47 protein-coding genes, 1 tRNA gene and 1 pseudogene (1 of these 49 cut by a window edge) are annotated in these 48,504 nt (G+C 64.1%); 19 read left to right on the forward strand and 30 right to left on the reverse strand.

Translation table 11 applies throughout. The features are described from left to right. On the forward strand, nucleotides 1–312 hold the end of the coding sequence (locus ABD791_RS17185) for a sensor histidine kinase (RefSeq protein WP_345068946.1). Its footprint begins 1,485 nt before the window's first position; the window shows 312 of its 1,797 coding nt (coding positions 1,486–1,797); its start codon lies beyond the left edge, outside the window; the stop codon is at nucleotides 310–312. A gap of 738 nt (nucleotides 313–1,050) precedes the next feature. Continuing rightward, a complete protein-coding gene (locus tag ABD791_RS17190; RefSeq protein ID WP_345068947.1) occupies nucleotides 1,051–1,341 on the forward strand; it encodes a WXG100 family type VII secretion target in 291 nt (96 codons plus the stop codon). Nucleotides 1,342–1,574: 233 nt separating this feature from the next. Here ABD791_RS17190 and groL read toward each other — a convergent pair whose 3' ends face one another. From groL to ABD791_RS17215, 5 genes are all read right to left on the reverse strand, one after another. Next, nucleotides 1,575–3,203: a chaperonin GroEL gene (groL, locus tag ABD791_RS17195; RefSeq protein ID WP_345068949.1), complete on the reverse strand. Its 1,629-nt coding sequence runs from the start codon at nucleotides 3,201–3,203 to the stop codon at nucleotides 1,575–1,577. Between the two features lie 118 nt (nucleotides 3,204–3,321). Next, nucleotides 3,322–4,377, reverse strand: coding sequence for a DUF3048 domain-containing protein (locus tag ABD791_RS17200; protein ID WP_345068951.1), 1,056 nt, complete (start codon nucleotides 4,375–4,377; stop codon nucleotides 3,322–3,324). A 68-nt stretch (nucleotides 4,378–4,445) separates the two neighbouring features. Beyond that, a complete protein-coding gene (locus ABD791_RS17205; protein WP_345068952.1) occupies nucleotides 4,446–4,649 on the reverse strand; it encodes a cold-shock protein in 204 nt (67 codons plus the stop codon). Nucleotides 4,650–4,930: 281 nt separating this feature from the next. Further along, nucleotides 4,931–5,536 (reverse strand): LytR C-terminal domain-containing protein, encoded by a 606-nt coding sequence (locus ABD791_RS17210; protein ID WP_345068953.1) that lies wholly within the window; start codon nucleotides 5,534–5,536, stop codon nucleotides 4,931–4,933. Nucleotides 5,537–5,538: 2 nt separating this feature from the next. Then, complete coding sequence (locus tag ABD791_RS17215) at nucleotides 5,539–5,877, reverse strand: DUF3263 domain-containing protein (protein ID WP_345068955.1); 339 nt, start codon at nucleotides 5,875–5,877, stop codon at nucleotides 5,539–5,541. Nucleotides 5,878–6,157: 280 nt separating this feature from the next. On the opposite strand from ABD791_RS17215, the pseudogene msrB reads away from it, so the two are divergent. Both msrB and ABD791_RS17225 read left to right on the forward strand, forming a co-directional pair. Next, nucleotides 6,158–6,571, forward strand: a pseudogene (msrB, locus tag ABD791_RS17220) (peptide-methionine (R)-S-oxide reductase MsrB); the annotation flags it as partial. 67 nt (nucleotides 6,572–6,638) lie between these two features. Beyond that, nucleotides 6,639–7,187 carry a nitroreductase family protein gene (locus ABD791_RS17225; protein ID WP_345068957.1) on the forward strand — a complete coding sequence of 183 codons (549 nt, stop codon included), beginning with the start codon at nucleotides 6,639–6,641 and terminating at the stop codon, nucleotides 7,185–7,187. Nucleotides 7,188–7,366: 179 nt separating this feature from the next. On the opposite strand, the gene ABD791_RS17230 is transcribed toward ABD791_RS17225, so the two are convergent. Continuing rightward, nucleotides 7,367–8,842, reverse strand: coding sequence for an MFS transporter (locus ABD791_RS17230; protein ID WP_345068959.1), 1,476 nt, complete (start codon nucleotides 8,840–8,842; stop codon nucleotides 7,367–7,369). Nucleotides 8,843–8,979: 137 nt separating this feature from the next. Here ABD791_RS17230 and ABD791_RS17235 point away from each other — a divergent pair, with 137 nt between their 5' ends. Then, nucleotides 8,980–9,438 (forward strand): MarR family winged helix-turn-helix transcriptional regulator, encoded by a 459-nt coding sequence (locus ABD791_RS17235; RefSeq protein ID WP_345068961.1) that lies wholly within the window; start codon nucleotides 8,980–8,982, stop codon nucleotides 9,436–9,438. Here the strand turns inward: ABD791_RS17235 and ABD791_RS17240 are convergent. From ABD791_RS17240 to ABD791_RS17250, 3 genes are all read right to left on the reverse strand, one after another. Then, a complete protein-coding gene (locus ABD791_RS17240; RefSeq protein WP_345068963.1) occupies nucleotides 9,435–10,421 on the reverse strand; it encodes a DMT family transporter in 987 nt (328 codons plus the stop codon). The two genes, ABD791_RS17235 and ABD791_RS17240, sit on opposite strands and share 4 nt — an antisense overlap. 154 nt (nucleotides 10,422–10,575) lie before the next feature. Next, nucleotides 10,576–10,648: transfer RNA gene (locus tag ABD791_RS17245), tRNA-Thr, on the reverse strand. A gap of 103 nt (nucleotides 10,649–10,751) precedes the next feature. Then, a complete protein-coding gene (locus ABD791_RS17250) occupies nucleotides 10,752–11,756 on the reverse strand; it encodes a DsbA family protein (protein ID WP_345068965.1) in 1,005 nt (334 codons plus the stop codon). A 268-nt stretch (nucleotides 11,757–12,024) separates the two neighbouring features. Between ABD791_RS17250 and ABD791_RS17255 the strand changes: the two genes are divergently transcribed. Continuing rightward, entirely contained in the window at nucleotides 12,025–13,122 is a 1,098-nt protein-coding gene (locus ABD791_RS17255) for an ABC transporter ATP-binding protein (RefSeq protein WP_345068967.1), read from the forward strand. 204 nt (nucleotides 13,123–13,326) lie between these two features. On the opposite strand, the gene ABD791_RS17260 is transcribed toward ABD791_RS17255, so the two are convergent. Both ABD791_RS17260 and ABD791_RS17265 read right to left on the reverse strand, forming a co-directional pair. Further along, complete coding sequence (locus ABD791_RS17260) at nucleotides 13,327–13,749, reverse strand: hypothetical protein (protein WP_345068969.1); 423 nt, start codon at nucleotides 13,747–13,749, stop codon at nucleotides 13,327–13,329. A gap of 29 nt (nucleotides 13,750–13,778) precedes the next feature. Continuing rightward, a complete protein-coding gene (locus tag ABD791_RS17265) occupies nucleotides 13,779–14,786 on the reverse strand; it encodes a malate dehydrogenase (protein ID WP_425562266.1) in 1,008 nt (335 codons plus the stop codon). Nucleotides 14,787–14,878: 92 nt separating this feature from the next. Here ABD791_RS17265 and ABD791_RS17270 point away from each other — a divergent pair, with 92 nt between their 5' ends. Further along, nucleotides 14,879–16,177: a DUF4032 domain-containing protein gene (locus ABD791_RS17270; RefSeq protein WP_345068971.1), complete on the forward strand. Its 1,299-nt coding sequence runs from the start codon at nucleotides 14,879–14,881 to the stop codon at nucleotides 16,175–16,177. Between the two features lie 254 nt (nucleotides 16,178–16,431). Here ABD791_RS17270 and rlmB read toward each other — a convergent pair whose 3' ends face one another. The 4 genes from rlmB to ABD791_RS17290 all read right to left on the reverse strand — a co-directional run bounded on the left by rlmB (nucleotide 16,432) and on the right by ABD791_RS17290 (nucleotide 20,837). Beyond that, nucleotides 16,432–17,577, reverse strand: coding sequence for a 23S rRNA (guanosine(2251)-2'-O)-methyltransferase RlmB (rlmB, locus tag ABD791_RS17275; protein WP_345068973.1), 1,146 nt, complete (start codon nucleotides 17,575–17,577; stop codon nucleotides 16,432–16,434). Continuing rightward, nucleotides 17,577–18,992 carry a cysteine--tRNA ligase gene (gene cysS, locus ABD791_RS17280; RefSeq protein ID WP_345068975.1) on the reverse strand — a complete coding sequence of 472 codons (1,416 nt, stop codon included), beginning with the start codon at nucleotides 18,990–18,992 and terminating at the stop codon, nucleotides 17,577–17,579. The genes rlmB and cysS overlap by 1 nt, the downstream gene beginning before the upstream one ends. Beyond that, complete coding sequence (gene ispD, locus ABD791_RS17285) at nucleotides 18,989–20,269, reverse strand: 2-C-methyl-D-erythritol 4-phosphate cytidylyltransferase (protein WP_345068977.1); 1,281 nt, start codon at nucleotides 20,267–20,269, stop codon at nucleotides 18,989–18,991. The genes cysS and ispD overlap by 4 nt, the downstream gene beginning before the upstream one ends. 85 nt (nucleotides 20,270–20,354) lie before the next feature. Then, nucleotides 20,355–20,837, reverse strand: coding sequence for a CarD family transcriptional regulator (locus tag ABD791_RS17290; RefSeq protein ID WP_345068979.1), 483 nt, complete (start codon nucleotides 20,835–20,837; stop codon nucleotides 20,355–20,357). 161 nt (nucleotides 20,838–20,998) lie between these two features. Here ABD791_RS17290 and ABD791_RS17295 point away from each other — a divergent pair, with 161 nt between their 5' ends. Next, the gene (locus tag ABD791_RS17295; protein ID WP_345068982.1) at nucleotides 20,999–21,550 is read left to right on the forward strand and encodes a hypothetical protein; all 552 of its coding nucleotides are present in this window, start codon (nucleotides 20,999–21,001) and stop codon (nucleotides 21,548–21,550) included. A gap of 90 nt (nucleotides 21,551–21,640) precedes the next feature. Here the strand turns inward: ABD791_RS17295 and ABD791_RS17300 are convergent, their stop codons facing one another. Continuing rightward, on the reverse strand, nucleotides 21,641–22,321 hold the full coding sequence (locus tag ABD791_RS17300; RefSeq protein ID WP_345068984.1) for a response regulator: 681 nt from the start codon (nucleotides 22,319–22,321) through the stop codon (nucleotides 21,641–21,643). Then, nucleotides 22,318–23,502, reverse strand: coding sequence for a sensor histidine kinase (locus ABD791_RS17305; protein WP_345068986.1), 1,185 nt, complete (start codon nucleotides 23,500–23,502; stop codon nucleotides 22,318–22,320). The genes ABD791_RS17300 and ABD791_RS17305 overlap by 4 nt, the downstream gene beginning before the upstream one ends. A 176-nt stretch (nucleotides 23,503–23,678) precedes the next feature. Here ABD791_RS17305 and phoU point away from each other — a divergent pair, with 176 nt between their 5' ends. Next, nucleotides 23,679–24,335 carry a phosphate signaling complex protein PhoU gene (gene phoU / locus ABD791_RS17310; RefSeq protein WP_345068988.1) on the forward strand — a complete coding sequence of 219 codons (657 nt, stop codon included), beginning with the start codon at nucleotides 23,679–23,681 and terminating at the stop codon, nucleotides 24,333–24,335. Nucleotides 24,336–24,432: 97 nt separating this feature from the next. On the opposite strand, the gene ABD791_RS17315 is transcribed toward phoU, so the two are convergent. Further along, nucleotides 24,433–25,182 carry a phosphoglyceromutase gene (locus ABD791_RS17315; protein ID WP_345068990.1) on the reverse strand — a complete coding sequence of 250 codons (750 nt, stop codon included), beginning with the start codon at nucleotides 25,180–25,182 and terminating at the stop codon, nucleotides 24,433–24,435. Between the two features lie 33 nt (nucleotides 25,183–25,215). On the opposite strand from ABD791_RS17315, the gene ABD791_RS17320 reads away from it, so the two are divergent. Continuing rightward, nucleotides 25,216–26,040 carry a class I SAM-dependent methyltransferase gene (locus tag ABD791_RS17320; RefSeq protein ID WP_345068991.1) on the forward strand — a complete coding sequence of 275 codons (825 nt, stop codon included), beginning with the start codon at nucleotides 25,216–25,218 and terminating at the stop codon, nucleotides 26,038–26,040. A gap of 18 nt (nucleotides 26,041–26,058) precedes the next feature. Here the strand turns inward: ABD791_RS17320 and ygfZ are convergent, their stop codons facing one another. The 3 genes from ygfZ to ABD791_RS17335 form a co-directional block, all read right to left on the reverse strand. Beyond that, nucleotides 26,059–27,291: a CAF17-like 4Fe-4S cluster assembly/insertion protein YgfZ gene (gene ygfZ / locus ABD791_RS17325; protein WP_345068993.1), complete on the reverse strand. Its 1,233-nt coding sequence runs from the start codon at nucleotides 27,289–27,291 to the stop codon at nucleotides 26,059–26,061. Nucleotides 27,292–27,298: 7 nt separating this feature from the next. Next, a complete protein-coding gene (locus tag ABD791_RS17330; RefSeq protein ID WP_345068995.1) occupies nucleotides 27,299–27,913 on the reverse strand; it encodes a heme-binding beta-barrel domain-containing protein in 615 nt (204 codons plus the stop codon). 172 nt (nucleotides 27,914–28,085) lie between these two features. Continuing rightward, nucleotides 28,086–28,349, reverse strand: a complete 264-nt coding sequence (locus ABD791_RS17335; protein ID WP_345068997.1) for a hypothetical protein — start codon at nucleotides 28,347–28,349, stop codon at nucleotides 28,086–28,088. Between the two features lie 74 nt (nucleotides 28,350–28,423). Here ABD791_RS17335 and ABD791_RS17340 point away from each other — a divergent pair, with 74 nt between their 5' ends. The 9 genes from ABD791_RS17340 (at nucleotide 28,424) to pstB (ending at nucleotide 38,248) form a co-directional block, all read left to right on the forward strand. Continuing rightward, the gene (locus ABD791_RS17340; protein WP_345068999.1) at nucleotides 28,424–29,119 is read left to right on the forward strand and encodes a winged helix-turn-helix transcriptional regulator; all 696 of its coding nucleotides are present in this window, start codon (nucleotides 28,424–28,426) and stop codon (nucleotides 29,117–29,119) included. Continuing rightward, entirely contained in the window at nucleotides 29,094–30,248 is a 1,155-nt protein-coding gene (gene mshD / locus ABD791_RS17345) for a mycothiol synthase (RefSeq protein ID WP_345069001.1), read from the forward strand. Before ABD791_RS17340 ends, mshD begins: the two co-directional genes overlap by 26 nt. A gap of 97 nt (nucleotides 30,249–30,345) precedes the next feature. Next, the gene (locus ABD791_RS17350) at nucleotides 30,346–30,522 is read left to right on the forward strand and encodes a hypothetical protein (protein WP_345069003.1); all 177 of its coding nucleotides are present in this window, start codon (nucleotides 30,346–30,348) and stop codon (nucleotides 30,520–30,522) included. 168 nt (nucleotides 30,523–30,690) lie between these two features. Then, complete coding sequence (locus tag ABD791_RS17355) at nucleotides 30,691–32,868, forward strand: RNA degradosome polyphosphate kinase (RefSeq protein ID WP_345069005.1); 2,178 nt, start codon at nucleotides 30,691–30,693, stop codon at nucleotides 32,866–32,868. 14 nt (nucleotides 32,869–32,882) lie between these two features. Further along, on the forward strand, nucleotides 32,883–33,821 hold the full coding sequence (locus ABD791_RS17360) for an NUDIX hydrolase (RefSeq protein WP_345069007.1): 939 nt from the start codon (nucleotides 32,883–32,885) through the stop codon (nucleotides 33,819–33,821). A 244-nt stretch (nucleotides 33,822–34,065) separates the two neighbouring features. Further along, nucleotides 34,066–35,163: a phosphate ABC transporter substrate-binding protein PstS gene (pstS, locus tag ABD791_RS17365; protein WP_345069008.1), complete on the forward strand. Its 1,098-nt coding sequence runs from the start codon at nucleotides 34,066–34,068 to the stop codon at nucleotides 35,161–35,163. A gap of 135 nt (nucleotides 35,164–35,298) precedes the next feature. Continuing rightward, nucleotides 35,299–36,261: a phosphate ABC transporter permease subunit PstC gene (gene pstC, locus ABD791_RS17370; RefSeq protein WP_345069009.1), complete on the forward strand. Its 963-nt coding sequence runs from the start codon at nucleotides 35,299–35,301 to the stop codon at nucleotides 36,259–36,261. 71 nt (nucleotides 36,262–36,332) lie between these two features. After that, entirely contained in the window at nucleotides 36,333–37,436 is a 1,104-nt protein-coding gene (gene pstA / locus ABD791_RS17375; protein ID WP_345069037.1) for a phosphate ABC transporter permease PstA, read from the forward strand. A 32-nt stretch (nucleotides 37,437–37,468) separates the two neighbouring features. Further along, nucleotides 37,469–38,248, forward strand: a complete 780-nt coding sequence (gene pstB / locus ABD791_RS17380) for a phosphate ABC transporter ATP-binding protein PstB (RefSeq protein ID WP_345069010.1) — start codon at nucleotides 37,469–37,471, stop codon at nucleotides 38,246–38,248. A gap of 68 nt (nucleotides 38,249–38,316) precedes the next feature. Here the strand turns inward: pstB and ABD791_RS17385 are convergent, their stop codons facing one another. From ABD791_RS17385 to ABD791_RS17425, 9 genes are read right to left on the reverse strand one after another with little or no spacing between them, the layout of a single operon-like run. Further along, on the reverse strand, nucleotides 38,317–38,751 hold the full coding sequence (locus tag ABD791_RS17385; protein WP_345069012.1) for a RidA family protein: 435 nt from the start codon (nucleotides 38,749–38,751) through the stop codon (nucleotides 38,317–38,319). A 29-nt stretch (nucleotides 38,752–38,780) separates the two neighbouring features. Beyond that, complete coding sequence (locus ABD791_RS17390) at nucleotides 38,781–40,028, reverse strand: NAD(P)/FAD-dependent oxidoreductase (protein WP_345069014.1); 1,248 nt, start codon at nucleotides 40,026–40,028, stop codon at nucleotides 38,781–38,783. Next, nucleotides 40,021–41,403 (reverse strand): NAD(P)/FAD-dependent oxidoreductase, encoded by a 1,383-nt coding sequence (locus tag ABD791_RS17395; protein ID WP_345069016.1) that lies wholly within the window; start codon nucleotides 41,401–41,403, stop codon nucleotides 40,021–40,023. The genes ABD791_RS17390 and ABD791_RS17395 overlap by 8 nt, the downstream gene beginning before the upstream one ends. Beyond that, complete coding sequence (locus tag ABD791_RS17400) at nucleotides 41,400–42,830, reverse strand: FGGY family carbohydrate kinase (RefSeq protein WP_345069018.1); 1,431 nt, start codon at nucleotides 42,828–42,830, stop codon at nucleotides 41,400–41,402. The genes ABD791_RS17395 and ABD791_RS17400 overlap by 4 nt, the downstream gene beginning before the upstream one ends. Next, entirely contained in the window at nucleotides 42,827–44,080 is a 1,254-nt protein-coding gene (locus ABD791_RS17405) for a D-amino acid dehydrogenase (RefSeq protein ID WP_345069020.1), read from the reverse strand. The genes ABD791_RS17400 and ABD791_RS17405 overlap by 4 nt, the downstream gene beginning before the upstream one ends. After that, complete coding sequence (locus tag ABD791_RS17410; protein WP_345069022.1) at nucleotides 44,077–45,459, reverse strand: flavin monoamine oxidase family protein; 1,383 nt, start codon at nucleotides 45,457–45,459, stop codon at nucleotides 44,077–44,079. Before ABD791_RS17410 ends, ABD791_RS17405 begins: the two co-directional genes overlap by 4 nt. Before the next feature lie 46 nt (nucleotides 45,460–45,505). Next, on the reverse strand, nucleotides 45,506–46,306 hold the full coding sequence (locus ABD791_RS17415; protein ID WP_345069024.1) for an amino acid ABC transporter ATP-binding protein: 801 nt from the start codon (nucleotides 46,304–46,306) through the stop codon (nucleotides 45,506–45,508). Continuing rightward, on the reverse strand, nucleotides 46,303–47,076 hold the full coding sequence (locus ABD791_RS17420) for an amino acid ABC transporter permease (protein ID WP_345069026.1): 774 nt from the start codon (nucleotides 47,074–47,076) through the stop codon (nucleotides 46,303–46,305). Before ABD791_RS17420 ends, ABD791_RS17415 begins: the two co-directional genes overlap by 4 nt. 5 nt (nucleotides 47,077–47,081) lie before the next feature. Continuing rightward, on the reverse strand, nucleotides 47,082–48,050 hold the full coding sequence (locus ABD791_RS17425; protein WP_345069027.1) for a substrate-binding periplasmic protein: 969 nt from the start codon (nucleotides 48,048–48,050) through the stop codon (nucleotides 47,082–47,084). Nucleotides 48,051–48,504 lie beyond the last annotated feature (454 nt).

Consider the following 48,504-nt stretch of genomic DNA (forward strand, 5'->3'; position numbering starts at 1 on the left):
ATCGAACTCGAGGTCGCCGTCGACCGTCGCAATCAACGCGCTTCGGTCGCTGTGATCGACCATGGCGAGGGAATTCCGCCGCAGATTCGCGAGAAGATCTTTCAGCGGTTCTGGCGAGCCGATACCTCTCGCGCCAGGGAGACCGGCGGAAGCGGGCTGGGCCTGGCCATCGTCGCCTCCATCGTGGCCGGCCACAACGGAACCGTCGAGGTGCTCGAGACTCCGGGTGGCGGCGCCACGTTCCGCATCTGGTTCCCGCTGGCGGGCTCACCGAACGCTCCGCGCCCACTGATCACGTCGCCGCGTAACTAGCACGCGCGCATCGGACCCACACCCACCTGACCCACACCCACCTGACCCACACCCACCTGACCCACACCCACGCACCCGGCCCCCATCCGGTCGCACAACTGAGTGTGCCTCCCCCGCGTCCCGATTGTGAGCTGCCACCTCTGTCTCACCGCCCATTCGACGGAGATTACTGGCGACACGCCGATAATGGCTGCTGTTTCGGCGCGAAATGGGCCGAATCTCCGTCGAATGGGATCGGCATGCTTGTGTGTGTCACGTCGCGATGTGCCCGCGAGGTATTTCACGCTCGAACCCCACCCGACTCGTCACCGATCGATGAGGGACTGACCGATGAGGGACCGACCGATGAGGTACCGAGACGCCGAACCACCGGCATCCGCCCGCTGGCCGTGGATTGTGCGTCACGCAAAGGAGGAGATTCTGCGAATCACCGAGCAAAACAGGCTGTTCAGCACGGCGTGTTGCAGAATCTCCTCCTTTGCGTACGGGGCCAGTTCAGGAACGGAGGCATGTCGCGGTCCAGAGCGCAGACTGGGCCGGAGACGCGCCGTCGCCGACGTACCTCCACTCCTGAGCTCGGTTCCCCCTGGCGCCGTCCCGACTCGAGGAGGAGCGCTCCTCCCCCGCTGGCCGATCGGGAGGTTGTGCACGGATGCCGACCCACGGCATCCGTGCCGCTCTTGCGTCGCCGTAGCGTGGCTCGCATCCCGCATTCCTGCGTGAGGTGAAAGGAGCATCATGACTCGGTATCAGGTAGACAGTGAGGCAGTTCTCGGCACGACAACTGCGGTGCGGGGTTCGATCACACGCATTCAGGGCGAGGTCAGCGGGCTGCTCGCCCAGCTCACCAACCTGGAGGCGTCGTGGTCAGGTCAGGCCGCGACGGCTTTTCAGGGGGTGGTCGCCGAGTGGCGGTCCACTCAGCAGCTCGTCGAGCAGAGCCTGGAGTCGATCAACCACGCGTTGAGCGTGGCCGGGCAGCAGTATGCCGAGATCGAGCAGGCGAACGCGCGGCTCTTCGGGCGCTGACGCGCCTGTCGTTGATTCGCCAGGCGCTTCACGCATGCAGTGTGTGCTCGCGGCACGCGTATGTGCTCGGGGCAGGTGTTTGACCGCGTGCCGGCTTCTCCACCACGTGCCGCGACATCGGTGATCGCGCCAGTGGCGGCTGGCCATGCTCGACCAACGGACAAACAACAACGCTGGGCGCCTCCCGAAGGAGACGCCCAGCGCATGAAACAGGTGAAGCAGGTGGCTTGGACTTAGAAGTCCATGCCGCCGGACGGGTCGCCCATCGGAGCAGCGTTCTTCTCCGGCTTGTCAGCGACAACGGCCTCGGTGGTGAGGAACAGACCAGCGATCGACGATGCGTTGAGCAGCGCGGAGCGGGTGACCTTCACCGGGTCATTGATGCCGGCAGCGATCATGTCAACGTACTCACCGGTCGCGGCGTTGAGGCCGTGTCCGACGGGCAGGTTGCGCACCTTGTCTGCAACAACGCCCGGCTCCATGCCGGCGTTGAGTGCGATCTGCTTGAGCGGAGCGTCGATGGCAACGCGCACGATGTTCGCGCCGGTTGCCTCGTCGCCGACGAGGTCAAGGATTGCCTTGCTCTCGAATGCGGTCTTGCCAGCCTGGATGAGTGCAACGCCACCACCGGCGACGATGCCCTCTTCGACAGCTGCCTTTGCGTTACGAACGGCGTCCTCGATGCGGTGCTTGCGCTCCTTGAGCTCAACCTCCGTCGCGGCGCCGGCCTTGATGACTGCAACGCCACCGGCAAGCTTGGCGAGACGCTCCTGGAGCTTCTCACGGTCGTAGTCGCTGTCGGTGTTCTCGATCTCGGAACGGATCTGAGCAACGCGGCCGGCGATGGCTTCGACGTCGCCAGCGCCCTCGACGATGGTGGTCTCGTCCTTGGTGATGACGACCTTGCGGGCGTTACCGAGGAGGTCGAGGGTGACGTTCTCAAGCTTGAGGCCGACCTCCTCAGAGATGACCTGTGCACCGGTGAGGATAGCGATGTCCTGCAGCTGCGCCTTGCGACGGTCGCCGAAGCCAGGAGCCTTGACGGCAACCGACTTGAAGATGCCGCGGATCTTGTTCACAACGAGCGTGGCCAGAGCCTCGCCGTCGACGTCCTCAGCAATGATGAGGAGCTGCTTGCCGCTCTGGATGACCTTGTCAACGATCGGCAGCAGGTCCTTGATGTTGGAGACCTTGGAGTTGACGATCAGGATGTAGGGGTCTTCGAAGACCGCTTCCTGACGGTCGGGGTCGGTCACGAAGTATGCCGACAGGAAACCCTTGTCGAAGCGCATGCCCTCGGTGAGCTCAAGCTCGGTGCCGAAGGTGTTCGACTCCTCAACGGTGACAACACCTTCCTTGCCGACCTTGTCGATCGCTTCAGCAATGATGGCGCCGATTTCGGCGTCGCCGGCGGAGATGGATGCCGTGGCAGCGATCTCTTCCTTGGTTTCGATCTCCTTGGCGCTGGCGATGAGCTCGGCGATGACTGCTGCAGTCGCCTTCTCGATGCCGCGCTTGAGGCTGATCGGGTCGGCGCCGGCTGCGACGTTGCGCAGTCCTTCGCGAACCAGGGCCTGAGCGAGAACGGTAGCGGTGGTGGTGCCGTCGCCAGCGACGTCGTCGGTCTTCTTAGCGACCTCCTTGACGAGCTCGGCACCGATCTTTTCGTAAGGGTCGTCGAGCTCGATCTCCTTGGCGATGGAAACGCCATCGTTGGTGATCGTGGGGGCGCCCCACTTCTTCTCCAGCACGACGTTGCGTCCACGCGGGCCGAGGGTGACCTTGACCGTGTCAGCGAGGATGTTCAGGCCGCGCTCCAGGCCGCGACGGGCCTCTTCATTGAAAGCGATGATCTTTGCCATGTGTGTTTCTCGTCCCTCCCGGACGTTCCAAAACTGTGACGGATTAGCACTCAAACGGAGAGAGTGCCAAGTCGATTCTGGCACTCAGGGGTCGAGAGTGCAAGTGAACGACGTCGGGTTACGGTACGAGTTCCACCGAACCGGTGTCGGTCGGAACAAGCTCGATCCAGGTGTTGCCTGCGGCGAGAGTGATCAGGGCGCCGTTGTCGGCGACCAGGCGGATCAGCGAGCCCGCGGCATCCTTTGACCAGGTGGCATGCACCGTCTTGCCGCCGGTCGATACCCAGGCCTCTCCGGAGCCCAGCATGACCGTCTTCGGCACGTCGCCATAGGTATCGTCGATGCCGACGCGCAGCACGAGCAGATTCGTTGCCTGCAGTTGAGCACCGTTGCTGTCGAGGTCGGCTTCGCCCTCTTGCGAACGCAGGTAGCTGCTGCTCGCGGCGTTCCAATTCCAACTCGGCCAACGGGCATCCGAGAATCGGCTGTTAATCGTGGTGGTGGGCGTGCCAGAGACGACGGCGGCGGCTTCTGCCGGGGTCGTGGCATAAGTGAACTGCTGCACAGGCGGCGCCAGGTCTGGGTGCAGGGCGATGAGTTCTTTCGCCTCGACGACGACGTCGTGCGGGGAGTCCTTCTCATCGATGCGATAGAAGAGACCCGTTTCATCGTCGTCGAACCTGGCGTTGACGACCGGAGTGGCCTCCATCATGGCGATGAATATCTCTTGGCCGCCCGAGTACGCCACGATCCCGCCGAACGGAGTGATGATGTCGGGGTCCATCGGCCGAATGGACCGTACAGGGCCGACGAGGTCGGGGATGTCTGACTGCCACACGGCCACATAGCGGGTGAGCCCACCCTCGACGAGTTCTTCGAAGACGATGTCTGTGCGCTCCAGGCCGATCTGCGGCCGGGCGTCTTCGTGATTGTCGATCTTCACCGAGAGGGCAGGGGAGGTCGCACTGCCCAGATCCTGTGGGGTTCCGCGCAACGGGGCCAGGGCGACGACAGTCGGTGTCGGCGTAGAGCTCGGCACGACGGGCCGAGGCGTTGAGGTCGGCTCCGGCGCGGCGTTTGTGCACGCGGTGAGCACCAAGACGGGAATCAGCAGAGCGATGCCCCATCCCGCAAAGCGACGCTGTGGACGGGGACCGGGCGTTGTGGCGTGCATCCGCCAAACACTAGCGCCGCCCGGTGAACCGGACGGCGCTAGACGGGGCGCGCCCCGAAATTAACTACTTAGGCTGGTCGCACCGACTCGGCCTGGGGCCCCTTCGCCCCGGTACCGACCTCGAATACCACCTGCTGGCCCTCTTCGAGAACCTTGTATCCGTTCATGTCAATGGCGGAGTAGTGCACGAAGACATCCTGCCCTCCCCCGTCGACAGTGATGAAGCCGAAGCCCTTTTCAGCGTTGAACCACTTCACGGTTCCGTTCGCCATCTGTTACTCCCGATTGCTGTGTTTCCGTCAGCACCTGCCTCTTGACCGTGCCGGGCCGGCCGCAGTGACTGCGTTCACTCTGCCGGGGTCAGATCGCCTCTGCGAGACAGGCCAACACCGGCAAAAATGGGCGACCAAGACCAGATACTAGCGAAATGGGGGCAGAAGAGAAGGGGTTTGACACAGCAATTTTTCTGACTGGAATGCAGAATTTACATGGTGTTCATGGCCGCGGATGCCGCGCACCTGGCTCGAAGAAGCGGCATCAACTCCAGATCGAGTTAGCCGGCGTAGTCGTTTCCGACGACGACCGTCAAGGAGGCTCCATTGCCCGAAAACTCGTCGGAGAGGCGTGTTTCCGCGCCAGGCAGCGATGCAAGCACGCCACGCGCTGCCGGTTCGAGCGCTGCGTCCGAGTAGTAAACGATGGTGGTCGCGACGTCTTCACTGTCAGCGTCTCCGGTGTCGTCCACTGTCCAGCCGGCGGCGGTCAGGGTCTCGCCGACAGCGGCGGCCACCCCTGTACCGGGGGTACCGTTCAACACCGTCACGCTCAGACTCGGGTCGACAGTTGCCTCCGGAACCGGTGCGGTCGTTTCGGCTGGCGGCTCTGCAGCTGCCGTTTCGGTCGGCTCTGGGGTGGCCGTTGGCGTTGCCGAAGCCGCAGGGGCAGCGCTCGAGGCGGCCCCTGGTGCCGAGAAATTGAGTTTGTCGTTCTGCAAGAAGAGCACGGCGACGCCAGCGCCGACGAGCAGCACCGTCGCGCCGAACGCCCAGGCCAGCACGATCCAACCGCGACCCTTCTTGGCCGGTCCACGGTGCGCGCCGACGCGGTCAACGGAATGCGGGAGGGAATCGAATCGATCGTTCGGTGTGTTGCGAGGCATCGTCAGTCTGTTCGGTCCTTGTTCGGCAGATCATTCGATCGCGTGTAGTCAGGGGTGTGGATCGATCGACGCGCTCGAGCTACCGAGCGAGCGTCACGCATCCGTTGAAGTCGTTTGATCAGCATGGGGTCGTGGGCGAGAGCGAGCGGTGAGTCGATCAGCGCGCCCAACAACTGATAGTAGCGGGCGGCCGACAGCGAAAACTCGGCGCGAATCGCCTGTTCTTTTGCGCCGACATGCTCCGACCATTGCGCTTCGAAAGCCAGGATGGCGAGGTCACGATCTGACAGCTTCGGGGCGACGGATGCGGGCTTGGCGTCGGGGGCACGGTCTTCTTCCACCAGATCTCGCCCTCTCTTCGGCTCGGCACGGTCGTCGGCACAGTCGTCAGCATGACCATCGCCATCCTAAGCGGAGCGGCCTGACTATTCGCCGAATCCGCCCTCGTCTAGCGACAGCATCGCGGGCCGTCCTGTCAGCCGCAGCACCGTCACATCCCGTAACGAAACCCCCGGGACAGCCTGTGTTCAGCCCTCACGGAATGTGGCGCGGGCGCTGCGGAGTTTAGTCTTGTGACAGGTTGAGTCGCTCTGTTGCGACTTGTAAGTGAAGGGACACAGCATGAGCTACGAAGTCACGAAGTCTGAGGAGCAATGGCGCGAAGAGCTGGGTGACGAGAAGTTCGCGGTGCTGCGTGAGGCCGGAACTGAGCGCGCCTGGACCGGCGAACTCCTCGACGAGGGCCGCGCGGGAATTTACACCTGTGGCGCGTGCAACGCCGAGTTGTTCAAGAGCGGAACGAAGTTCGATTCGCACTGCGGCTGGCCGAGTTTCTACGAGTCGGTGCGCCCGGAAGCGGTCGAGCTGATCGAGGACGACACTCTCGGCATGAAGCGCACCGAGGTGCGCTGTGCGAGCTGTGGCTCCCACCTCGGCCACGTTTTCGATGACGGCTTCGGCACTCCGACCGGAGACCGCTATTGCATGAACTCAATCTCGCTGAACTTCGCCCCCGCTGAGACGACCGAGTCGGCTGAGACGCCTGAGACGCCTGAGACCGAGCCGACGTCGACTGGGCCGACCGAATCGTCTGAGTAGTTCGATGTCGAAGGTGCTCACAGCGGTCGCAGGGCGACGCTCCTACTCCCGGGTGAGCGTGGATGCCCCGAGTCACGCCGAGCTGCTTCCTCTGGTTGAGGCCGCGGCGCGGGTGGCCGACCACGGTGCCCTGCGCCCATGGCGGCTGATCGAGTTGCGTGGCGCAGCGCGTGAGCGCCTCGGTGAGGCGTTGGTGGCGGCATCCGGTAAGAAGGGTGAACGCGACCCAGGGATGGCCGCCAAGCCGCTGCGGGCCGAGTTGCTGATCGCCGTGGTGGCGAGCCGTCAACGCAGCAGCAAGGTGCCGAAATGGGAGCAGGACGCCACAGCGGCCGGCGTCGCCCACATGCTGAGCCTGCTGCTCGCTGACGCCGGTTGGGGCGTGTTCTGGCGCACCGGACCGCTCACGCGCGCGACCACGGTGCGCAAAATGCACAAGCTGGCCGACACCGAGGAGCTGCTCGGCTGGCTGTACGTCGGCGGGGTGCCCGCCAACGCGAAGGCCGGCAAGCGGCTGAAGATCGATCCCGAGAAGTTTCTCTCGGCGTTGTAGCTGCGCTGCGCGGGTCGAAAACCGCTACGCCCAGTGACTTCATTGGGCGCAGCGGTTTTCACCGGGCGCGGCAACAGATTCATCCAATGGATGCCGTTACGCGGGTCGGATGCCGCTGCGCCAGTTGGCGCCGACCCACGCCGCGACATCCGACCCGCGCAGCGGCTACGGCACAGCAATCAGGCCGCGCTCGACACCCGACGGCGTGCGCTCCGAGAGCTCGTCCCGTTCGTCGGTGGCTCCTCGACTGCACTGCGGCTGCGCGGAATCAGAGCCGCCAGCACGAGAGCCGCGGCCGCAGAGCCGATGGCGACAGCGAATGTCACGTGGAATCCGGCCAGGGATGGAACCGTGACCGAGCCAAACGACATCGTCATGTTGGCCAAGATCATTCCCATCACCGCTGCCGAGACCGACGTACCCACCGAGCGCATCAACGCGTTGAGGCCATTCGCCGCACCGGTTTCGGTGGGAGGCACCGCCCCCATGATCAGGGCGGGCATGGCGGCGTAGGCCAGCCCGATGCCGGCGCCGATCACCATGGAGGCGGCAACAATCTGCCACACCGCGTCGATGAGGAAGAACGCGAGAACGTAGCCGGCGCCGATCACCACTGCGCCGATGATCAGTGTCGTCTTGGGTCCGCGTCGCGCGGTCAACCGCGCCGAGACGGGCGAGAGCAGCATCATGACGATGCCGCCCGGTGCCATCGCGAGACCGGCCTGAACCATGGTCAACCCCAGCCCGTACCCGGTAGACGTCGGTGCCATCAGCAGCTGCGGAAACGACAGGCTCATGCCATACATGGCGACGCCAACGGCGATCGAGGCCAGGTTGGTGAAGAGCACCCGGGGACGAGCAGAGACTCGGAGGTCAACCAGCGGAGAGGCCAGTCGCAACTCGAGAATCCCCCAGAGCACGAGGATGAGTGCCGCAGCGGCAAAGAGCCCCAGCGTCAACGGGCTCGTCCAGCCCCAGCTCGCGCCCTTGGTGATCGGAAGCAAGAGGGCAATCAATCCGGCTGCCAATCCCAGGGCGCCCACGAAGTCGAAGCGTGACGGGGTGCGCACCGGTGATTCGGGCAGAATCGTTGCCACCAAGACCAGCGAAACGACGCCCAGACCGGCTGCGGCCCAGAACAGCACGTGCCAATCGGCGTTCTGTGCGATCAATGCCGATACGGGCAGCCCAATGGCACCGCCGACTCCCATGGAAGCGCTCATCGCCGCCACGGCTGGGCCGACCTTCTCGCGTGGGAGCACATCACGCAGGATGCTGATTCCGAGCGGAATGGCACCCATCGCGAGTCCCTGCAGAATTCGGCCCGCCAACATCATTCCCAGTGAGCTCGTCAGAGCGGAGAAGACGGATCCCACAACGAGAAGAGCGAGCGAGATGACCAGCATCCGTCGCTTGCCGAACATATCGCCCAAACGCCCGGCGATGGGCATCACGACCGCCCCGGCCAGCAGCGTGGCGGTGATGATCCAGGATGCGTCGGTGGCCGTGGTGTGAAGCAGCGACGGAAGCTGAGGAATCAGCGGCACCACCAGCGTCTGCATGAGTGAGACGACGATTCCCACGAATGCGAGCACGACGACGGCAAAGCGAGGTGGGCGAGCAGCAGTCGTTGGTGTTGATAGATCCGGGGTCATTGGGCTCCTGAAGGAAAAGTGGGGGCACGAAACGGCGCCTATGTATAGTACAAGCAATTTGCATGATGCAATAGCCGTGCATGATGCAAGAGCGAGATAGGCTGGTGAGCAAGACTCGACGAACCACAAGGAGAGCCGTGCCGGAGCCTCGCGAACCGCTGAAGCCGCTTCACTACGAGCTCATGCTGCTGTCCCGCTACCATTTGAGGCCGCCCGCCGCCTCATCCGCGCTCGACCGCTCGGGCTATGTGCTGCTCAATCGGCTCGAACTGGTGGACCCGATGACGCTCAAGGAGCTCTCGCAGGCCCTGCGTCTTGACACCTCGACAGTGCATCGCCAGCTGGGCGCGCTGCTTCGTCACGAGTACGTCGAATACGTTCCAGGGGCCGCCGGCGAGGTGGCTCGCCGTTTCGCACCCACCGCCGCGGGCCGGGCCGCGCTCCTCGACGCGCGCGCCTCCCATGAGCACGAGTTGAGTGCCGTCGTCGGCGACTGGCCGGCGGAGAAGCAGCAGCAGCTCATGAGCCTCCTGCGCGACTTCAACGAGCAGGTCGAACGCCTCGAGTCAGCTCCCTGGCCCCGGCTCGCCGACTAGCGCTTTTCCCTGCGGCGCACGCCGACAATCAGCACGGCCACCAGGGCGAGGGCCGTGCCGGCGATCGTCGAGAAGGCGATCGGGCCGGCATGCGTCGGGGCGAACAGGTCGAGCGCGAGCGCGCAGAGCAGCTGGCCGGCGACGATTCCCAGCCCGAGCACCAGCACGCCGGTCGTGCGCACGATCAGGGCGTTGCCGGCGATGAAGATGCAGCCGATGGCGCCGCCCAGGTAGAGCCAGGGGTCGCTCGGCAGCTGGGTCGGCAGCCCGACGAACAGGCTGTGCACCAGTAGTCCGATTACCAGGACAATGGTGCCGAAGACGAAGTTGAGAAACGTTGCGGTCAGCGCGCTCTCGGCGGTAGCCCGCACTCGGCCGTTGACAGCCTGCTGCCAGCCTTGACCGAATCCGGCGACCAACGGCATCCACATCAGCCAGAGCGGAACCCCGCTCGCGAACTGTCCGGACACGGCCAGTGCGACGGCGAGCAGGGTGACGATCGCCCCGATCACACGGGGCGCGGTCAGCGGATGGTGGCCGCCGGGACCGACGCCGAAGCGGTCCATGACGAGCCCGCTGACGGTCTGCCCGGCCACGACCGCGACGGTGAAGAGCGCGACGCCGAGCAACGAAGCGGTCAGGCTCTGGGAGAGCACGTAGAACGCACCTGCCGTGCCGCCGAGGATGTGCCACCACGACAACGATCGAACCGTCAGCGCCGCGCGCACCTTGCCGAGCCCGCGTCGGCCCGTCGGCCAGAGCAGCATGGCGATGCTGAGAATCACCAGGCCGCTGCCGAACGAGATCACCGCGGCGACGAAGCCGTCGCCGAGCTGATGACCCAGTTCACCGTTGAGGCGCGACTGAATGGCGTTGAGCGCGCCAAACACGACGGCGAAGGCCACGGCCAGCCACACCGGGATGCCGCGGTGCTTCGCCGGTGCTGACGACGAAACGATCGGGGCTGGGCTGGTTTGGGTCATCAGATGATTCTACGAGCCGCCCGAGTGCGGCCCGCGTTGAGCTCGATCGCCGAAAGCGCTGGCAAGCGCGGGCAACCGTTGGGTTGGCTCACTCTTGCGCGTCGCGCAGATACTGAAAACGCCCCACATCCCAGTCGGGAGTAGGGCGTTACAGGGCCGGCCACGGGACTTGAACCCGTAACCCCCACTTTACAAGAGTGGTGCGCTACCAATTGCGCCAGGCCGGCATGAGGCGAAACCTCGGTCTATATCCTAAATGGTCGAGGCCACTCTTGCGAAAACCGACCTGGCCACGGTGGTTTGCGGCGACAGCTGCCGAAGCGCCGAGCGCTATCCGGCCGGAGTTTCGGCCGGAGCCGGAGTCTCAGCGGGAGCCGGAGTCTCAGCGGGAGCCGGCTCCGCCGGAGCAGGCTCGGCCGGAGCCGGAGTCGCGGTCGGAACCGGCGTGGCGGTCGACGTGGAGTAGGTCTCCCCCGCAGCCTGCAGCACGAAGGCGGCGAACTCCTTCGGGTCGGTGAGCGACCCGACATACTGCTTGCCGTTCACGAGCACGGTCGGGGTGCCCTTGATCGCCTTGAGATCGGTGTTGGGCAGCGGGCCGGTGACGGCGCGCGTGGTCGCCGCGTCCACCCACGAGGTGAAGGTGCGATCGGTGATGCAGGTACCGATCGCCGTGAGGTTTGATTTCACTCCGGACGCCTTCACGACGTCGAGAAGTTCGGCATCGCTGCGACCGGCCGAGCCCTCTTCGGGCTGGTCGACGAACATCGCCGAGTTGAAGTCGAAGAAGGAGTCTGGCGCATAGTTCGCCACACACGCCGCGGCGTTGGCCGCGCGCAGGGAGTATTCGGTTCCCGCTGACTTGCGGGTCAGCAGTGCCACAGGGTGAATCTCGACCGTCGCAGCACCGGACTCAACGAGCTTGGCGATCTGCTTGCTGTTGGTCTTCTCGAAGTCGCCACAGAGCGGGCAGAGGTAGTCGAGGTAGATCCGGATGTCGGTGACGGTGCCCGTGGCATCCGGCTTCGACGGAATCGGCTTGGCCTCTGGGCGGAGGGCGGAGGTCTGCACGACCTTCATGCCCTCGCCGATCAGGATGCCGTCGCTCGCCATGTTCGCCGGTCCGGGACCGACAGGGCGAATGGACGTGACAATGACAACTGCAATGAGGCCGACGATTGCGATGGCGGCGAGGGCGATTCCGCCCTGCAGGAAGACCCGGTTTCGACGGTCCTTCTTCTTCTGATTCTCGCGAAGCTGCTTCGCCTTGTGACGGGCAGCGTCGCGTCGCTGGCTCTTTGAGAGGTGATCGTCGCCTGATCCACCGATTGTCATTAATACTCGTTCCGGTACGTGGGGTTGCACGCAAGCTCTATGCAAATGCTCTCAAATAGTAGGTTGCTTGTCTGGGAAAGGGCCACACAGCGCCCGAACGGGGGGTGACCGCCAGCAGAACGCCCGCGACCATTCACGGTTTCGGAACTGTGCTCCGCGCGTGTCATACTGAGTTTCGATCGCGCGCGCTCACGGGCGCTGCGATCAATAAATCCCATCACTAAGGATCGTCCGGCACGTACCTGCCGGTGAAGGAGAATATAGAAACATGGCTACTGTCACTTTTGACAAGGCAACCCGTCTCTACCCGGGTTCCACTCGCCCGGCCGTCGACAAGCTTGACCTCGACGTCGCCGATGGTGAATTCCTCGTTCTCGTCGGCCCGTCCGGCTGCGGAAAGTCCACCTCCCTGCGCATGCTCGCCGGCCTCGAAGAGGTCAACGACGGCAACATCTTCATCGGTGAGCGCAACGTGACGGATGTTCCGCCGAAAGACCGCGACATCGCCATGGTCTTCCAGAACTACGCTCTGTACCCGCACATGACGGTTGCCGAGAACATGGGCTTCGCGCTCAAGATCGCCGGCGTCAACAAGGACGAGCGCGCCGCTCGCGTTCTCGAAGCCGCCAAGATGCTCGACCTCGAGCCCTACCTCGGCCGCAAGCCCAAGGCTCTCTCCGGTGGTCAGCGTCAGCGCGTCGCCATGGGCCGCGCCATCGTGCGTCAGCCGCAGGTGTTCCTCATGGATGAGCCGCTGTCGAACCTTGACGCCAAGCTGCGCGTTCAGACTCGCACCCAGATCGCTTCGACGGTTCGCCGTCTCGGCGTCACCACCGTCTACGTCACCCACGACCAGACTGAGGCGCTCACCATGGGCGACCGCATCGCCGTGCTGAAAGATGGTCTGCTGCAGCAGGTCGGCACCCCGCGCGACCTCTACGCCAAGCCGAACAACGTCTTCGTTGCCGGCTTCATCGGCAGCCCGGCCATGAACCTGTTCCTGGCTGATGCTGTTGACGGTGGCGTCAAGTTCGGCACCTCGACCGTTCCGGTTGCTCGCGAGACCCTCGCCGGCGCATCCGGCCAGCAGGTCACGATCGGTGTTCGCCCCGAGGACATTCACGTGTCGTCGACCCCGGGCGAAGGCCTCGAGATCGACGTCGACCTGGTTGAAGAACTCGGTGCTGACGGTTACCTCTACGGTCACTCCACCATCGCCGGCAAGCGCACCGACATCGTTGCGCGCGTCGACGGTCGTGTTCACCCGTCGGCCGGCGACAAGGTCTACCTGACCCCGACGCCGAACCACGTGCACCTCTTCGATGCAGAGAACGGCCTGCGCCTCGGCGGAGCAGTCACCGACTAAGACTCACCATCACGATGGAGGGCCCGGTCACCGAAAGGTGACCGGGCCCTCCATCGTTAACCCGCAACACTCAGGCGGGCGAGAATCCCAGAGCACACCGAAAGGTGGCCGGGCCCCTCGTCATTAACCCGCAACACTCAGACGGGCGAGAATCCCAAAGCACACCGAAAGGTGGCCGGGCCCCTCGTCGTTGGCAGGCCGGCTTTAGCCGACCGACGCGCGGGCGCGAATGATGAGGTCGGTGAGCACGTCGAGGTCGATGTCCTCGAAACGGGCGAAGCTCAGACTGCTGTCCCCGACCTTCGAGGCGCCGATCGATGCGGCGAATTGCTGTCCGAGGTATTCGCCGTCTTCGACAGCGTTCACATAGAGGCTGAGATAGTTCTTCTGCGTGGCGAGGCCGATCAGAAACCATTCGACCTCGATTCCACGGGACCGTGTCTGCACCAGGTCGCCGTAGCCGATGATCTGCTGCTCTGTACCGCCCCGGAACACGCCCTCCCAAAGTGTGCGGGAGAGCCCGTTCAGCAGCGGGTGAATGAGCAGGTCGAGTGCGCGAATCGCCTCCCCGCTCTCGCCCTCCAACCCCTCCAGGTATTCATCGACCGATGTCGCTGACTTGTGCATGACGCTCCTTCGTAACCGTGGGCCGTGGGTCAGCTCGGCAGAAGCCCGAGTGCCCGCACCGCGCTCTGTTCCTCGATCAGCTCCGCGACGGATGCGTCTATGCGCGCACGTGAGAACGCGTTGATCTCGAGGCCCTGCACGATCTGCCAGGCACCGTCGACCGAACGCACCGGAAACGAGGAGATGAGCCCAGCCGGAACCCCGTAGGAGCCGTCAGAGACGATTGCCGCGGATGTCCAACTCTCGCCGGTGCCGTTGACCCAGTCGAAGACATGGTCGATCGTCGCGTTCGCGGCCGAGGCCACCGATGACCCACCGCGCACCGCGATGATTTCAGCGCCGCGCTTGGCCACCCGGGGAATGAACTCGTCGCTCAACCAGCGCTCATCGACCAGATCGACGATCGGCGTCGCGCCGGAACGCGCATGAAACACGTCGGGGTACTGCGTCGCCGAGTGGTTGCCCCAGATGGTCAGATCAGAAATGGAACCGACCGGCACTTCGAGGCGCGCCGCCAGCAGGCCGACGGCCCGGTTCTGATCGAGACGAGTGAGCGCGGTGAACCGTTCCGCCGGAACATCGGGGGCGTGAGCCGAGGCGATCAGCGCATTGGTGTTCGCCGGGTTTCCCACGACAACCACCCGCACGTCATCGGCGGCACCGGCGTTGATCGCCGCACCCTGGGGTCCGAAGATCTGGCCATTGGCTTCGAGGAGGTCTCCGCGTTCCATGCCGGGACCACGCGGGCGCGCGCCGACCAGGAGCGCGACGTTGGTTCCGTCGAACGCGCGAGTGACATCATCCGTCACCTCGACCGAGTGCAACAGAGGGAACGCGCTGTCCTGCAGCTCCAGCGCCGTGCCCTCCGCGGCGGCAAGCCCACCGGGGATTTCGAGCATTCTGAGCCTTATCGGCACGTCGGGTCCGAGCAGCTGGCCCGACGCGATGCGAAAGAGAAGCGCGTAGCCGATCTGGCCGCCCGCTCCGGTCAGGGTGACGGTCACGGGGGCAGCTGTCGAGCGGGGAATGGGGTTCACGGTGCCAGCCTAATCCTGGCGCCGGCCCTGCCGCGGTCGCTCTCGACCGCATCCGGGAAACTCACCCAGGTTGACGCCGGTAGGCTCGAGTCATGAGCGGTTCTCTCAATATTCTTTCGGCAACGGCCGACCCGGCGCTGCTCGATCTGCCGTGGCATCTCCCCCTCGACGCCTGGCCGAATCAGAACATCGCGGCCTTGCCCAAGGGCATCTCGCGGCACCTTGTTCGTTTCGCCCACCTCAGCGGTCGCGTCGTCGCGATCAAAGAGACCACGAGCGAGATGGCCAAGGGTGAGTACGACATGCTGCGCCGACTGCAGGGTCTCGATCTGCCCTGCGTCGAGCCGCTCGCCGTGATCACCAATCGCACCGATGAAGACGGCGCCCCGCTGAAGTCGGTGCTCGTCACCCGGCACTTGAAGTTCTCGCTGCCCTACCGGGCGCTCTATTCACAGACGCTGCGGCCCGACACCGCGACCCGTCTGGTCGACGCCCTCGCCGTGCTGCTCGTGCGCGTGCACATGGTCGGCCTGTTCTGGGGCGACGTCTCGCTGTCGAACACGCTGTTCCGCCGTGATGCCGGCGCGTTCGCCGCGTATCTGGTGGATGCCGAGACCGGCCAACTCTATCCTGGCGGGCTCTCGAACGGGCAGCGTGAAAACGACCTCGAGATCGCGCGTGTGAACATCGCCGGCGAGCTGATGGACCTCGAGGCCGGTGGCCGCGTCGCCGACGAACTCGACCCCATCCGCATCAGCAACGGCATCGTGGCCGCCTACCGCTCGCTCTGGAAGGAGCTGACCGGCTCTGAATCGTTCGACAGTTCCGAGCGCTGGCGCATCACCGAGCGCGTGGAGCGCCTCAACCACCTCGGTTTCGACATCGAGGAGCTGGGCATCAAGACCGACGAGACCGGCACGACCGTGCGCATTCAGCCGAAGGTCGTCGACGCCGGCCACCACCAGCGCCGCCTGCTGCGCCTGACCGGGCTCGACGCCGAAGAGAACCAGGCCAGGCGCCTGTTGAACGACCTCGACTCCTACACGGCCAGCTACGGCAACCCGGAAGCCGACGAAGAGATGGTCGCCCACGAGTGGCTCGTGCGCGTCTTCGAGCCCGTCGTGCGCGCGATTCCGCGGGAGCTCAAGGGCAAGTTGGAACCGGCCGAGGTCTTTCACCAGCTGCTCGACCACCGCTGGTTCATGGCCCAGAACCAGGGCCGCGACATTCCTCTGGCCGAGGCCGTCACCTCGTATGTGCAGGATGTTCTGCGCCACCGCCGCGATGAGGTCACGGTGATCGACCCGCCGACGGGCTCGATCACCATGCCAATCTCGGTGGCCGGTGCCGCGGCATCCGACGATGACAGCGACTGGCGGCTGAAGGTCTAGTCGCCGCCCGGGCCGCCCGTGCGGCGGATCAGCTGCGCCGAGCTTGACACTTTCGGTCGAGTTTGACCGGCACACCAGGGAATCTCGACCGGAAGTGTCAAAGTCGGCGAAATCGGCTCACTGGGTTTGGAGATCGGCTCGCGGGATCTCGAGACGCGGCCTCCTGCGTCGGCTGCTCCTCGACCACCGAGATGCGAAAAACGGTGCCGCCCCCACGGGGACGGCACCGTTTTCGTTAAGCGAGAGCGCGAACGCTAGACCGCTGCAGCCTTCGCAGCCTTGGTCGCTGCCTTCGTCGCGGCCTTCGCGCTGGAGTGCTCCGCGCGCAGACGCGAGATCTCGTAGAGCGTGACGCTCGCGGCGATTCCGGCGTTCAATGACTCGGCGGCGGCGCTGATCGGGATGGAGACGATCGCGTCACAGGTGTCGGCGACGAGGCGCGAGAGCCCCTTGCCTTCGCTGCCGACGACGATCACGATCGGGCGGTCGGCCAGGCTCAGGCCGGGCAGCGACACGTCGCCGTCGCCGTCGAGGCCGAGCACGAACACACCGCGCTCCTTGAGCGCCTTGAGCGTCGCGGTCAGGTTGGTCGCCATGGCGACAGGGGTGCGGGCTGCGGCACCGGCCGAGGTCTTCCATGCCGACGCCGTGACGCCGACCGAGCGACGCGCAGGCACGATCACACCGTGACCACCGAATGCGGCGGTCGAACGGATGATCGCACCCAGGTTGCGGGGGTCGGTGATGCCGTCGAGGGCCACGAACAACGGCTTGTGGCCGCGGCTGATGGTCAGCTCGAGCAGTTCGATCGGGTGCGCGTACTCGTAGGCCGGAACCTTGAGCGCGACTCCCTGGTGCACCGAGTCACGACCGGCGAGACGGTCGAGCTCCGGACGCATCACTTCGAGGATCGGGATGCCGCGGCCGGTGGCGATCGACAGGATCTCCTTGGTGCGGTCATCCATTTCGATGCGCGTCGCGATGTACAGGGCCTTCGCGGGGATCTTGGCGCGCAGCGCCTCGAGCACCGAGTTGCGGCCGGTCACGATTTCGTGCTCGTCGATCTGCTTCACGTTGCGCGTCGACGAACCGCCGCCGCCGGTGTTGCCGGTTCCGCCGCGGGTTGCGCCACGAGCTCCGCCGCCCTGTGCACCGCCCTGGTAGCCGCCGCGCGTCTCGGCGCCGTCGGGTGCCTTACGCGTGCGGGTGCCGCCTGCTGCGGCAAACCGCTCCTGAGCGGCCTTGCGCTTGCCTGCGGGGTGGTACGGACGGTCGACGGCCTTCGGCGTCGGCTTCTTACCTTCGAGGGCCTGGCGACCCTGGCCGCCCGAGCCGACCTGCGGGCCTCTGGCGCCCTTGCGCACGGCTCCGGTGCGCGCCTTGCGATCTGTGTTCTTCATTAGTCAAAACTCCAATGGGCACCCGATGGGGTGTCTTCGATGGTGATTCCGGCGTCGACGAGTTCGCTCCGGATTCGGTCTGCGGCCGCAAAATCGCGGCTCTGCCTGGCGATTTCCCGGTCGGCGAGCAGGCGCTCGACGAGGGCGGTCAGTGCGACCATGGCTGGTTCATCCGTCGCCACGGCCCAACCGGGCGACAGGGGGTTGATTCCGAGGACCTCACTCATGGCGAGAACCTGAGAGCGGGCGGATGCTGCGGCGTGCAGGTCTTCGGCGTCGAGCGCGGCGTTGCCGGCCCGAACGGTGTCGTGAAGCACACCGAGCGCCTGCGGAACGGCCAAATCGTCGTCCATTGCCGTAGCGAACTCATCGGGCACCACTTCGACGCCGGACGCGGCGAACCGGGTGTCGGCGAGTCGGCGGTCGGCGCGGTCGAGAAAACTCTCGACGCGTTCGAGCGCCGCCTCGGCCTCAGCGAGGGAGCCGGGCAGAAAGTCGAGCGTCGACCGATAGTGGGCGGCGCCCAGGTAGTAGCGCACGACGATCGGGCGAGCCTGCTCAAGCAGTTCGGCCGCGAAGACCGAGTTGCCGAGCGACTTCGACATCTTCTGGCCACCGACGTTGACGAGGCCGTTGTGCACCCAATAATTGGCGAAGGCATCGCCGGCCGCAGTGGACTGGGCGAGTTCGTTCTCGTGGTGCGGAAAACGCAGGTCGAGGCCGCCGCCGTGAATGTCGAACTGGCTGCCGAGGTAGCGGGCCGCCATGGCCGAGCATTCGATGTGCCAACCGGGTCGGCCGTCGCCCCAGGGCGACGGCCACGAAGCAGACGCAGGCTCATCGGCCTTGTGTCCCTTCCAGAGCGCGAAGTCGCGGGGGTCGCGTTTGCCGCGCGGGTCGGCATCTGCTGCGGCTTCCATGTTGTCAAGACTCTGCCGGGTGAGCTCACCGTAGGCCGGCCAGCTGCCGGTGGCGAAGTAGACGTCGCCGGAGCCGTCGGCGGCCGGATAGGCGTGGCCGCGGTCGACCAGACGCTCGATGATCTCCTGCATCTGCTGCACGCTGGCGGTCGCCCGCGGCTCGTAGGTGGGAGCAAGAATGCCGAGGCGCTGGTAGCCGGCGGTGAACTCCAGCTCGTAGCGGTAGGCGAGAGCCCACCATTCTTCGGTCGAACCCTGGGCGTTGACCAGAATCTTGTCGTCAATGTCGGTGACGTTGCGCACGAAGGTCACGTCGTTGCCGCGGTAGGCCAGCCAGCGGCGCAGCTGGTCGTAGACGAGGGCGCTGCGCAGGTGGCCGATATGCGGCGACGACTGCACGGTGGGACCGCAGACGTAGATCCCGACTTTCCCGGGCACGAGGGGAATGAAGTCGCGAAGGGCTTGAGCCTTCGAATCGTAAAGTCGCACAGTCACGCCTCCCAGCTTAGGACAGCACTCTGCACGGTTACCGGGGTCGTCGCCGCATGCGCCGCAACCGGAACGATGAGGGCGGTGGCCGACGCGGCGATACCCTCGCCGCGACCGGTGAAACCGAGTGCGTCGGTCGTCGTCGCTGACACGTTGACCGGGGCATCGAGGATGCCGCTGAGCCAGGCTTCGGCTTCGGCCCGACGCGGGGCGAGCTTCGGGCGGTTGCCGATGATCTGCACTGCAACGTTTCCGACCCGGAATCCCGATTCGGTGAGCAGGCGCAGCGTTTCGCGCAGGAACAGTTCACCGTGCGCGTTGGCGTAGCGCGGGTCAGAGGTGCCGAAGACGCCACCGATATCGCCGAGCCCTGCCGCGGAGAGCAGCGCGTCACAGATGGCGTGAACGGCGGCATCGCCGTCGCTGTGCCCGGAGAGTCCGCGCTCCCCCGGCCAGTGCAGGCCGGCGAGCCAGAGCGGGGAGGCGTCGTCGAAGGCGTGCACGTCGAGTCCGGTGCCGATGCGCGGGAGGATCGGGGCCGGGGGTGCGATTGCATCCGCTCGCTCGGCGAGCAGTAGCTCGGCCCGGCGCAGATCGGCGTCAGTGGTGATTTTGAAAGCGAGAGCAGAACCAGCGATGACACGCACCGGATGGCCGGCGGCGGCAACCAGCGCCGCGTCATCCGTCGCTTCGGCGATGGCCGCTGCGGTGGCAGTCTCAGCCACCTCGACAAGCAGCCCGCGCGGAAAACCCTGCGGTGTCTGCACGGCGGCGAGCTCCGACCGGTTGAGCGTGGCCTGCACCGCGCCTGAGGCGTCGACCCGTTTGATGGTGTCGACGACGGCAAGACCGGGCAACACCCCTGCCCCGGTGGACTGAACGGCGTCGGCTACCGCGTCGAACAGCGCCGACGGGGTCAGAGCGCGGGCCGCGTCGTGCACCAGCACGGTACGAATTGCGGGCTGCAGCTCGGCCAGGCCCCGGTTGACGGATTGTTGTCGAGTGTCGCCGCCCGCGACAACGGTCCCAATGCCGGCGAACCCGCCAGGGATGCCGCGGGCCGCGCGATCGCCCATCGTGCGGGCGTCGGCGAGCAACGCTTCAGGGGCGACGACAATGACCTGCGTCGGCTCGCGCATCCCAAAAACGGATTCGAGTGCGCGTTCAAGCATGGGCACGCCGGCGACCGGAACGAACGCCTTCGGCTGCGCGCGACCGAGCCGGGTGCCGCTGCCCGCGGCGACGACAATGACCGCGACGGTCGGGGCGTGCAGTTCAGTCATGTGTGGAGGCTATCTGCTGGGAGGAGTGGGCTGAAGGAATGAGAAAGGCGGCACCTCGCGGCGCCGCCTGACAGGGATGAAAAAACTACGAGGCAAGTACCTCGTCGAGAACGGTTGATGCCTTCTCTTCGTCGGTCTTCTCGGCTAGGGCCAGTTCAGAAATCAGGATCTGACGCGCCTTGGCCAGCATCCGCTTCTCTCCGGCGGAGAGTCCGCGATCTTGGTCACGACGCCACAGGTCACGAACGACCTCTGACACCTTGATGACATCGCCGGAGGCGAGCTTTTCGAGGTTTGCCTTGTAGCGACGCGACCAGTTGGTGGGCTCTTCGGTGAACGGTGCGCGCAGCACATCGAAAACCTTGTCGAGTCCTTCTCGACCGATCACGTCGCGAACGCCGACGAGGTCAACATTCTCGGCAGGGACTTCGATGGTCAGGTCGCCCTGGGTGACATTGAGCTTCAGGTAGAGTTTCTCTTCACCCTTGATGATCCGCGTCTTCACTTCAGTGATAGTTGCGGCTCCGTGGTGGGGATATACGACAGTTTCGCCAACCTCAAACAGCATGTATTTGTATCCCTTCAGCAACCTCTAGGATACCACAGGCCCCAATGGTAGGGTTCGGCCCGCACGCTCTCGCCCGAGAACACCGATAAGCTATAACTCAAAGCGTAATTTTGCGGCGTTCTGACCGGTCAGGTTGAACGTCGAACCGTTGTGGAGGTCTTGTGAGGGCGCGTATCGCTGCATCCGTCGTTTTGGCGGCTGGCATTCTGTTGGGCACGAGCGCCTGCAACTTGTTTGCACCCCAGGCGACCACGAATCACTATGACGCCAGTGATGGCGTCAGTGGCAATGTGGGTGAACTCGCCATCCGTAACGCCATTGTCATCTCTGACAATGGCGAGCTGGGCAACCTGCTCGTCACCGTCGTGAACTCCGGCGTCACGTCGCAGAACCTGGCGATCCAGTTCGAGTCGAAGGGAAAGAAGGTCTCGCAGGAGGTCGAAATTCCCGGCAACTCGACGATTCCGATCGGTGACAAGGGCTACCCGAGCGTCGCGCTCGAGAACATCGACACCATTCCAGGTGCGCTGCTCCCCGTGTTCTTCCAGTACGGCGAAGAGACCGGTGTCGAGCTTCTTGTTCCGGTTCTGACCAATCAGCTGCCGCAGTACTCGACGTTGACGCCGACCCCGACTCCGACCCAGGAGGCCACGCAGCTTCCCGCTGTGGAGCCGACCGAGGCCGCCACGCCGACGGAGACGCCGGCCCCGTAACTTCGTTTCACAGAAATGCCCGCATCCGATCGGCTCTCGCCACCCGGATGCGGGCTTTTCTTTTGCTCCGGCGCCTGCCGACGTGCCGGCCTACGCCTCGAAGCGGTAGCCCAGCCCGCGAACCGTGACGAGCATCGTCGGCTCTGATGGCGTCTGCTCAATGCGCGAACGGATGCGCTTGATGTGCACATCCAGGGTCTTGGTGTCGCCGAAATAGTCTGTTCCCCAGACGCGGTCGATCAGCTGTCCGCGGGTGAGCACTCGGCCTGCATTGCGCAGCAGAAACTCGAGCAGCTCGAACTCCTTGAGCGGCATGGGAACGACCGCGCCCGACACCGACACGGTGTGGCGTTCGATGTCCATCTGCACGGTGCCGGAGCTCAGCACGTTCTCGCTGTCGTCGCCCTCATCGATGCGGCGCCGCATCACCGCCCTGATGCGGGCAAGCAGTTCGCGCGTCGAGTATGGCTTGGTGACGTAGTCGTCGGCCCCGAGCTCGAGGCCGACGACGACATCGATTTCGGAGTCTTTGGCCGTCAGCATGATGATCGGCACGTTTGACGTGGTGCGAATTTCGCGGCAGACCTCGGTGCCGGGAATGCCGGGCAGCATCAGATCGAGCAGGATCACGTCGGCGCCCGCGCGGTCAAACTCGGCCAGGGCGCTCGGCCCATCTTCGGCTACCACGACCTCGTAGCCCTCCCGCTCGAGCAAGAAGCTCAACGGTTCGCTCAGTGCGCTCTCGTCTTCAACCAGAAGAATGCGTGTCACGGGGTGGTGTCTCCTGTCGCCGCCAAAGCGGTGGTGGTGGGAAGTGAGTTGTGGTCGGTCACCGGGGCTTCCGGAATTCTGATGGTGAAGGTCGAGCCGTGGCCGAGCTGCGACCAGACGCGGATGTCGCCGCCGTGGTTCTGCACGACGTGCTTGACGATCGCGAGGCCGAGGCCGGTGCCGCCGGTGTTGCGGGCCCGCGCCTGATCGACTCGAAAGAACCGCTCAAAAACCCGGTCGAGGTCGGCCTCTGGAATGCCGACGCCCTGGTCGGTGACGGTGATCTCGACGGCACCGTCGTTGCGGCGCACGCCGACACCGACCCGCGACCCCTCCGAGGAGTACGCCACCGCGTTGGCCACGAGGTTGTTCACCGCCATCACCAGCAGCTGCTCGTCGCCATAGACGTAGGCACGGGTCTTCTTGCCGACGGCGATCGTGATATTCGCCGCGCCGGCGACGACCCGGTTCTGATCGACGGCGTCGGCGACGATCGCATCGACACTGACCAGTTCGGGGAGTTCGAGCGCTTCCTGGGCCTGCAGGCGCGACAGCTCGATGATCTCCTGGGTGAGGCGGGCGAGGCGACGCGACTCCGACGTCAACCGGTTGGCAAACCGGCGAACCTGCACCGGTTCATCCGCTGCCTGATCGAGAGCCTCGGCCAGCAAACCGACCGCAGCGATCGGAGTCTTCAGCTCGTGGCTGATATTCGCGACGAAGTCACGGCGCACCTCATCGAGCCGGAATGCTTCGGTGTGATCATCGGCCAGCAACAGCACATAGCGGGTGCCGAGCGTGGCCAGGCGCACTCGAAAATGCATGCTGGCCTCGCCGAAGGGGCCGCGGGCGAGCTCGAGGTCTTCTGTGATCGTCTCGCCGGTGCGCCGCACCCGGCCGACCAGGTCGAGCAGTTCGGGATGCACCAGCTGACGGTTGAAGACCAGGCCGAGTGAAAGCGCGCCCGGGGAGGCCTTGACAACGTTGTTCGACGGATCGAGCACAACCCCGGCCGACTCGAGTGCGTCGAGCACCTGGTCGATCCCGTCGGGAACCGCGGGGTTGACCACCTCTGCTGCCTGCCGGCCGTGTCGTTCAGCCGCGTAGAGCAAAGTGACGAATCCGGCACCGACCGCCAACCCCAAAGCCAGGCAGACAAGCACCAGCCACGTCGATTCCATTCTTCTAGGTTAGTGACTCGCAAACGCGTCGAAGACGGTAAACGCAAGCGGCCACGATACTTTAGAAAGTGTTCAAGCCCGCGGCACCTGCCGTTAACCTGACCCCGGCACGATAGCTCGGGGACCAGTCGGGTCTCAGCGGCCCGCGATTTGCGCGGCCAGGAAGGACCACACCGATGCGTGAAGTATTCCAGCAGGAGCTTGCCGAGGTGCAGGAGCGTCTCGTCGAGATTTCCCGCCTCGTTGCGATCTCGATCGATAAAGCGACACGAGCGTTCAACGAGTCTGATGTCGGACTCGCTGAGGAGGTCATCGCCGACGATGACAAGATCGACCTGCTGACCGTCGAACTCGATGAATTGGCCATCACCATCCTGGCCCGTCAGCAGCCGGTCGCCCGCGACCTGCGCATCGTCGTCAGTGCGCTGCGCATCAGCGCTTCGCTCGAGCGGATGGGCGACATGTCGACTCACATCGCGCAGTTGGCTCGCTACCGGTTTCCCGACAAGGTGATTCCGAAGAGCCTGCGCCCGACGTTCCGCCAAATGGGCGCGCTCGACGTCGAGATTGCCAACAAGCTCACCGAGCTGCTGACGACCGAAGACATGCACCTGGCCGAGACCATCCGCAACGAAGATGACAAGGTCGACGCGTTGCACCTCAGCGTGTTCGACGCGGTGCTCGGCGAGACCTGGAAGGGTCAGGCCGCAGACACCGTCGACGCGACGCTCGCCAGCCGCTACCACGAGCGTTTCGCCGACCACGCGGTGTCGATCGCGAAGAAGGTTCAGTATCTCGGTACCGGCGACTGGCACCAGGACAGCAACGCGTAGCGTCGCACCCTGCACCACCCGCCGTGCACCTTTTCGGCAACGTCGACGCCCCCGGGAGCAGATGCTCCCGGGGGCGTCATTCGTTCGGTGGCGAGGGCTACTTCTTGCCCTGCGCGGCGACCGCTGCGGCACCGGCGGCTGCGGCCTCAGGGTCGAGGTATTCGCCAGGGCCGAGCGGCATCAGGTCTTCGCCCAGCTTGTAGACGAGCGGGATGCCGGTCGGGATGTTGAGCTCGGCGATGTCCTCATCGGAGACGCCGTCGAGGTGCTTGACCAGCGCACGCAGCGAGTTGCCGTGGGCGGTGACGAGCACGGTCTTGCCGGTCTTGAGGTCGCTGGCGATGTCGGACTCCCAGTAGGGAAGCATCCGTTCGATGACGTCTTTTAGGCATTCGGTGCGGGGAACAGCGTCGCCGAGATTGGCGTAGCGGGCGTCGCCGACCTGCGACCACTTGGCGTCGTCGGCCAAAACAGGCGGAGGCACGTCGAAGCTGCGACGCCAGAGCTGGAACTGCTCAGGACCGTACTTCGCCAGGGTCTCAGCTTTGTCGAGACCCTGCAGAGCGCCGTAGTGACGCTCGTTCAGACGCCAAGAGCGCTTGACGTCGATCCAGAGACGGTCAGCCTGCTCCAGAGCGAGGTCGGCGGTCTGGATGGCGCGGGTGAGCACCGAGGTGTGAACGATGTCGGGGAGGATTCCGGCTTCGGCGAGGAGTTCGCCGGCCCGGCGGGCTTCAATGATTCCCTGTTCGCTCAGTCGAACATCCACCCAGCCGGTGAAGAGGTTCTGCTGGTTCCACAGGCTGTTGCCGTGACGGAGGAGGACGAGTGTGTATGGCGCAGACATGTTTCAACTCTAGCGAGAGAGGACAATGGGATTATGCCGGTCGGAACAATCACACGTGGAACCACGAACACGAACCGGCTTCGCCGCATCGACCGTTGGATTGGCCACCTCCACGTGCTGCGCCATGTCACCGACCCGCTCGTCGTGGACCTGGGCTACGGCGCGAGCGCGGTGACCAGCTTGGAGCTCCACCACCGGCTGGCCAAGAAGCGACCGGATGTGCAGGTGCTGGGCCTCGAGATCGACCCGGCCCGGGTGCGCGGTGCGAACGAGCAACTCGCGGAGGTGCGGGAGGGCACGACCGGTTTCGCGGCCCACGCGCATGTCTCGTTCGCGGTCGGCGGCTTTGAAGTTCCGTTGCCGAAGGGGCGCACCGCAGCGATCATTCGGGCACAGAATGTGCTGCGCCAGTATGACGAGTCTGAGGTGGTGCCGGCCTGGAAGATGTTGGTGACCCGGTTGCAGCCGAAAGGCGTGCTCATCGACGGCACCTGCGATGAGATCGGGCGCATTCACGCCTGGGTGGATGTCGCTTTGGGCGGACCCACTCGGTTCAGCATCTCGCTCCGCCTCGACGAGCTGGAGTGGCCGTCGATCGTGGCCGAGCGGTTGCCGAAGATTCTGATTCACCGCAATGTGCCCGGCGAGCGAGTGTACGAGTTGCTGCGGGATCTTGACCGCAATTGGCAGCACCAGGCACCTCTCGGTGCCTATGGGCCGAAGCAGCGTTGGGTGGCGACGGTCGCCGCGCTCAAGGCGCAGGGTTGGCCGGTGCAGGGCGGGCCGGCGCGCTGGAAGCTCGGCGAGCTGACCCTGCCGTGGGCATCCGTGGAGCCGATCGGCTTTCGCTGGGAGTAGCCTCTCGACCACCGATTTCTAGCGCGGCGGACGGATACCGAGCCGCGGCATCCGCGGGATGTCGAGCACCGCGCCGGCCGACTGCGGCACGATGACCTCTTGACTGGCCGCGATCGAGACGCCCTGCGACTCGACGTAGACGGTGACCGTGGCCGGCACCGCGCGCTTGACCACGGCGAGGGCGATCGGCCCGAGCTCGTAGTGCCGGGCACTCGAAGTGATGGCACCGATCGGGCGCCGCTCTGGCTCGTTACCCGGGAGCACCCGGTCGGCCGAGACCTCGTCGCCGTGCACCGGAAGAATTGAGTCAGACCCGTCGAGGTGCAGCAGCACCAGGCGACGCGGCGGATGTCCGAGGTTGTGCACCTTGGCCACCGTCTCTTGCCCGCGGTAGCAGCCCTTGTTCAGGTGTACAGCGGTGCGCAGCCAGTCGAGTTCGTGCGGGATCGACTTCTCGTCGGTCTCCAGCGCGCGGCGCGGACGCCAGGCTGCGATGCGCAGTGCCTCGAAGGCGAGGATGCCGGCGACCTGCAGTGAGCCGGCCGCGACGGCGTTGCGCACCTCGGGGAGCGCCGCACGAGGAATCAGCGTTTCGCACCAGTGCCAGGATGCCCCGGGGTGCTCTGCCGTCTCGGCGTACTGGTAGCCGCCCGGCGTCACCTGCTCCCACGGGTCGTTCCAGACGAGCGGGACACCGTTGGGAGCCGCCGGCGTGAGCGCGGCGTGCTGCCTCGGGTTGGTGCCGGAGATTGCGGTCGCACCAGCGTCACCCGCCGCGCCAGCTTCACCAGCTTCACCAGCGGCATCCGCCCCCATCGTGCCGATCGTCGCGTACTCGGCGGTGTGGTCGCGCACCTCGACGCGCAGCATAAAACGCATCTTGTCGAGCCAGGCGTGCAGGCCGGCAAGCTCAGCCGCTTCGACGAGCAGCCAGGTTTCAACGCCGTCGTCAATCACCTGCATCGCGTACTCGACGCGTCCGGTCTGATCGAGCAGCAGCGTTTCGGTCGACTCCCCCGGCGTCAGCCCCAGCAGCGCCTGGCTCGAAATCGAGTTGAGCCAGCTCAACCGATCGGGCCCGGCCACGCCGAGCACGCCGCGGTGGGAGAGATCGACGAGCGCCTCACCGGCCAGTAGGTGACGCTGTTCGATCATCGGGTTGCCGTAGTGGGCGGCGACGCCGGCGTCGAGACCGTCGGCTTGCACCGCCCCGTCCAGCTCAAGAAGGGGGGAAACCAGAGGTTCGGTCATGGTGTGTCTATTCCACTCGTGCGAGGCGACCCGACGCGTGAGTGCGCAGGGTCTGGCCGAGGGCGGCGATATCCCACGCCCACAGCAGATGATTTTCGACCAACCCGTAGAGGCGGGTCGCCGCCGAATACGGCTTCGCGGTCTCGCTCCGTACAACGGCGTCGGTGGCCAGATCGATGCGGGGGCCGGCGACCTGTCCGAGGTAGAGTTCCGCGACGCCGCCCGGGTGCACCAGGGTGACCTCGATATCAAACCCGCCGCTGTCATTGCGGAGGGTCTCGACGGCTTCAGCATCGTTGAACGGGATCGCCCCGAGCGCGGGCAACAGCCCAGGACCGGGATCGCCGTCGCCCTGCGGCCGGTGCAATCGCCAGTAGCCGGTCTCGGTGGCCAGCGGGGTCTTCTCGTCGCTGTCCGAGCCCTCTTCGGGTTCGAGCCAGGTGTACGAGCTGTAGTTCAGATACGGCAATCCGTCATGGCTGAAGCTCAGGCGGTGGCCGAATTCGCGCGTGACGGTGTCGTCACCGATCGAGTAGTCCAGAACGCCAGAGCCTTCCCAGACCCCGATCAGCCACGACAGCGGAACGAGTTCGGGCGGCAGACCGACCGGCAGTTCGATCATTGAAACTACCGCTGACCCCGGAAGAGGTTCAGAAGAACGACCGCTGAGACCCAGACGATCGACAGGCTGGCCAGTCCGAGGAGGCCGAGGAAGAGGATTTCGAATGCAAGCGGCGACATGGTTCAACTCTACTGCTCTGCGGCGTGGCGATGGCCCCGCACGACGCCGGATGTCAGAGCAGTCCGAGCACGGCGAATACGCCTGTCGCTGCGCCGAGAACGACGACGGCGCCGACGATGCTGGCGGTCACCCGGTTCACATACCCTTCCGGACGCCCGCTCGCGAGCTGGATGCACAGGGTCATGATGGTGCAGCCGGCGGCAGACAAGCCGATCCAGGCCAGGTACTGACCGGGATCAGAGAGCAGCCCGACGAGCACCACGCAGACGGCGCTGAATAGCCAGACCACCGCGACGGATTTCCACTGCCTCTTCACCCTCCCCATTCTGCCCTGCCGCAGCCGCAATCTCGCGCACTGTAGTATTGGCGCACGATCCTTGGAGGATGCGGTTGGCACAGTTGTTGATCCTTACCTCGGCGGTCAACAATGATGTTCTACCCGCCCTGGCGTTGCTCTCGCACGGCATGACATATCTCCCTGCCCAGCCGGGACAGATCCTTGTAGCGCCCGAATCGGATTTGATCCTCGTCGACGCACGCACGAACCTCGTCGCGGCCAAGGGTCTCTGCCAGATTCTGCGGTCCACAGGCGCTGAGACTCCCCTGCTGCTCATCATCACCGAGGGCGGTCTCACGGCGGTCAGTCCTGATTGGGGCGTCGACGATGTGATTCTCGACTCGGCCGGTCCGGCTGAAATCGATGCGCGCATCCGTCTCGCTGCCGGTCGCACCCCACGCGACGTTCCCGCTCCCCTGATTCGGGCTGCCGGCGTCGTGATCGATGAGGCGAGCTATTCGGCCAAGGTTCACGGCAAACCGCTTGACCTCACCTATAAGGAGTTCGAGCTGCTGCGTTTCTTGGCGGCGCATCCGTCTCGGGTGTTCACCCGGGAGCAGCTGCTCAGCGAGGTCTGGGGCTACGACTATTTCGGCGGCACCCGCACGGTCGACGTGCATGTGCGTCGCTTGCGCGCCAAGCTCGGCGACCAGGAGTCGCTGATCGGCACCGTGCGCAACGTCGGCTATCGGTTCACCGTGCATGAAGAGGAGAATGGCTCGCGTGTCGCTCTCACTCAGGTTTCTTGATCAAACGGATGCCGCCTCCGCGGCCGCATTTCGAGAGGTCGCCGAGGCGGCAACCCGGTTCGACGGTTACCACCCGTTCAACGAGCAGAGCCTGCTCGATGCGACGGCGGGGAGACGCCGGGCGGCGCTGATCGTCGGTGCGGCGCAGGGTGACAACGCGACCGGCAGCACTGCTGACACCACCGAAACAGCTGACACCGACGGCGCCGGCACTGCTGGCGCCGACACTGGCACTAGCGCTGGCGCTGACCCCGACGCCGACACCGTTGTTGGCGCTGCGATCATCGGCCACGGCGAACTCGACCTGGTAGTTGTGCCTGAGCACCGCCGGCGCGGATTCGGCACCGACGCGGTGGAGGCGCTGCTGAGCGAAATCGACGCATCAGGTACCGACGCAGCGAAGGCCGGCCCTGCGAACTCCGACGCGGTGAAAGCATTCTCTGAACTCACCGCCTGGGCGCACGGCGATCACCCCGGTGCCCGCGCGCTTGCCCCTCGCTTTGGGTTCGCTCCCGTGCGCACGCTGCTCCAGCTGCGAATGCCGCTGAGCGACGACGAGTCCAGCTCTGACACCGTTCCCGCCGTGAGCGGCGAATCCGGCTCCTCCCCTGCACAGACCGGCCCGTCGACGTCCGCTCCCCCGATTGTGATCAGTGAGTTTCGACCGGGCGTCGACGAGGCCGAGTGGGTCGCGCTGAATGCGCTGACCTTCGCGAGCCATCCGGAGCAGGGTGCCGTCACGCTCGCCGACCTCGCCGACCGCAAGGCGGAGCCTTGGTTCGACGCCGGTGATTTCTTGCTCGCTCGCGACGTGCCCGACGCCCCCGCCGGCGAGGGCCGTCTGATCGGCTACAACTGGTTGAAGATTGAGGAACCCGACGCCGAGGGACACCGCCTCGGCGAGATCTATGTGATCGGTGTGCATCCGGATGCCGCCGGCCGCGGTCTAGGTCGCATCCTGATGCAGGCGGGCCTGCGCCGACTGCGCGCCCGCGGCTGCACCACAGCGGCGCTCTACGTGGAGGCAGACAATGAGGGCGCGGTGCACCTGTACCGGTCGCTGGGATTTGTCGATCACACAATTGACGTGCAGTACCGGCGGGCTCCTCACCGCTCAGCGGAATTGTGATCGTGATCTAGACCGGCTCGACCACCGGAACGGTGTCGCGCGGGTCGAGCGCCGCGGCGCGGGTTGGCGCCGACCAGCGCAGCGGCACCCGACCCGCGTGACGGCATTTCGCTCGGTGGCGGCCGGGCATCCGACCCGCGCGACGGCGTCCGACCCGCGCGACGGCACCGGGCCCCGAGATCGACTCACCGGGGCGACAAGCTCGACCAACGAGATGGTGCAGGCTCGGGAGACCCGTTCCCCATTCGACGGAGATCTCACCGAAAATGCCTGAAATCGGGCGCAAATCGGCTTTTTCGAGCAGAATCTCCGTCGAATGGGCGTTCCAATTCGAGAGAGATCCGGCGGTGCAGAGGCGGCGCAGACATGACTTCCGCCTAAAAGCACATGACGTTCACCGAGCTCGCCCCGAAAGTTTGGTCGGCGGTGCAAAGATGGACGGATGGACGGCGACAACATCCAGGCAGACTCCGACTTCGGCAGCGACTTCGACGACGACTTCGATCCGTTGGTCGGTGCGAATGATCCCGCGCTGCCCAGCGAACGCTACCTCGACCGCGAACTGAGTTGGCTGGCATTCAACCAGCGGGTGCTCGAGCTCGCCGAGGATCCCGACCTGCCGGTGCTGGAACGCGCCAACTTTCTGGCCATTTTCGCCAGCAACCTCGACGAGTTCTTCATGGTGCGAGTCGCCGGGCTGAAGCGGCGCATCCTGACCGGCCTGGCCGTTCCCACCAACGTCGGCCGCGCCCCCCAGGATGTTCTCTCCGACATCTCGCAGGCCGCTCACGCCCTGCAGAACCGTCATGCGCTCGCCTTTCACGATCTGGTTCGGCCGGCCCTCGCCGAGCAGGGCATCGAGGTCGTCAACTGGGACACCCTGAGCATTGCCGAACGCGAGTCGCTGCGCGACTACTTCTCGAACCAGATCTTCCCGGTGTTGATGCCCCTTGCCGTCGACCCGGCGCATCCGTTTCCCTATATCTCCGGACTCTCGATCAACCTCGCGATCCGGGTGCGCAACTCGAAGACCGGCAAGCAGGAGTTCGCCCGGCTCAAGGTGCCGCCGATGTTGCCGCGGTTCGTGCGCGTCGACCGTGCAGAGCCCGTCGAGCACCTGCGTTTCATCACCCTCGAAGACCTCATCGCCAACCACCTCGGCGACCTGTTTCCTGGCATGGAGATTCTCGAGCACCACGTCTTTCGGGTCACCCGCAACGAAGACGTCGAGATTGAGGAAGACGAGACAGAGAACCTGATCAAGGCCCTCGAGAAGGAGCTGCTGCGCCGCCGGTTCGGCCCGCCCATTCGACTCGAGATCACCGAAGACATGGACGAGGTCACCCTCGGCCTGCTCGTGCGCGAACTCGATGTGACCGACAAGGAGGTGTACCGACTGCCGGCTCCGCTCGACCTCGGCGGCCTGTTCGATTTCTCCCGCATCGACCGCCCCGACCTGCACTTCGCCAAGCACGTTCCGACCACCGCGGTGCAGTTGATGCCGCCGGAGCCCAACTCAGAACCCGACGTTTTCGCGGCGATCTCGCGCGGGGACATCCTGCTGCATCATCCCTACGAGTCGTTCGCGACGAGTGTTCAGGCGTTTCTCGAGCAGGCGGCCGCCGACCCGCACGTGCTCGCCATCAAGCAGACGCTCTACCGCACCTCGGGCGACAGCCCCATCGTCGAAGCCCTCATCGACGCGGCCGAGTCGGGCAAACAGGTGCTCGCCCTCGTCGAGATCAAGGCGCGGTTCGACGAACAGGCCAACATCTCCTGGGCGCGCAAGCTCGAGAAGGCCGGCGTGCACGTGGTCTACGGCCTCGTCGGCCTCAAGACGCACTGCAAGCTCGCACTCGTCGTGCGCCAGGAGCAGGGCGTGCTGCGCCACTACAGCCACATCGGCACCGGCAACTACAACCCGAAGACCAGCCGCATCTATGAAGATCTCGGGCTATTGACGGCGGATGCCCAGGTCGGCAAAGACTTGACCCGTCTGTTCAATGAGCTCTCGGGTTATGCCATCGAGAAAAAGTTCAAGCGTCTGCTGGTAGCCCCGTTGCACCTACGGAAGGCGCTGCTCAAGCGCATCAACGATGAGACGGCTGCCGCGCTCGACGGACGGCCGGCCGGCATCCGGATCAAGGTCAACTCGATGGTCGATGAGGCCATCATCGATGCGCTCTACCGAGCCAGCCAAGCCGGGGTGAAGGTTGATATGTGGGTGCGCGGCATCTGCAGTCTGAAACCAGGCGTCGAGGGCATGAGCGAAAACATCCGTGTGCGGTCAATTCTCGGCCGCTACCTGGAACACTCCCGCATCTTCTCCTTTCACAACAACGGCGACCCCCAGGTGTTCATCGGCAGCGCCGACATGATGCACCGCAACCTCGACCGCCGCGTCGAAGCGCTCGTACGCCTTGTCGCTCCCGAGCATCTCGCCGAGATCGACTCCCTGTTCGCGCGCGCCATGGACGACCGCACCTCGTCGTGGTGGCTGAGTGAAACCGGTGAATGGACGCGCCACGACCGTGACGATTCGGGTCAGCTCCTCGATGACATGCAAAATAGGCTCATGCAACAGATCGGGCACCGCAAGCGTTTGGCCATCCGTCGATGAAATCAACGAAATCGATGACTGACACGGCCGTCTACGCGGCGGGCGCCGTCTGTTGGCGCCTGATTGACGGCAAGATGCACGTGCTGCTGATTCACCGCACAGTGCACGGCGACGTGACGATCCCGAAGGGCAAAGTTGACCCGGGCGAATCGCTCCCCCGCACGGCGGTTCGGGAGATCGAAGAAGAGACCGGACTCGCCGTCGCGCTCGGTGTTCCGCTCGGCATCTCGCGCTACGTGATGCCGAACACCCGCGAGAAGATCGTGCACTACTGGGCGGCCGAGGTCACTCCAGAGGCGATTCAGCGCTCGACGTTCGTGCCGAACGGCGAGGTGGCCGCCATCGAATGGGTGACCATCAAAAAGGCACGCACCTACCTCAGCTATGAACCGGATGTCGTGATCATCGACGCCTTCGCGAAACTCGTCGATGCGGGGGTGACGAGCACCTTCGCCCTGATCGCACTGCGTCACGGCAAGGCCCTTCCCCCGGCCCGCTGGGATGGCCCGGACGCCACGCGTCCGCTCACCGAACGTGGCGTCGCTCAGGCGGCCAGCGTCGTCGAAACGATTACCGCCTGGAAGCCCCGTCGGATCGTGAGCAGCACGGCGACCCGCTGCGTGACGACGGTGGCCCCGTTGTCGGCGGCCACCGGCATCCCGATCAAACGCACCGACAAGATCAGCCAGGCCGCCCAAGAAGAGGGCAGCGCCGATGTGCGCAGCGTGATCGGCAAGCGGGTGCGCTCGCGCAAGACCGCCGTGCTCTGCAGCCACGGGCCGGTGCTGCCCGAGATTCTGCGGGAGATGGCGTTGGCCACCGGCACGACGCTCGGCTCCTACATTTCTTCGGCGGCCGACCTGGAGACCGGCGGTTTCTCGGTCGTGCATCTTTCTTCTGACAACCCGAGTTCTGGCATCATCGCGATCGAAACGCACGCGCCGCGGATGTAGCCCATTTGGGAGTGTTCTGACGCCGAGCCGTGAGTAGTGACTCGATTTTCGCGAAAAAGCGAGTCATTTCTCACGGCTCGCGTGCGTGGTGGGCGTGGGAATGGTCGATCGTCGTTCACCTCCCGTTTACCGACGTAGGGGAGTCTCGTTAACCACAGGACGTAGCGTCACTGACAGGTCGAGCACAGAGGCAAAAGTTGTGATCGGCCCTCATCCTGTTTTCAACCCCTCGAAGGGATTTCCCGTGAACTTCAAGCGTTTTGGCGCTCCTGCCGCCGTTCTGGCTGTTGCCGCACTCGCTCTGACCGGATGCGCCGCCAACGAAAGCGGCAGCGCCGCACCGAGCGAGACCGCAACCACCAGCACCCTCTCCGGCACCATCAACGCAGCAGGCGCCTCGTCGCAGGGTGCCGCCCAGGAAGCCTGGATCGCACAGTTCCAGACCGCCAACCCTGATGTCACGATCAACTACGACCCGTCGGGTTCGGGCGCCGGTCGTGAGACCTTCGCATCGGGCGGTTCCGACTTCGCCGGATCCGACTCCTACCTGAAGGATGAGGAGCTCGCGGCCAGCTTCGCCAGCTGCGTTCCCGGCACCACCGCCGTCGACCTGCCGGTCTACATCTCCCCGATCGCCGTGATCTTCAACGTCGACGGTGTCAAGAACCTGAACCTCGACGCATCCACCCTCGCCAAGATCTTCAAGGGCGACATCACGACGTGGAACGACCCGGCCATCGCAGCGTTGAACGCCGACGCGAAGCTGCCGGCGACGCCGATCACCGCGGTTCACCGCTCGGACGACTCGGGAACCACCAAGAACTTCGCTGACTACCTCAACCAGGTTGCTCCCGACGTGTGGACCGAGAAGCCGGCCGACACCTTCCCGTTCCAGTCCGGTGAAGGCGCCCAGGGCACCTCGGGTGTCGTTGACGCCGTCACCAACGGCGTGGGCACCATCGGTTACGCCGACGCTTCACGCGCCGGTTCACTCGGTGTGGCAAAGATCAAGGTCGGCGACGAGTTCGTCGGCTACACGGCGGATGCCGCAGCGGCAGTCGTCAACGACTCCCCGCTGGTCGAAGGCCGCGCCGCCGATGACCTCGCCATCCAGCTCAACCGCACCACCACCGACCCGACCCACTACCCGCTGGTTCTGGTCAGCTACGCCATCGTCTGCACCGACTACGCCGATGCTGCCAAGGGCGAGCTCGTGAAGTCGTACGTCGGCTACATGGCCAGCGCTGACGGCCAGGCCGAGGCTGCGAAGTCCGCCGGCGCCGCACCGCTCTCCGCTGACCTGCAGACCAAGGTCGCTGCGGTGATCGCCACCATCAAGTAACACCCCTCACATCCGCCCGATCCGGAAGCCGCAGCGTGCACGCGGTTTCCGGGTCGGGCACACTGAGGTTCACGGCCACTGGTCAGAATCTCAATCCCCCAGACATCCACCCCACACCCCAGGGAGTCGCCAGGAATGACCACCTCAGTTGATCCGGTTGCCCCTGTGGTGAACCGCCCAGCCAAGGCGAAGCAGCGTCCGGGTGATCGGGTCTTCTCGACCCTGACAGTGGTGGCCGGTGCGTTGATTCTCGCCGTGCTCGCCGCCGTTGCCGTTTTCTTGCTCGTACAGAGCATCCCCGGTTTCTTCGCTCCGGCCGCTGACTTCAAGGGTGATTTCAGCAACTTCTGGGAGTACGTCTGGCCGCTCGCCTTCGGCACCATCTGGGCCGCCGCCCTGGCCATGCTCATCGCCGTTCCGATTTCGATCGGCATCGCGCTGTTCATCTCCCACTACGCACCGCGCAAGCTGGCACAGGGCCTCGGCTACCTGATCGACCTGCTCGCCGCGGTGCCGTCCGTCGTGTTCGGCCTCTGGGGAATCGGAGTGCTCGCGCCGATGCTGCAGCCGTTCTACACCACCCTGGTCGAGTGGTTCGGCTGGTTCCCGCTCTTCGCCGGACCGGCATCCGGAACCGGGCGCACCATCCTCACCGTCGCCGTCGTGCTCGCAGTCATGGTGCTGCCGATCATCACCGCCATCTGCCGCGAGGTCTTTCTGCAGACTCCGGTCTTGCACGAAGAAGCCGCCCTCGCCCTCGGCGCCACCCGCTGGGAAATGATTCAGATGGCCGTCTTGCCGTTCGGTCGGCCCGGCATCATCTCCGCGTCGATGCTCGGCCTGGGTCGCGCGCTCGGTGAGACGATGGCGGTCGCCATGGTGCTCTCGCCTAGCCCGCAGATCATCTTTCAGCTGCTCACCTCGCAGAACCCCTCGACCATCCCCGCGAACATCGCCTTGAACTTTCCGGAAGCCCACGGCACCGGGGTGAACATCCTGCTCGGCACCGGCCTCATCCTCTTCATCATCACGCTGGCCGTGAACATGCTCGCCCGCGTCATCATCAACCGCCGCAAGGCCTTCTCGGGAGCGAACTGATGACAACGACAGAGAAGGACCCCGCGCGCATGGATGCCCCCACGCCGCGTGCGACAACGGCGCACGGTTCGATGCCGGGTTCGTCGGCACCTGGCTCACCACCCGCCCGGCCGCTGACCAACTCGTTGACCGCCGGCAAGCTCCCCCGCAACACGCCGCTGTGGGTACTCCTCGGCAGTGTCGCGCTCGTCGGAATCGTCTTTCTCCTCATCGACATCGCCGATGAGGCGAGCAGCTTCAACTGGGCGGGCACCGCATTCTTCGGAACCGTGCTGTTCTGTGTCGCGATCTTCGCGTTGTCCTTCTTCGTCGAGGGCCTGCGTAAGGCCAAAGACCGCCTGGTCACCGCGCTGGTCAGTGCCGCGTTCGTTCTCGCCTTGCTGCCGCTGGTCTCGCTCATCAGCACCACCGTCATCAACGGCCTGCCGGCGTTCCTCACTCCGACGTTCTTCACCGAATCGCAGCGCAACATCGTCGGTGCCGGCGGTGGAGCCCTGCACGCGATCGTCGGAACCCTGCTGATCACCGGCGTCGCCACCCTGATCTCGGTGCCGATCGGCCTTCTCGCCGCGATCTACCTCACCGAGTACGGCCGCGGCCGGCTGGCGCGGGGCATCACCTTCTTTGTCGACGTGATGACCGGCATCCCGTCGATCGTGGCCGGCCTGTTCGCCTACGCCTTCTTCTCTCTCATCTTCAACGACCCGGGCATCCGTTTTGGCTTCGGTGGCGCCGTCGCGCTCTCGGTGCTGATGATCCCGGTTGTGGTGCGCTCGAGTGAAGAGATGCTCAAGCTCGTGCCCAACGAGCTGCGGGAGGCGGCGTTCGCGCTCGGTGTGCCGAAGTGGCTGACCATTCTGAAGGTGGTGTTGCCGACCTCCCTCGCCGGAATCGTGACGGGCATCATGATCTCGATTGCCCGGGTGATCGGTGAGACCGCGCCGCTGCTGATCATCTCCGGCTTCACCGCGAGCATGAACTATGACCTGTTCAGCGAGCGGATGATGACCCTTCCGGTGTTCGTGTACACCCAGTACGCCAACCAGGGCGCCGATTTCCAGGCCTATATCGACCGCGCCTGGGCCGGAGCACTCACCCTGATTCTGATCGTGATGCTCTTGAATGGTCTCGCCCGGTTGATCGCCCGCTTCTTCTCCCCCAAACTCGGCCGCTAACGCGTTCGACCTCAGAACTCGAAGGAATCACAGTGTCAAAGCGTATTGAAGTCAACGACCTCAACGTCTACTACGGAAACTTCCTGGCAGTCGAAGGTGTCACGCTGACCATTGAGCCGCGCACCGTCACGGCATTCATCGGCCCGAGCGGTTGCGGCAAGTCAACGTTCCTGCGCACCCTCAACCGGATGCACGAGGTGATCCCCGGCACGCGCGTCGAGGGCGAGGTGCTGATCGACGGCAACAACCTCTACGGCCCCGGTGTCGACCCAGTGCTCGTACGTCGCCAGGTGGGCATGGTCTTCCAGCGCCCCAACCCGTTCCCAACTATGTCGATCGGCGACAACGTGCTGGCCGGCGTCAAGCTCAACAACCGACGGATGCCCAAGAGCGAGGCCGACGATTTGATCGAGCAGTCGCTGCGTGGCGCGAACCTCTGGAACGAGGTCAAGGACCGTCTCGACCGCCCGGGCTCCGGACTCTCCGGCGGCCAGCAGCAGCGTCTCTGCATTGCGCGGGCGATTGCCGTGCAGCCCGACGTCATCCTGATGGACGAGCCATGCTCTGCCCTCGACCCGATCTCCACCCTGGCGATCGAGGACCTCATCGAAGAGATGAAGGCCGACTACACGATCGTGATCGTGACGCACAACATGCAGCAGGCCTCGCGCGTCTCCGACCGAACCGCGTTCTTCAACATCGCGGGAACCGGCAAGCCGGGCAAGCTGATCGAGTACGACGACACCACCACGATCTTCTCGAACCCGAGCGTGCAGGCGACAGAGGACTACGTGTCGGGTCGCTTCGGCTAACCATTCGCCGAAGGTCCCCCCTACGACCGAGAGTCGCCGTTCGAACGGCGACTCTCGGTCGTACTGGGTTAACTCGGCAGTTGACTGATGCCGGTCACCGGAATGTACGCCGTGGCTTGGACCTCAACGAGGAGAAGTGGGTCGAGGAGCTCGGCGACCACTGTGGCACGGGCAGGCCGGTGTTCGCCAAAAGTTGCAGCCCAGGCCGCGTTGAATTCGAGGGCAAATTCGGCCTTGGTGAGGTAACACGTGGCGGTCACGATGCTGTCGATCCCGCCTCCGGCTGCCTCCGTAATTCGCCGTAGCCGGGAGAGGGCTTGAGCGGTCTGTGCGTGGACATCTCCGGGAGCAACGACCTGCCCGTCGTCATCGATCGATACCTGACCAGTGATGAAGACGTAGTCGCCCGCACGCACGTAGGACGGAAAGCTCGAGGCTCTCGTGGTGATCCCTTCGACGTCATGGCGTGAAACGGCGTCAGAAATGTGAGTATTTTCGGTCATTGTGTTCTCCTCGGTGGCGGTGAAATCGACTATCGCACGGTGACGGACACGTCGCCAGCCGCGTAGTCGAGGTTTTTGAAAAGGGCGAACGGGATGCGAAAAACGCGTCCCGGAGCAGCAGGCCATGGCAACCGACGACGACCGATGATCCGGCCGCCTTGCCGCACCTCAACGACAGGCGCGCCAATGTATTCATCCGTCCAGGCCAGTATCTTCCCACGCGCGGGCGCCTCGTCGTCGAGACGAAGAGTCGACGGCGAGATCCACCGCAGTGGCTGCCCGGCATGAATTGTCACAGACGGCGCGAATGGTGACGCGTCGTTGAGCCAGCGCCGCACAGCGAGCGCAACGTGGCGCCCATCAAGCGCCGCGACGTCAGCGGTATCCACCGGATGCACAAGATTTCCGATCGCGAACACGCCGCTGTGCGAGGTGCGGAGGCTCGCGTCGACCCGCGGGCTGAGAGACCCAGGCGCGATCTCGATTCCCGCGCTTCGGGCGAGCTCATTGTCTGGTACCCACTCAGCTGTGAGCACCACTGTGTCGCATTCGATGCGGCGCACCCGGCGGGTCTGAGTGTCTTCGAGGATGACCGCCGTGACGCGGTCTTTCCCCTCAATGGCCAGAACACGAGTGTGCGTTGCCACCGGAGTGCGCAGCGCGATGCGGCCAGCCAGCGACAGTGAGCTGTAGGCCTCCGCCTTGTCATGCGTGGACGTCATAAGCACGGGCGTGCATCCGGCTTCACGCAAGGTCAGAACGCTTGACCAGCTCACGAGCTCCGCACCGACGATGACCGCGCGCGAGCCCGGTCGTTGATGGTGAAGGTGCACCAGGTTCTGCAACTGCCCGGTCGTGTACACGCCCTGTGGCCGGCTTCCGGGGATCATCCGTGCGGTGCGAGGGCGCTCCCGGGCCCCGGTGGCAAGAACCAACGCCCGGGGTCGAATCTGCTGAATTCCCCGCGGAGATGTGACCGAGAGAGTGAGGTCATCGTCGATCCCGGTCACCATCGATTGTGTCCAGATCGAGGCCCCGGCCACATTGGCCAGCGAGACGAGTCGCTGGGCATACGCCGGACCAGGCATCACTCGATGAAGGTCTCGAATTCCGTATCCGGTGTGATCGCTGTGCCGTGGGATACCGCCCGCCGCGCTCTCGCGCTCAATAACTAGGACGTCCGCGACGCCCTGTCGACGAAGCTCCGTCGCCGCGGTGAGCCCGGCTGGGCCTCCCCCGACGACGACGACGTCGGGAGTCAGAGTTAACTCACTCATTGTGCTTGTCCTTGTTGAAGAGGCATTCAATGGCGGCACCACAGTAGAACCCCTGGCAGCGTCCCATCATCACGCGAGTCCGCCGTTTGAGCCCGCCAAGATCACCGGGCGGCACGGGCGAATTCAGCGCATCGCGAACTTCGCCCTTCGTGACGCGTTCACAGAAACACACGATTTCCCCATACGCGGGGTCTTCCCGGATCAGTTCGGCCTGTTGGTATGGGCGGGGAAACGATTCCCCGAGGTTCGGCACCCGTTTGGAATCGAAGCGACCATCCGTCATGCGGGACGGGAGCCCCGCTTCGACCATGAGTTCATTGACGTGTTCGGCGAGCGCCAAACTCGAGGTGAGCCCCGTCGAACGGATGCCGCCGAGACAGACATACCCTTCTCCGGCGTCGACATCGACGAAATAGTCAGGGTGGTCGATTGCGGCGCGCAATCCCGCGTACGTGGCGGTGACTTCCTCGTTCAGAAGCAATGGCATGATTCGCCTCCCCTTCTCGAGAAGAGTTGCGATGCCCGCCTGGCCCGTCGAGCGATCAGAGCGGTCCTCGAGGTCTTCGGAGGTCGGGCCGAGCATGGCGTTACCGAACACAGTCGGGGCGACGAGCACCCCTTTTCCGCGTGAGGTCGGGACCGGCAACACAATCTTCGGAACGAGGGCTCGCGCGGCTTTGTCAAACACAATCAGCTCGCCTCGTCGAGGGGTGACCGTGAACCGGTCATAGCCGAACAGGCGGTCAACGATGTCCGCTCCGAGGCCGGCCGCGTTGATGACCCAATTCGCTTGGACGGAGCCGGCGCTGGTCGTGACAGTCGTCACGCCTCCGTCTCGACGAACCGCGGTCACCCGGTGCTCACGCAGGAACTCCAGGCCAGCTTCGGTGGCGTCGTTGATGAAGGCCAAGGACGTCGACCATGGGTCGATAATTGACTCTCCAGGAACGGTCAGCCCGCCGAGCGCTCCTGGACCAAGCTGCGGGAGCGCAGAATAGACAGCGTCTGCGTCGATGATTTCGGTATCGAGGTAGCCGTTGGCCCGAGCTTTCTCCTGCAGCTTGGGCAGGGTCGCCACCTGCTCGGTATCCCACGCAACGAGAATCGCGCCAGTGTTCTCATAGGCAATTCCGACCTGCTGTGCATAGTTGAGCAGGAGCGCATAGCCCTGGGCGACGAGCCGCGACTCGAGGGTGCCCGGTGTAGCGTCGAATCCGGTGTGCAGAATTGCGGTGTTTGCTTTACTGGTGCCGTCTCCGAAATCAGCGAGCGAGTCCAGAAGCGCAACGCTGTGTCCCCGCCGGGAAAACTCGCGCGCGAGAGCACAGCCGATGACACCGGCACCGATGATTGCGAGATCATAAATCTTGGTCACCGTTTCCTCCCCAATGAAGTTGTGGCCAAGACGGCCTGGTCCCAGGCGGACCGAACTTCGTCGGCGCGATCCGGCTGCCACCTCGGTTCATAGCTCATGCTCGGTGTCCAGGAGGTGACTACTTCGCCGAGCGCTCTGCCCGGGTCGAGAGAAAGCCGGGCCGCTGCCGCCGTTCCCAGCACCGTGGCGTGAGCCGACGGGAAGCAGTCGATCGGGATCTGCAACAGGTCGGCCTGCGCCTGCATCAGGGCACGTGAGCGAGTCGCGCCTCCGTCGACATTCAACCGACGGATGGGCGTTCCCGCATCGCGTTCCAAACAGTGCACAAGCTCGGTGACCTGCGCAGCAAGCCCCTCCACGACGGCCCGGATCAGGTGATGCTTCTCGGTTTCGAGGCTGAGACCGACAAAGGCTCCACGTGCGTCAGTCTCCCAGCGAGGGGCTGCGAACCCGGCAAGCCCCGGTACGAACACTGCACCATTCGTGCTCTCACCGCATTCGGCATCCAGCGCATCGGGAGCGCTCAGCAGGCCTGCCGCCACCATCCACCTGACGGCCGATCCCATGGTGAGTGACTGTCCGTCAAGGCAATACGACTGCCCATCGGCAAACGACCATGCGACCGAGGTCGACAGGCCGTGTGCCGATCGGAGGGGGGCCTGACCAACGTTGCCCAACAGGAACGCACCAGTTCCGAAGGTGCATTTGAGGTCCCCGGCCGACAAACAGTTTTGGGCCAGCAAGGCGGCCTGCTGGTCGACGATCAAGCCTCCCACCGGGATCGAGCCCCCGAATGCGGAGGTCGTCCCGACGACTTCATCATTCCGAACAATGCGTGGGAGGGCTTCGTCGTCGAGACGAAAGAGCCTCAGCATGTCGGCGTCCCACTCCCCCGAGTCCAGGCCGAAGACCAGCGAACGGCTTGCGGTGGTCGCATCCGTGACAAATTCTCCGGTCAGTTGGTGCACCAGCCAGCTGTCGGTTGTCGTGACGACGCCGTCCTTCGTCTGGTTTCGGCGCAGCCAGGTCATCTTCGGGGCTGAGAAATACGGATCGAGGACGAGTCCAGTGGTGGCGGAGATTGCCGCGCTTGACTCGAATAATTCGTCGCAGATCGGCTGCGCCCTCTTGTCTTGCCAGATGATCGTTTGGCTGAGCGGTTGCCCACTTTCCTGGTCCCAGGCAAGCACAGACTCCCCTTGGTTGGCCAGGGAAACCATGTCTATGGGCGGATTTCCGGCTTCGGCGACGGCGCGCCTGCCCGATTCGAGAACCGAATCGAGGAGGGTGTGCGCATCGATCTCAACGAGACCCCCGGAACGATAGTGCGGGCGAACCGGAACTTCAACCACGGCGAGAATCGACTCTCCGTCGTGCACGATTGCCTTCGTTCCCGACGTTCCCTGATCGATCGCCAAGACGGTCATTGTGACGCCTTCGGCGCGAATCCGCTGGTGTCGATGGCCGACGTGCGTCCCAGCAACTGGTCAGCGAGGATTTGAGCCGAACCGCACGCCATGGTCCACCCCATATGCCCATGTCCCGTGTTGTAATACAGGTTTCGCACCTTGCTTGCGCCGATTATCGGGGGCCCCGCCGGCGTCATCGGCCTAAAGGCCGTGCGCACAACGGCCTGGTCCCAGTCTGCTGCGCCCGGAAAGAGTTCCTTGCCGATCGTGAGGATGTGATGGATCGCCGATCGACTCACCGTCGGGTTGAAACCGGCGAATTCTGCCGTGGACGACATCCGGAGCTGGTCGCCCATCCGGGACCAGGCGACGAGTGTGCGCTCATCGAGTCCACCGATTTGGGGTGCGTCCCTCTCGCTGATCACTGGAATGGTCAGTGAGTACCCTTTCGCCGGGTAGACGGGCAGGTTGATGCCCAGGCCTTTCATCAGCTGAGGGCTGTGCGCACCCGCGGCGACAACAACCGCGTCTGCGAGGAGCTCACCGTGCGAAGTTTGCACTCCGGTCACACGGCGCCGGTCACCAAGAAGCGCCTCTACCGGGGTGCCGAGGCGAATCTCTACTCCCAATTCACGTGCCTTGTCTGCGATGGCGTGTGCAAAGAGAACTGAGTTGGCAGTGGTATCGGTCAAGCCGAGGATGCCACCGGCGAATTCGCCGGTCGCGTCGCGGAGTGCGGGCTCAAGTTCGCCCAATTCCGACGGGGTGAGCACGACCATCTTCTGTCCGTGATCCCGTACCAACTGCATCTTTGCGATGCCTTCTGCCAGCTCTCGAGGAGAACGATAGAGGTAGACCACACCACCTCGTTGATAGTGGCAGTCGATGCCTTCCGCCGAAATGACGTTTTCCAGGAGCGCCTGACTGTATTGGCTCAGGCTGAGCTTGACGAGGCTGTTGGATCGGGCGCGGCCGGCCGTGCATTCACGGAGGAATCGCAGACCCCAGGCGATGAATCGAGGTTCAAGGGGCCAGCGAACGCGAATTGCGGACTGAGTGCCAAAAAGCGACTTGATCATCATGCCCGGCGCCGAAGGCGAGGCCCAGGCGAAGGAGTGACCGGGAGCGATAAGTCCGGCATTGCCTGCACTCGCGTCGAGTGCGAGCTCGGGCTGCCCCTCCAGAAGGGTGACTTCAATTCCCTCCTTCGCCAGATAGTAGGCAGCGGTGACACCGACAATGCCTCCACCGACGATGATGGTTTTCACGACATGCTCTGGATTGTGGGGGCAGCGATTCGTGCCAGTGCCCGGCGCGCCGCCTCAATGCCACTTCGTGCCGCAAATTCCATGTTCCCGAGGTCACCGAAGTAATCTCCGCAGAGGTCGATGGAGTTGGTGCCGGATTCGCAGTATTGGCGCACGCTGTGGAGTGAGAATCCGGGACGGTTGAACGGAAGCCCAATCGGCCAGCGCTGAACTCGAGTCTTGGCGATCTTTCCGGTCAGCTGAGGATAGAGCTTGAGAATGTCGTTCACGAAGAGCTCGGTTATCGCTTCGTCCGAACTCATGAGCAGCGTGCGAGCCAGATCTCCACCGCTGTACACCATGAGGCTCCCGCCGTCGGCGCGACTGCCCTCTGTGCGGAGTGGGTTGGCATGATTGAACATCATGTCGAACGAGCAATCGGGCGACGTGATCGCGTAGATCGGATCTATCGGCTGAGGACCGGACTCCGACGTGATGACTCCCATCGACACGAACGCACCGTATGAAACATTCGAGAGGCAACTCAGAACCTCGGTCGGCAAGCCTGTTGCGATGCGCGCTGCGATATCTGCGCTGGTCGCAACTATCACCTGACGGGCCCGGAAGCTCACCCGCTTGCCGTGATGATGCGCCTCGACGACAACCAGAGAGTCAGATTCGTAGACAGCGGTCACCGCGGTGTTCAACCGGACGCGCTCGCCCAAGCGCTTCGCCAACGCTTCGGCAAGCTTTGCCGAGCCACCGTTCAAGTTATAGGCGAGCGAACTCTTCTTCCCCGCCCACACACCTCCGAACAGTGCAGCACCGGTGCCGGCGCTCTGCTCGTTCAGTTCCGCGCTGGCCCGGCGAGCCGCAGTGGAGAAGATCGCGTCCACCCGCGGAGACGGAGTCCCTAGCAGATCTCGAAATCGTGTCTTCGCAAGCCGATTGGTCGTTTTCTTGCTCCTTTCCGAGCTGTGACTGCCAGAGTTTGGGTTCTGAGTCGATCGCCAGTCCGCGACCGTTTTCAGCATTTTCAATCCGATGATGGCGAAGCTCACCCTCTCTCTGAGGGTCATGGGCAATGTCAGGGGGTAGCTTTCGACGCGGTTCTTCGTGAAAACTTTTCCATTGAAAGTGATCGCGAATTTTGAACCGGGAATCGCGATGGTCTCGAGGCCGAGCGAGGTGACGAGCTTGCCCATGTAGGAATCTGGTCCGGGAAAGAGATGCGCGCCCAGGTTCATCCAGTAATCGCCTTCCGAATACGAGTGCAGACGTCCGCCGAGACGGCTGTCGCGCTCCAGGAGCAGCACCTTCTTATCGAGCAGCTCGTTCGCTGCAGCAAGTCCGGCCGCGCCGCCACCGATAATGATTGCGTCGTAAATTTCGTGAGGCATCTGCTTCGTCGTTCCTTCTGAAATGATTCGAAATGGGTGGTGATCGTCAGCGGGAGCGCGTCGGGCGCGGCTGGCCCGCTGGCGAGCTACTGTCAAACTGCAGATGCTCGCGGAGAAACCGCTTGGTGAGGTCATGTTGGGAGTTGGATGCCAACTGCGCCGGCGAACCGCTGTCAACGACGATGCCCTCGTCGATCATCACGATGGTTTTTGCCACGTCGAAGGCAAAACCGATTTCGTGCGTCACGATGACCATGGTCATCCCGTCTGCGCTGAGATCCTTCATCACCTGCAACACCTCAAGCGTCGACTCGGGATCGAGAGCTGATGTCGGTTCGTCAAACAGCAATGCCAGCGGGTTGAGTGCGAGCGCCCTCGCCAGAGCGACTCTCTGTAGTTGTCCGCCGGAGAGCTGACTTGGCATGGCGAGCGCCTTCTCCGTCAGCTTGACCTTGTCGAGCAGGTCGAGTGCCGTTTTCACCGCCACCGACTCATCCGTTCCCAGGCTGCGAACCATGGGCAGAGCGACATTCTCGACCACAGAGAGATGTGGAAAGACGTTCAACCCCTGGAAGAGCATCCCGACGCTTCGGCGCAGGCGCACCAGATTCTTTCCCGTTGCCGGTTTACCTCCGGAAAATGCGAGATGCTCACCCACCCGGATGTCTCCTGCGGTCGGTGTCTCCAGGAGGTTGATGCATCGAAGGAGGGTGCTCTTGCCTCCCCCGCTTCGACCCAAGATCGCCATGACCTCGCCACTGTTGATGGATAAGTCGACGCCTCGAAGTACTTCTGATTTTCCGTAGGTCTTGTGGAGATCGCGAATTTCTATGACCGGTGTCTTCATTTGGCTCCGCCTTCAGAGATAAGTACCGGGTCGGTCATGTCCGGACGAGGGTGAGCCGAGTCGTTCCGTGTGCGTAGCTGAAGAAGAGCCTCGTGGCGAAGCTTCCGTCCGAGGGGCGACAGTGCCGTGCCCTTATGCAGGTGTGTCTCCAGCCACCCAGCGAGCCTGGCCAATGGCCAGCACATCGCGAGGTAGATCAAGCCGATCACGACATACACCTCCAGCGGCCGGAACGTTTGAGCCGAAACGATAGACGCCTGAGTCATCAGCTCTCCCCCACCGATCGTCACCAGGAGCGCCGTTCCTTTCAGCAGGTCCACCAGCATCGTGGAGGTGGCCGGCAGCGAAAGCCGGACCGCCTGCGGAACTTGCACGGAAAACAGAACCCGAAGGGGGGTCAGCCCGAGTGCTTGCGCAGCCTCGAGCTGACCCTTGTTGATTCCTTGAAGTCCACCGCGGAAGATCTCCGCGAGGTAGGCACCGTAGAACAACGACAGGCTGAGATACCCGGCTGTGAACGAGTCAAGAACGAGACCGATCCCGGTCAGACCGAAATAGATGATGAAGATACCGGTGATCATCGGGAGGTTCTTGAATAGTTCGGTGTAGAGATAACCGATCGTGCGGATTGCCTTCACCGGCGACAGTCGCAGAACGGCCACGAGCATCCCGACGAGGCAGGCACCGAGGAATCCGAGCGCGGTCAGTTCAAGGGTCTTGACAAGACCTTCCGCAAGGAAGGGCGCGTAGCTCAGCCAATCGACTTTCACAATGCTTACTCCGATGCCTTCAGCGTCGGAGCAGTCCAGTTTTCGTCCCGATCTACTCCGACTCGGATGCTGGTCATTTCGTCACTGCTCGTGAGGAACGATTGAGCGTCTACGCCCCAGTCCTCGAGAACGGTCACGGATGTCCCGTCGTCGTACCAGCCGCGAATCACGTCGCTGAGGGAGTCGCACAGCGCTTCGGCCTTGGGCGAGCAATACCAGACGACTTGGTACGGACGGAATCCCTGCAACCCCGGGTTTGCCGCAACCTCCTCATCGGTCGGCGCCTGCACAACGTAGGTTCCGAATCCGGACAAGTCGGGGTTTGTATCGCGCATGTAGACGGCGGTCAACGGGTCGATATTCACCGCGTCGAGACGACCTGCTTGGAGATCGGTGATGGCATTCGCCCAAGCGGGGTAAGACTTGGCGATAGCACCCGGGGTAGCACGAACGGCGTCGTCGTTCATCGACCCGGTGGCCGCACCGATGGTGAGACCGTCCATGTCTGCGATGGTCTTGATCTCAATCCCCGGTGCAGTGAGCAGCAGGGCGGGGCTGTAGTAGACCGGATCGGTGAAAGATCCTGCTTTGGATCGTTCCTCGGTCCACGCGACACCGCCGATTCCGATGTCATAGCGGCCGGCCTGAACGCCGGCGATCATGGCCGAGAATTCCATTCCGGCGGCGTTGACGTTGAGACCGAGATCGTCGGCTGCGAGCTGGAACAGGTCGCCGTCCACGCCCGTGACTTTGCCGTTTTCCATACCGATGTATGGCATCAGGCCGTTCATAAAACCAACCGATACCTCACCGTCTTTCAGGAGCCCCAGGCCGGCTGATGCTCCCGGATCCGCCGCGTCTGACGTCTCGCTGGTTGGGGTGCTGGAACACGCTGTCAGTGCGCCCGCTGCCAGGACGGCAAGGACGACGAAACTTGCGAATGATTGGGAACTGTTTACTCTTGTGCGCTTCATTGTGGATCCTCTCGCTTCTTTACGGGATGCCCATCACGGCATTTGTTAAACCACTCGGCACTACACAACGCAACCGCCGACACACGACCTCAGAAATGGCCCCCCACCTCACAGTTCATCGATATTCCATGACTCGAGTGGGATATTGCGCCTTATTGCCCGCTGTCTGTGGAGATATTACCGAGATCGCCCGTAACGCGTCAAGGGAAACCTTAATAATTCACAATGAGCGGTGTTCTGGCGGGTTCCACCGGGCCACTTCTTTGAAATTGCGGAGGTGTCTGACGAAATTTTCAGTCAGAAACGCACAGGAACAGGCAGCGCGACGATAATCTATCTTCACGGGGCTCAACGCCCTGACAGTTGGAAGCAGAAAGGTGCGACGGTCACGTCCCGCTGAGTGGTGGAGTTTCTCAACACCGTGCGGGTCAGTGTTTTGATTATGCCGCAGCGA

The sequence above is a fragment of the Glaciibacter kafniensis genome (genome assembly GCF_039538945.1).
Lineage (GTDB): Bacteria > Actinomycetota > Actinomycetes > Actinomycetales > Microbacteriaceae > Cryobacterium > Cryobacterium kafniensis.

What these genes read in the sequence shown, in the direction of transcription:
- ABD791_RS17190 (WP_345068947.1), top strand. Translation starts at nt 1,051, where the DNA reads ATGACTCGGTATCAGGTAGACAGTGAGGCAGTTCTCGGCACGACAACT.
- groL (WP_345068949.1), bottom strand. Translation starts at nt 3,203, where the DNA reads ATGGCAAAGATCATCGCTTTCAATGAAGAGGCCCGTCGCGGCCTGGAG.
- ABD791_RS17200 (WP_345068951.1), bottom strand. Translation starts at nt 4,377, where the DNA reads ATGCACGCCACAACGCCCGGTCCCCGTCCACAGCGTCGCTTTGCGGGA.
- ABD791_RS17205 (WP_345068952.1), bottom strand. Translation starts at nt 4,649, where the DNA reads ATGGCGAACGGAACCGTGAAGTGGTTCAACGCTGAAAAGGGCTTCGGC.
- ABD791_RS17210 (WP_345068953.1), bottom strand. Translation starts at nt 5,536, where the DNA reads ATGCCTCGCAACACACCGAACGATCGATTCGATTCCCTCCCGCATTCC.
- ABD791_RS17225 (WP_345068957.1), top strand. Translation starts at nt 6,639, where the DNA reads ATGTCGAAGGTGCTCACAGCGGTCGCAGGGCGACGCTCCTACTCCCGG.
- ABD791_RS17230 (WP_345068959.1), bottom strand. Translation starts at nt 8,842, where the DNA reads ATGACCCCGGATCTATCAACACCAACGACTGCTGCTCGCCCACCTCGC.
- ABD791_RS17240 (WP_345068963.1), bottom strand. Translation starts at nt 10,421, where the DNA reads ATGACCCAAACCAGCCCAGCCCCGATCGTTTCGTCGTCAGCACCGGCG.
- ABD791_RS17250 (WP_345068965.1), bottom strand. Translation starts at nt 11,756, where the DNA reads ATGACAATCGGTGGATCAGGCGACGATCACCTCTCAAAGAGCCAGCGA.
- ABD791_RS17255 (WP_345068967.1), top strand. Translation starts at nt 12,025, where the DNA reads ATGGCTACTGTCACTTTTGACAAGGCAACCCGTCTCTACCCGGGTTCC.
- ABD791_RS17260 (WP_345068969.1), bottom strand. Translation starts at nt 13,749, where the DNA reads ATGCACAAGTCAGCGACATCGGTCGATGAATACCTGGAGGGGTTGGAG.
- ABD791_RS17270 (WP_345068971.1), top strand. Translation starts at nt 14,879, where the DNA reads ATGAGCGGTTCTCTCAATATTCTTTCGGCAACGGCCGACCCGGCGCTG.
- rlmB (WP_345068973.1), bottom strand. Translation starts at nt 17,577, where the DNA reads ATGAAGAACACAGATCGCAAGGCGCGCACCGGAGCCGTGCGCAAGGGC.
- ispD (WP_345068977.1), bottom strand. Translation starts at nt 20,269, where the DNA reads ATGACTGAACTGCACGCCCCGACCGTCGCGGTCATTGTCGTCGCCGCG.
- ABD791_RS17290 (WP_345068979.1), bottom strand. Translation starts at nt 20,837, where the DNA reads ATGCTGTTTGAGGTTGGCGAAACTGTCGTATATCCCCACCACGGAGCC.
- ABD791_RS17305 (WP_345068986.1), bottom strand. Translation starts at nt 23,502, where the DNA reads ATGGAATCGACGTGGCTGGTGCTTGTCTGCCTGGCTTTGGGGTTGGCG.
- phoU (WP_345068988.1), top strand. Translation starts at nt 23,679, where the DNA reads ATGCGTGAAGTATTCCAGCAGGAGCTTGCCGAGGTGCAGGAGCGTCTC.
- ABD791_RS17315 (WP_345068990.1), bottom strand. Translation starts at nt 25,182, where the DNA reads ATGTCTGCGCCATACACACTCGTCCTCCTCCGTCACGGCAACAGCCTG.
- ABD791_RS17320 (WP_345068991.1), top strand. Translation starts at nt 25,216, where the DNA reads ATGCCGGTCGGAACAATCACACGTGGAACCACGAACACGAACCGGCTT.
- ygfZ (WP_345068993.1), bottom strand. Translation starts at nt 27,291, where the DNA reads ATGACCGAACCTCTGGTTTCCCCCCTTCTTGAGCTGGACGGGGCGGTG.
- ABD791_RS17330 (WP_345068995.1), bottom strand. Translation starts at nt 27,913, where the DNA reads ATGATCGAACTGCCGGTCGGTCTGCCGCCCGAACTCGTTCCGCTGTCG.
- ABD791_RS17355 (WP_345069005.1), top strand. Translation starts at nt 30,691, where the DNA reads ATGGACGGCGACAACATCCAGGCAGACTCCGACTTCGGCAGCGACTTC.
- ABD791_RS17360 (WP_345069007.1), top strand. Translation starts at nt 32,883, where the DNA reads ATGACTGACACGGCCGTCTACGCGGCGGGCGCCGTCTGTTGGCGCCTG.
- pstC (WP_345069009.1), top strand. Translation starts at nt 35,299, where the DNA reads ATGACCACCTCAGTTGATCCGGTTGCCCCTGTGGTGAACCGCCCAGCC.
- pstA (WP_345069037.1), top strand. Translation starts at nt 36,333, where the DNA reads ATGCCGGGTTCGTCGGCACCTGGCTCACCACCCGCCCGGCCGCTGACC.
- ABD791_RS17385 (WP_345069012.1), bottom strand. Translation starts at nt 38,751, where the DNA reads ATGACCGAAAATACTCACATTTCTGACGCCGTTTCACGCCATGACGTC.
- ABD791_RS17390 (WP_345069014.1), bottom strand. Translation starts at nt 40,028, where the DNA reads ATGAGTGAGTTAACTCTGACTCCCGACGTCGTCGTCGTCGGGGGAGGC.
- ABD791_RS17400 (WP_345069018.1), bottom strand. Translation starts at nt 42,830, where the DNA reads ATGACCGTCTTGGCGATCGATCAGGGAACGTCGGGAACGAAGGCAATC.
- ABD791_RS17410 (WP_345069022.1), bottom strand. Translation starts at nt 45,459, where the DNA reads ATGCCTCACGAAATTTACGACGCAATCATTATCGGTGGCGGCGCGGCC.
- ABD791_RS17415 (WP_345069024.1), bottom strand. Translation starts at nt 46,306, where the DNA reads ATGAAGACACCGGTCATAGAAATTCGCGATCTCCACAAGACCTACGGA.
- ABD791_RS17425 (WP_345069027.1), bottom strand. Translation starts at nt 48,050, where the DNA reads ATGAAGCGCACAAGAGTAAACAGTTCCCAATCATTCGCAAGTTTCGTC.